Source organism: Archangium violaceum Cb vi76, assembly GCF_000733295.1.
Taxonomy (GTDB): Bacteria; Myxococcota; Myxococcia; order Myxococcales; family Myxococcaceae; genus Archangium; species Archangium violaceum.
The window spans coordinates 115,344-156,698 of sequence record NZ_JPMI01000277.1 but is presented as its reverse complement, the minus strand read 5'-3'; the positions used below and the strand labels follow the sequence as shown (position 1 = coordinate 156,698).

32 protein-coding genes (1 of these 32 cut by a window edge) are annotated in these 41,355 nt (G+C 67.0%); 24 read left to right on the top strand and 8 right to left on the bottom strand.

Features of this window, described 5'->3' with window-relative positions; genetic code table 11:
- Positions 1 to 33: 33 nt before the first annotated feature.
- Complete coding sequence (locus Q664_RS38745; protein WP_075207637.1) at positions 34 to 798, top strand: mandelate racemase/muconate lactonizing enzyme family protein; 765 nt, start codon at positions 34 to 36, stop codon at positions 796 to 798.
- Positions 798 to 2,240, top strand: coding sequence for an o-succinylbenzoate--CoA ligase (gene menE / locus Q664_RS38740; protein ID WP_043407863.1), 1,443 nt, complete (start codon positions 798 to 800; stop codon positions 2,238 to 2,240). Before Q664_RS38745 ends, menE begins: the two co-directional genes overlap by 1 nt.
- Position 2,241: 1 nt before the next feature.
- Here menE and Q664_RS38735 read toward each other — a convergent pair whose 3' ends face one another.
- Positions 2,242 to 2,601: a SpoIIAA family protein gene (locus tag Q664_RS38735; protein WP_235217051.1), complete on the bottom strand. Its 360-nt coding sequence runs from the start codon at positions 2,599 to 2,601 to the stop codon at positions 2,242 to 2,244.
- Between the two features lie 163 nt (positions 2,602 to 2,764).
- On the opposite strand from Q664_RS38735, the gene Q664_RS38730 reads away from it, so the two are divergent.
- Complete coding sequence (locus Q664_RS38730) at positions 2,765 to 3,919, top strand: type IV pilus twitching motility protein PilT (protein ID WP_481955001.1); 1,155 nt, start codon at positions 2,765 to 2,767, stop codon at positions 3,917 to 3,919.
- 19 nt (positions 3,920 to 3,938) lie between these two features.
- On the opposite strand, the gene Q664_RS38725 is transcribed toward Q664_RS38730, so the two are convergent.
- Complete coding sequence (locus tag Q664_RS38725; RefSeq protein ID WP_084610668.1) at positions 3,939 to 5,645, bottom strand: serine/threonine-protein kinase; 1,707 nt, start codon at positions 5,643 to 5,645, stop codon at positions 3,939 to 3,941.
- A 215-nt stretch (positions 5,646 to 5,860) separates the two neighbouring features.
- Positions 5,861 to 6,880, bottom strand: a complete 1,020-nt coding sequence (locus Q664_RS38720) for an Lnb N-terminal periplasmic domain-containing protein (protein ID WP_043407855.1) — start codon at positions 6,878 to 6,880, stop codon at positions 5,861 to 5,863.
- A gap of 102 nt (positions 6,881 to 6,982) precedes the next feature.
- Here Q664_RS38720 and Q664_RS38715 point away from each other — a divergent pair, with 102 nt between their 5' ends.
- From Q664_RS38715 to rsmI, 20 genes are all read left to right on the top strand, one after another.
- Positions 6,983 to 7,636: a class I SAM-dependent methyltransferase gene (locus Q664_RS38715; RefSeq protein WP_043407852.1), complete on the top strand. Its 654-nt coding sequence runs from the start codon at positions 6,983 to 6,985 to the stop codon at positions 7,634 to 7,636.
- A gap of 201 nt (positions 7,637 to 7,837) precedes the next feature.
- On the top strand, positions 7,838 to 9,133 hold the full coding sequence (icd, locus tag Q664_RS38710; RefSeq protein ID WP_043407850.1) for an NADP-dependent isocitrate dehydrogenase: 1,296 nt from the start codon (positions 7,838 to 7,840) through the stop codon (positions 9,131 to 9,133).
- Between the two features lie 22 nt (positions 9,134 to 9,155).
- Positions 9,156 to 10,097 carry a malate dehydrogenase gene (gene mdh, locus Q664_RS38705; RefSeq protein WP_043407847.1) on the top strand — a complete coding sequence of 314 codons (942 nt, stop codon included), beginning with the start codon at positions 9,156 to 9,158 and terminating at the stop codon, positions 10,095 to 10,097.
- 276 nt (positions 10,098 to 10,373) lie between these two features.
- Positions 10,374 to 12,251, top strand: coding sequence for a succinate dehydrogenase flavoprotein subunit (gene sdhA / locus Q664_RS38700; protein WP_043407844.1), 1,878 nt, complete (start codon positions 10,374 to 10,376; stop codon positions 12,249 to 12,251).
- Positions 12,252 to 12,272: 21 nt separating this feature from the next.
- On the top strand, positions 12,273 to 13,103 hold the full coding sequence (sdhB, locus tag Q664_RS38695; protein ID WP_043407841.1) for a succinate dehydrogenase iron-sulfur subunit: 831 nt from the start codon (positions 12,273 to 12,275) through the stop codon (positions 13,101 to 13,103).
- Positions 13,104 to 13,326: 223 nt separating this feature from the next.
- Complete coding sequence (gene sucC / locus Q664_RS38690) at positions 13,327 to 14,487, top strand: ADP-forming succinate--CoA ligase subunit beta (protein ID WP_043407838.1); 1,161 nt, start codon at positions 13,327 to 13,329, stop codon at positions 14,485 to 14,487.
- 24 nt (positions 14,488 to 14,511) lie between these two features.
- On the top strand, positions 14,512 to 15,414 hold the full coding sequence (gene sucD / locus Q664_RS38685) for a succinate--CoA ligase subunit alpha (RefSeq protein ID WP_043407835.1): 903 nt from the start codon (positions 14,512 to 14,514) through the stop codon (positions 15,412 to 15,414).
- A 36-nt stretch (positions 15,415 to 15,450) separates the two neighbouring features.
- Positions 15,451 to 15,894 carry a nucleoside-diphosphate kinase gene (gene ndk, locus Q664_RS38680; protein ID WP_043407833.1) on the top strand — a complete coding sequence of 148 codons (444 nt, stop codon included), beginning with the start codon at positions 15,451 to 15,453 and terminating at the stop codon, positions 15,892 to 15,894.
- Positions 15,895 to 16,175: 281 nt separating this feature from the next.
- A complete protein-coding gene (locus Q664_RS38675; RefSeq protein ID WP_152622589.1) occupies positions 16,176 to 18,320 on the top strand; it encodes a carboxypeptidase regulatory-like domain-containing protein in 2,145 nt (714 codons plus the stop codon).
- A 16-nt stretch (positions 18,321 to 18,336) separates the two neighbouring features.
- Positions 18,337 to 23,499 (top strand): hypothetical protein, encoded by a 5,163-nt coding sequence (locus Q664_RS38670; RefSeq protein WP_152622588.1) that lies wholly within the window; start codon positions 18,337 to 18,339, stop codon positions 23,497 to 23,499.
- Positions 23,500 to 23,591: 92 nt separating this feature from the next.
- Positions 23,592 to 26,630 (top strand): transglutaminase-like domain-containing protein, encoded by a 3,039-nt coding sequence (locus Q664_RS38665; protein ID WP_043407825.1) that lies wholly within the window; start codon positions 23,592 to 23,594, stop codon positions 26,628 to 26,630.
- A 571-nt stretch (positions 26,631 to 27,201) separates the two neighbouring features.
- Positions 27,202 to 28,371: a dual-specificity RNA methyltransferase RlmN gene (rlmN, locus tag Q664_RS38655; protein WP_425117461.1), complete on the top strand. Its 1,170-nt coding sequence runs from the start codon at positions 27,202 to 27,204 to the stop codon at positions 28,369 to 28,371.
- A gap of 88 nt (positions 28,372 to 28,459) precedes the next feature.
- The gene (gene rpsP, locus Q664_RS38650) at positions 28,460 to 28,723 is read left to right on the top strand and encodes a 30S ribosomal protein S16 (RefSeq protein WP_043407820.1); all 264 of its coding nucleotides are present in this window, start codon (positions 28,460 to 28,462) and stop codon (positions 28,721 to 28,723) included.
- A gap of 25 nt (positions 28,724 to 28,748) precedes the next feature.
- Positions 28,749 to 29,036 (top strand): KH domain-containing protein, encoded by a 288-nt coding sequence (locus Q664_RS38645; protein ID WP_043407818.1) that lies wholly within the window; start codon positions 28,749 to 28,751, stop codon positions 29,034 to 29,036.
- Positions 29,033 to 29,590, top strand: coding sequence for a ribosome maturation factor RimM (gene rimM / locus Q664_RS38640; RefSeq protein ID WP_043407815.1), 558 nt, complete (start codon positions 29,033 to 29,035; stop codon positions 29,588 to 29,590). The genes Q664_RS38645 and rimM overlap by 4 nt, the downstream gene beginning before the upstream one ends.
- On the top strand, positions 29,590 to 30,324 hold the full coding sequence (gene trmD, locus Q664_RS38635) for a tRNA (guanosine(37)-N1)-methyltransferase TrmD (RefSeq protein ID WP_043407811.1): 735 nt from the start codon (positions 29,590 to 29,592) through the stop codon (positions 30,322 to 30,324). Before rimM ends, trmD begins: the two co-directional genes overlap by 1 nt.
- A 123-nt stretch (positions 30,325 to 30,447) precedes the next feature.
- A complete protein-coding gene (rplS, locus tag Q664_RS38630; protein ID WP_043407808.1) occupies positions 30,448 to 30,852 on the top strand; it encodes a 50S ribosomal protein L19 in 405 nt (134 codons plus the stop codon).
- A gap of 111 nt (positions 30,853 to 30,963) precedes the next feature.
- Positions 30,964 to 32,931, top strand: coding sequence for an ATP-binding protein (locus tag Q664_RS38625; protein WP_043407805.1), 1,968 nt, complete (start codon positions 30,964 to 30,966; stop codon positions 32,929 to 32,931).
- 56 nt (positions 32,932 to 32,987) lie between these two features.
- Complete coding sequence (locus tag Q664_RS38620) at positions 32,988 to 33,368, top strand: YraN family protein (RefSeq protein ID WP_043407803.1); 381 nt, start codon at positions 32,988 to 32,990, stop codon at positions 33,366 to 33,368.
- Between the two features lie 9 nt (positions 33,369 to 33,377).
- Positions 33,378 to 34,208: a 16S rRNA (cytidine(1402)-2'-O)-methyltransferase gene (rsmI, locus tag Q664_RS38615; RefSeq protein WP_043407801.1), complete on the top strand. Its 831-nt coding sequence runs from the start codon at positions 33,378 to 33,380 to the stop codon at positions 34,206 to 34,208.
- Between the two features lie 179 nt (positions 34,209 to 34,387).
- Here rsmI and Q664_RS38610 read toward each other — a convergent pair whose 3' ends face one another.
- From Q664_RS38610 to Q664_RS38590, 5 genes are all read right to left on the bottom strand, one after another.
- A complete protein-coding gene (locus Q664_RS38610; protein ID WP_043407798.1) occupies positions 34,388 to 35,689 on the bottom strand; it encodes a hypothetical protein in 1,302 nt (433 codons plus the stop codon).
- 117 nt (positions 35,690 to 35,806) lie between these two features.
- Positions 35,807 to 36,823, bottom strand: a complete 1,017-nt coding sequence (locus tag Q664_RS38605; RefSeq protein WP_235217049.1) for a M23 family metallopeptidase — start codon at positions 36,821 to 36,823, stop codon at positions 35,807 to 35,809.
- A gap of 137 nt (positions 36,824 to 36,960) precedes the next feature.
- On the bottom strand, positions 36,961 to 38,379 hold the full coding sequence (locus Q664_RS38600) for a sigma-54-dependent transcriptional regulator (protein ID WP_043407792.1): 1,419 nt from the start codon (positions 38,377 to 38,379) through the stop codon (positions 36,961 to 36,963).
- Between the two features lie 27 nt (positions 38,380 to 38,406).
- Positions 38,407 to 39,264: a family 1 encapsulin nanocompartment shell protein gene (locus Q664_RS38595; protein WP_043407789.1), complete on the bottom strand. Its 858-nt coding sequence runs from the start codon at positions 39,262 to 39,264 to the stop codon at positions 38,407 to 38,409.
- A 25-nt stretch (positions 39,265 to 39,289) separates the two neighbouring features.
- The gene (locus Q664_RS38590) at positions 39,290 to 39,796 is read right to left on the bottom strand and encodes a ferritin (protein WP_043407946.1); all 507 of its coding nucleotides are present in this window, start codon (positions 39,794 to 39,796) and stop codon (positions 39,290 to 39,292) included.
- A 162-nt stretch (positions 39,797 to 39,958) separates the two neighbouring features.
- Between Q664_RS38590 and murJ the strand changes: the two genes are divergently transcribed.
- Positions 39,959 to 41,355, top strand: partial view of a murein biosynthesis integral membrane protein MurJ gene (gene murJ / locus Q664_RS38585; protein ID WP_268811438.1) — the 5' portion only. 253 nt of this gene lie beyond the right edge of the window; 1,397 of the gene's 1,650 nt are visible here — the first part of the coding sequence; its start codon is at positions 39,959 to 39,961; its stop codon lies off the right edge, out of view.

Sequence of the window (41,355 nt, the reverse complement as noted above, 5' to 3'; positions counted from 1 at the left end):
TTTCCCACCCGTGCACCCGCGGCGAGACACGCAGTGGAACAAGCGCTCCTGGATCTCGAGTCCCAGCGCCGAAACGTGCCCCTGAGCCAACTGCTCTCGACTGATGCGAGATCAGCTCTCTCCGTCAACGCGCTCCTGGGAGCCATCGCACCAGAGGCGCTAGCGGAAGAAGCGAAAAGAGCGGTTTCGGAGGGCTACGAAACACTGAAGCTCAAGGTCGCGGGGCGGCCCCTGAAGGAGGACATCGCAAGACTCTCCGCTGTGCGGAGCGCGGTGGGAACCTCCATCCGCCTGCGAGTGGACGCGAACGGGGCGTGGACGGAGCCGGAGGCGAGAGCGGCGCTCGAGGCCCTGGGCCACTACGATCTCGAACTGTGCGAGCAACCGGTGGCGCCCGAGAACACCGAGGCACTGGCCCGCCTCTCCGTGCACACGCCCTGCCCACTGGCCGCGGACGAATCACTGGCCCTCCCCGAGGCCACGCAGCACATCCTGAACCACCCCGGGACGGTGAAGATCCTGGTGCTCAAGCCGATGGTGCTGGGAGGCCTGCTGCCGACACTGAGACTGGCGCGAGAAGCAGCGAGCCGAGGGATGGCCTCCTACGTCACGAGCTCGCTCGACGGTGTCATCGCGAGAGCGGGAGCGGCGCACCTGGCGGCGGCATTACCGTCGGGGAGCTACGCATCGGGGCTCGGGGTGGGGCATCTCTTCAAGGACGAGCCCGGGAACCATCCATTCCGTCCGGTGCGGGGCCGAATCCAGCTTCCGCGGAGGCCGGGCCTGGGAGTGAACTGATGCAGTGGACGTGTCCCATCCGAACCGGCGCCGAGACGAGGCCGGAGGCCCTGGCGCTCACCTTCGGGAACCACCGGTGGACCTACCGTGAGCTGGACACCGAGATCGGCCGCTGGGTGGCGGCGCTCCAGTCGAGAGGCGTGCGGGCAGGAGACCGGGTCGCCCTCCTCGCGACGAACCACGCGGCGGTGGCCCAGCTCTTCTTCGCACTCGGACGCATCGGAGCGGTCCTGGCGCCGCTCAACGCGAGGCTCACGCGAGCGGAGCTCCAGCCCCTGTCCGAGGACGTGGCCCCGAGGCTCACCCTGGCGCTCACGGGACTCGCGGATCGCCTCCCGGGAGCCGAGCCCCTCGAGTCCTTCACGGATGCAGTGACGACCCCCGTCCCCGACTGCGCGCCACTGGAGACACGAACCCCGCGGGTCATCCTCTTCACCTCGGGGACGACGGGCCGGCCGAAGGGGGCGGTGCTGACGGAGGGGAACTTCCGGGCCTCGGCGCGGGCGTCCGAGGCGAACCTGGGCGCCCACCCGGCGCCACACTGGCTGGGGACACTGCCTCTCTTCCACGTGGGGGGCCTGGGGATGCTCACGCGCACGGCGTACGACGGAGGCTGCCTGGTGCTGAGGGAGCGCTTCGAGGCGGAGGACACCAACCGGGCTATCGACGAGGAAGGAGTCACGCACGCGAGCTTCGTGGCGACCACGCTGGAGCGGGTGCTGGAAGCACGAAAGGACCGCCGGGTCCCCACCACGTTCCGGTGTGCCCTGATCGGCGGAGGCCCTGTACCCGCGCCGCTGTTGGCCCGCGCGAGGGCGGCGGGAATCCTGGCGCTCCAGACCTACGGGCTGACGGAGGCCTGTGCGCAGGTGACGACGGAGCACCCGGACGAGGCGGACGGACGCACGGCGGGCCGGCCCCTGCCAGGCCTGGAGGTGCGCATCATGGGGCCCGGAGGCGAGCCCCTGGGGTCAAAGCGGGAAGGGGACATCGAGGTCCGCGGCCCCACGGTGATGGCGGGCTACCTGAACCGGCCCGAGGCCACGAGCGAGGCGATCCGGGACGGCTGGCTGCGGACGAAGGACGTGGGGATGTTGGACGAGCGGGGCCGGCTGACGGTGCTGTCGAGGCGGACGGATCTGATCGTCCGGGGAGGGGAGAACATCTACCCGGCGGAGCTGGAGGCGGTGCTGGCGGCGCACCCGGTGGTACAGGAGGCGGCGGTGGTGGGCGTCCCGGACGAGCGTTGGGGCGAGGTGCCGGTGGCGTTCGTGGCGACACGCGACGGGCTGCCCCTCCCGGAGGAACTGGGAGCGTGGTGCCGCGAGTCGCTGGCGGGCTTCAAGGTGCCGGCGCGTTTCCTGGGAATCGAGGCGTTGCCGCGCAACGCCATGGGGAAGATCGAGCGGACGGTGCTGCGCGAGCGGGCCCGGGGGGCCTGAGTCACGCGGCGTCGAGCGCGTCGTCGGACGCGAGGAGCCAGGCGCGGGCCTCCGCCTCGTCATGGAAGCGGCGGAGGATGCGGTCCATGCCGCTGCCGCGCGCGATGCGGTTGAGCTGGAGCGCGGTGATCTCGCTCCCGACGACCTCTGCGATCCGCCGCATGCCGGCCTTCATCGCGTCCGCCTGGCCCTGGCACAGCACCTCCGCGGCTTCGGGAGAGGTGGTCCGGAGCTGGCGCAGGTCGCCCAGGGCCTTGACGCTCCGTCCATCCCCGGCGAGCGATTTCACGGCGCTCACGGCCTGCTCGACGAACTGCTGCATCTCCTCCGCGCGGATGGACCCTTCCAGGGTGATCTCCACGAGCGCGTTCGATTGATCGATCTTGACCTGGAACAGGGGGAACCTCGCCTGAACGGAGCCCGGAAACGGGGCAATGGTCCTACTCGGATTTACTAACGCGTGCCAGATGCGCCAGGTGTGACGGCACGGTGAACATCAGGGTGGGAGGGACGCGGGCGGAAGTGTGGGGGAATCCCCGTCATCTTCTTGGCGGAGCCGGAGTGCTTGCCTAGAATCCCCGGCCGACGAGAGAGGTCACTCCCCAGTGGATCAGGCAACGCTCAACAAGCTGCTCACGGTCGGCGTGCAGAATGGCGCCTCGGACATCCACTTCCGGCCGGGCGATCCTCCCATCTACCGGGTCAATGGCGTGCTGCGCCCGCTGAAGATGGAGAAGCTCCACCCGGACCACACCAAACAGGTCGCGCTCCACATCATCAGCGATCCGCTGACGAAGACCCAGGTGGACAGCCTGCAGGAGTACGACACCTCCTACGGGCTGCCCGGGGTGGCGCGTTTCCGGGTGAACATCTACCGGCAGCGGGGCACGCTGGCGTGCATCCTGCGCATCATCCCGGATGAGATTCCGACCATCGACGGGCTGGGGCTGCCGCAGGTGCTCAAGACGATCGCCGCCAACGATCGCGGCCTCGTGCTGGTGACGGGGGCCACGGGCTCGGGCAAGAGCTCCACGCTCGCGGCGATGATCGATCAGATCAACCGCACCGAGAACCTGCACATCCTCACCATCGAGGACCCGGTCGAGTTCATCTACAAGAACATCAAGTCCTCCATCTCGCAGCGGGAGATCGGCCCGGACACGGAGAACTTCGCCATCGCCCTGCGCGCGGCGCTGCGCCAGGATCCGGACGTCATCCTCGTGGGCGAGATGCGCGACACGGAGACGATCGACATCGCGCTCAAGGCCTCGGAGACGGGGCACCTGGTGCTGTCGACGGTGCACACCACGGACGCCTCGAGGACCATCAACCGGCTCATCTCGGTGTTCCCGGCCGAGGAGCAGTCGATGGTGCGCATGCGTCTGGCGGACAGCCTCAAGGCGACCATCTCGCAGCGGCTGCTGCCGAAGGCGGACGGCAAGGGGCGCACCGTGGCGCTGGAGATCATGGTCCAGACCAAGTCCGTGGAGCAGTACATCCGCGAGGACCGGGCCAACGAGCTCAAGGACGTGATCGAGAAGGGCCGGGACATGTTCGGCATGCAGTCCTTCGATCAGCACCTGAGCTACCTCTACAAGCAGGGGGAGATCAGCCTGGAGACGGCGCAGAGCGCGGCCACCAACCCGGCGGACTTCCAGCGCGCGCTCGAGTTCGAGTGAGCGCGGACGGCCCGGTCCCTCAGCCGCGCGTGCGTTCCGCGACGGCGGGGACTGGGCGGGAGGGCCGGAAGTCCAGCCGTGTCTGGGCGAGGCTCCTCGTCGGCACCGGGCCCGAGGGTCGCATCCGGATCCCTTGTGGCCCGGATTCCCGGGGCGTCTGCGTGACGGCGGGTTCCGTGGCCCTGTGGGCGAGCGCCTCCTGGACGGCGCGGGCGAGCAGGGCCTGGCCCCGGGGATAGGGCGCGGCCTCGTCGAGCAGCGAGCACAACTGTTCCCGTAGCCGCAGGGCCCCCGGGGTCCGCGCGTGCGGCTCCCACTGGAGCAGCTCCAGGATGATGGCATCCAGGAGCGGAGGCACCTCCGGGCGGAAGGTGGACGGAGGGGGGATGGTGCACGGGGTGAAGCCCCAGCGGGGCTCATGGCGGGCCTCGCAGGGGATGACGCGGCGGCCGGTGAGGGCCTCGTACAGGGTGAGGCCGAGCGCGAACAGATCCGCGCGGGCGTCGAACGGCTCGGCGCGGGCCTGCTCCGGGGCCATGTACCCGGGCTTGCCGACGACCCGGCCCGCCAGCGTGAGCGAGACGTGATGGGCGGCGCGGGCGATGCCGAAGTCCCCCAGCTTCACCTCGCCGATGCGCGACAGGAGGATGTTGGGCGGGTTGATGTCGCGGTGCACGAGGTTGAGCGGCGTGCCATCGCTCGCGGTGCGGTGGTGGACGTAGTCGAGCCCGGCGGCGAGCTCGGCGCCCAGGTACGTCACCACGGCCAGGGGGAGCGGACCGCGGGACCGGAGCAGCTCGCGCAACGACACGCCCTCGATGAACTCCATGGCCATGAAGCAGGTGTCGCCGAAGCGGCCCACGTCGAGCACCTGGACGATGTTGGGGTGGTGCAGCAGCGAGCCCAGCTCGGCCTCGCGCCGGAAGAGGGTGACGAAGTGGGGATCTCCGGCATGGCTCGGGAGGATGCGCTTGAGGGCCACCCGCTTCTGGAAGCCGCCCTCGGGGCTGTAGGTGGCGCGGAAGACCTCGGCCATGCCGCCCACGCCGAGCCGCTCGTGGAGGAAGTACCTGCCGAGCAGCTCCCGCGCGCGCACGGCCCGGAGTGCCTCCTCGGCCTTGCGCAGCAGGTGGCTGGCCACGAGCGCCGCGACGCAGCCGGTGAGCAACAGGTACAGGGCGCGCAGGGTGATGAGCGGCGGGGACAGCATCAGGGGCACGGGGGCCTGCAACCGGGGCCAGGCCAGCAACCAGTACAGGAGCAGCGACGCGGTGGCGGCGAGCGCTCCGGCGAAGATGGCCAGCTTCCGGTTGGAGCGCATGGACGCGAGGATGATGAAGGCGCCCCACAGGAGCGAGGTGGGGTTGGTGAGGGCCTGCTCGGCGTTCTCGAAGTGCAGGTCGAGCAGGAACTCGAAGACGCCCACGGAGATCTCCAGGCTGACGTTGAGCCAGCAGATGGCGGGATGGAACCACCCGCGCTGGAGCACCTGGGAGAGGCCGCCGTAATAGACACCGTAGGCCGCCGCCATGCCGGCCACGGCGAGGGCTCGGGGCCAGCCGAGGGCGGGTCCGAGCAGGAGGGTGGCGATCACGAAGCACACCGCGGCGGCGCTGATGAAGCGCGCGACATCGGCCTCGCGCGCGGCGGCGTCCTCGCGCAGGTAGTCGGCGAGGAGCTGGGAGCCCATCGCGCTGGAGGTATTCGGGGAAACTGCTTGTTGCATGACTCCCCGAGTATTCAACATTCCGACAATGTCGCCCAGACCTGCCAGGTAGGCCCGTGCGCTCGTGGATGGGCAGGGCATGGAGTGGCTCGCAGGGCCACACGGTGAGCGGACATGCGGGCGGGATGGCTCTCGCCGCGTCCTTCCACCCGCGAGGGGTGTGCCTGGAGCGCCACACCTCGGCCGTCAGCCCGGTGGGGAAGCCCGGGCCCGGCTCAGGGGCTCGAGGCCGCGGCGGCGGGAGTCTCGGCCGGGGCCCGCCCGCGGATGCGGAGCGAGAAGTCGTCACGATCCTGGGCCGCGAGGGCGAGCGTGTTGATGCGATGGCGCTCGCGCGTTTCAGCGAGGCCCACGTCGGAGTCGATCAACCCCAGGGCGAGGGCGAGCGAGTCGGAGTAGGCGGGCAGCAGGGTGCGGTGATCGTAGGGGACGTTGGTCTCGCTGACCTTCTCGAGGTGGCGCACGAGGTTGGTGGTGCAGTTGTTGGTGAACGAGTTGTAGAACTCGGGCCGCGCCTGGAGGTCTCTCATGCGCTGCACCATGTCGAGGAAGAAGGCGACGGTGCGCTCCTGGGAGGCGCGGATGGGGTAGAGGTAGACGTCATCGCGGCGGTGGTTGCTGCGCAGCTGGATGAGGTCGCGCTCGTCACCGACGACGTAGATGAGCTCGTACTGGCGGAACAGGCCGCCGAGGACCGAGTACGTCTCCCCGCGCTCGCGGCGGATCTCCACGGAGAAGGAGACGAAGCGATCGCCGGAGAACTCGAAGCTGACCATGGTGTGGGCGGCGCCCTCGAAGCCGGAGAATGGCTCGACGATGAACCAGGCGCGGACGAGGTCCCGGGTGTCGTAGGTGGCGGAGTACCAGGAGGCGTCCCAGTCGGTGGTGCTGCGGTAGCGGAAGTCGCGGATGTCGTGGAGGGTGACGCGGGAGCCCAGCACCTCGGCGCGGGCGGTGCGGACGAGATCCGGAGCCCAATCGCGGGTGAGCGAGGGCCGCACGGTGCGCGTCCAGACGAACACGGCGGCGCAGAGCACGGCGAGTGTCCCGAGCGCGATCCCCCGGGAGCCCAGGCGCCAGGCGAGGCCCACGGCCAGGACGAGCGAGAGGAGCACGGCATGCCGCCACCAGGGGACGCCCTGGGGACCCCCACCGGTGAGGAGGATGGCGGGGACGAGCCACGCCATGCCGAGGGCGAGGAGGACGAGCGGACCGGCGAGTGAGAGGAAGCGCATGAACGGCCGGGAGTATCCGTCACGACACCGTGGTCCACGAAATCCACGCGACTCCCTCTCCCTCTGGGAGAGGGCCGGGGTGAGGGTCTACGCTCGCGCGAGATGCCAACCACCGACGAACAGGAACAGGGAGTCCGGCGGGTCTACGGGGAGATCGCCGGTGTCTACGAGACGTTCTTCCCCTCGTTGCAGCGGTACGAGGGGAGGGTGGAGCGGTTTCTCGGGGAGACGGTGGCGCCGGGCCGGCGGGTGCTCGATGTGGGATGTGGTCCGGGGCAGTTGACGCGGGAACTGGAGCCGACCGTAGAGGTCGTGGGGTTGGATCTCTCACCCGAGATGCTCGAGCGGGCGCGCGAGGGCCGGCCGTCGGGCGAGTACCGGGTGTACAGCTACCGGGATCCGGTGCCCGGAGATCTCGGCCGCTTCGACGTAGCGCTGGCGGTGGGGTGCCTCGACTTCTGCGACGACCTGGCGAGAACACTGGGTCACGTGTCCGAGGCGCTGAAACCCGGAGGGCGCCTGCTCTTCACGGTGCTCGAGCGTCGCCTGGGACTGGAGGGGCACGAGGAGTCATGGCGCCAGGTCCAGACGGAGGATCAGGAAGTCACGTTGTACTTCTGGTCCTTCGAGGAGACGGCGAGGGCGCTCGAGGCCGCGAGCCTCCTGCCGCGGACCTACGCGCACGGGCCCGGCTGGGTGCAGCTGCTGGAGCAGCGGACGATGCACTTCGGCTGGTGGGACGTGGAGCGGCGCTGACGGGGCGGAGTGCCCTCGGAGGTAGGGCCGGAAACGGGGCCACCAATCCAGGACAATCCAGACGCAGCGCTGTCGGGGATTGGATCCGATAAGTCAGGCCGTACGGAGGGCAACCGAACATCCTTGACGCGGGGGGCCAGTGTTGCAAAGCATCCGCCGCCCACAAGGTCACACCCTTCCCAAGTGTCAGGAGCTTCGTTCATGGCCCCTCCGAGCGGCGAGAAGATCACCCTGCAGAACGGCAAGCTGACGGTGCCGGATCACCCCATCGTCCCCTACATCGAGGGTGACGGCACTGGCCGCGACATCTGGCGCGCCTCGCAGGCCGTCTTCGATGCGGCGGTGGAGAAGGCCTACAAGGGCAAGAAGAAGATCTCCTGGTTCGAGGTGCTGGCCGGCGAGAAGGCCTTCAAGACGGTCAACAACTGGCTGCCCGACGAGACGGTCACCGCGTTCCGCGAGTACCTGGTGGGCATCAAGGGCCCGCTGACCACGCCCGTGGGCGGTGGCATCCGCTCGCTGAACGTGGCGCTGCGCCAGATGCTCGACCTGTACGTCTGCCTGCGCCCCGTGCGCTACTTCAAGGGCGTGCCCAGCCCGGTGAAGACCCCCGAGAAGGTCGACATGACCATCTTCCGGGAGAACACCGAGGACATCTACGCCGGTATCGAGTTCGAGGCCGGCAGCGCCAACGCGGCGAAGTTCCTCGACTTCCTGAAGAAGGAGTTCCCGAAGGACTTCGGCAAGATCCGCTTCCCGCAGGGAGTGGGCATCGGCGTGAAGCCGGTGTCGCAGGAAGGCACCGAGCGCCTGGTGCGCGCCGCGATCGAGTACGCCATCGCGCACAAGCGCAAGAGCGTGACGATCGTGCACAAGGGCAACATCATGAAGTTCACCGAGGGCGCCTTCCGCAAGTGGGGCTACGACCTGGCGGTGCGCGAGTTCGGTGACAAGGTCTACACCTGGGATCAGTGGGAGGCCACCAAGGCCGCCAAGAGCGAGGACGCCGCCAACGCCGAGCAGAAGGCCGCCGTCTCCGCCGGGAAGATCATCATCAAGGACTCCATCGCGGACATCACCCTGCAGCAGGTGCTGACGCGTCCGGACGAGTTCGACGTGATCGCCACGCTGAACCTCAACGGCGACTACCTGTCGGACGCGCTGGCCGCGCAGGTGGGCGGCATCGGCATCGCGCCGGGCGGCAACATCAACTACGTCACCGGCCACGCCGTCTTCGAGGCCACCCACGGCACCGCGCCCAAGTACGCGGACCTGGACAAGGTGAACCCGGGCTCGGTCATCCTCTCCGGCGAGATGATGCTGCGCCACATGGGCTGGAACGAGGCCGCCGACCTGATCATCCAGGGCATGGACAAGGCCATCGCGAACAAGACGGTCACCTACGACTTCGCCCGCCTGATGCGCCAGGAGAACCAGGGCAACGTCACCGAGGTGAAGTGCTCCGAGTTCGGCCAGGCCATCATCAAGAACATGTAGTCGTCACGAGGAGACAACCCACATGGCTCACACCAAGAAGAAGATTGGTCTCATCGGCGGCGGTCAGATCGGCGGCAACCTGGCCCTGCTCGCGGTGCAGAAGCAGCTCGGCGACGTCGTCCTCTACGACATCCCCGCGGCCGAGGGTCTGGTCAAGGGCAAGGCCCTGGACATCAACCAGCTGTCCGCCGTGGATGGTTATGACTGCCGCGTGACCGGCTCCACCGACTGGAAGGACGTGGCGGGCTCGGACGTGGTGATCATCACGGCCGGCGTGCCCCGCAAGCCGGGCATGAGCCGCGAGGACCTGCTCGAGGTCAACCTGAAGATCATGAAGGACGTGGCGGGCAACATCAAGCAGCACTGCCCCAACGCCTTCGTCATCAACGTGGCCAACCCGCTGGACGCGATGGTGTTCGCGCTCCACAAGATCGCCGGTCTGCCCAAGAACATGGTCGTCGGCATGGCGGGCGTGCTCGACACCAGCCGCTTCAAGTGCTTCGTTGCCGAGGCGCTCGGCTGCTCCATCCGTGACGTGGAGGCCCTGGTGCTCGGCGGCCACGGCGACGACATGGTGCCGCTGGTCCGCCACAGCACCGTGGGCGGCGTGCCCCTCACCCAGCTCATCCCCGCGGACAAGCTGAACGCCATCATCGACCGCACCCGCAAGGGCGGCGCCGAGCTGGTGAACCTCTACAAGACGGGCAGCGCCTACTTCGCTCCCGCCTCCAGCTCCATCGCCATGGCGGAGAGCTACCTGCTGGACCGCAAGCGCGTGCTGCCGGCCGCCGCCCTGCTCGAGGGGCAGTACGGCATCAGCGGCTACTTCTTCGGCGTCCCCACGCAGATCGGCGCGGGCGGCGTGGAGAAGATCATCGACGTGCAGCTCAACGACGCCGAGAAGGCCGAGCTCAACAAGTCCTTCGAGTCGGTGAAGAAGACCGTCGGCGAAGTGAAGCTCTAGTGAGCATCCCCCCCTCTCCCTCTGGGAGAGGGTCGGGGTGAGGGTCTTCCCCATGGATACCGCGTGGACGGCCCTCACCCCCCCACGAGCAAGGCTGATGCCGGAGATGGTGCGGGCTTATCCCTCCGCTCCGGTAATCTTTGCGGCTCGCTGAATTCACCAGTTAACTAGCCGGAAGTATTCGCACCGGAGGTCCGAGCGTCGCGCTCGCACAGTCGCGGCGCTGGCCCTGCCCCCCAGAGGCGTCTGGCCCTCCGGTCACCAAGGAGACGCAGCATGGCAGCAGCAGCGCGGTTCACGGTGGTGGGCGGCGGACTCGCCGGGCTGATGACCACCATCAAGCTGGCCGAGGCCGGTCACCAGGTCGACATCCTGTCGCTCGTGCCGGTGAAGCGTTCCCACTCGGTCTGCGCCCAGGGCGGTATCAACGGCGCGGTGAACACGAAGGGTGAGGGCGACTCGCCGGAAATCCATGTGAAGGACACGCTGCGCGGCGGCGACTTCCTGGCCGAGCAGATCTCCGTGCGCGGCATGTGCTACGCGGCGCCGGGCATCATCTATCTGCTGGACCGCATGGGTGTGACGTTCAACCGCACGTCCGAGGGTCTGCTGGACTTCCGGCGGTTCGGCGGCACGCTGCACCACCGCACGGCCTTCGCGGGCGCCACCACCGGCCAGCAGCTGCTGTACGCGCTGGACGAGCAGGTGCGCCGCTGGGAGGCCGAGGGCCGCGTCACCAAGTACGAGTACTGGGAGTGGCTGGGCACGGTGAAGGATGGCGCGGGCCGCGTCATCGGCAGCGTGGCCATGGATCTGCGCACCAACGAGATCCGCACCTTCCCGGCCGAGGCCGTGTGCCTCGCCACGGGGGGTCCGGGCGTCGTCTTCGGGCGCTCCACCAACTCCATCATCAACACCGGTACCGCCGCCGGCCGCGCCTACATGGAGGGCGCCATCTACTCCAACGGCGAGTTCATCCAGGTGCACCCCACTTCCATTCCGGGTGAGGACAAGCTGCGCCTGATGAGCGAGTCGGTGCGTGGCGAGGGTGGCCGCGTCTGGGTGCCCAGGAAGAAGGGCGACGTCCGCGACCCCAAGGACATCCCCGAGAGCGAGCGCTTCTACTTCCTCGAGGAGAAGTACCCCAAGTACAAGAACCTGGTGCCGCGCGACGTGGCCACCCGGGAGATCTTCACGGTGTGCCGCGAGATGGGCCTGGGTCTGGGCGGCGGCGACGCCGTGTACCTGGACGTCACGCACATCCCGGGCCACGTGCTCACCGCCAAGCTGGGCGGCGTGATGGAGATCTACGAGAAGTTCGTGGGTGACGACCCGCGCCACGTGCCCATGAAGATCTTCCCGGGCATGCACTACTCGATGGGCGGCCTGTACGTGCAGTTCGAGGCGGGTCCGAACAACGAGCCGCTGGTGGGCAGCCCCGTCAACCAGTCCACCAACATCCCCGGCCTGTATGCCGCGGGCGAGGCGGATTACGCCTACCACGGCGCGAACCGCCTGGGTGCCAACTCGCTGCTCTCCTGCATCTACAGCGGCATGATCGGCGGCCCGGCCATGGTGGCCTTCGCCAAGAGCCAGTCCAAGAGCGCCGGCGACGCGGACAACCAGAAGTACTTCGCCGACGCGCAGAAGTACTGGGCGGATCGCTTCGCCACCATCAAGAAGATGGACGGCAAGGAGAACGCGTACGGGCTCACCAAGGAGCTGGGCGATCTGATGACGGAGAACTGCACCGTCGTCCGCTACAACGATCGGCTCAAGAAGACGCTGGAGAAGATCCGCGACTTCAAGGAGCGCTGGAAGAACTGCAACGCGCTGGACACCGGCAACGTGGGCAACCGGAGCATCTCCTACGTCAACCAGCTCTGGAACATGTTCGAGCTGGCCGAGGTGATCGCCAAGAGCGCGCTGATGCGCGACGAGAGCCGCGGCGCCCACTACAAGCCGGAGTTCTCGCTGCCCGAGCCCAAGGTGAAGGATCCGACGAAGGATCCCGAGTGGATGGCGCTGTGGAAGAAGCGCCACGAGAAGTGGGCCAAGACGACCATGGCCGCCTACTCGGTCGAGGGCCCGCAGATCACCTATCAGGACATCCCCACGCCCGTGCTCGATCCCGAGCCGCGCTGGTACGCCTAAGGAAGGGACGGAGGGAACGCCATGGACAACGCGACCGCGCAGGCGCCTGTCAGCACCACCACGAAGCACGTCACCTTCCGCATCTGGCGGCAGGACGGCCCGGACAAGCCGGGTCACTTCGACGAGTTCCGCGTCCCGTACAACAAGGGCGCGAACGTCATCTCCTGCCTGATGGAGATCCAGCGCAACCCGGTCACCACCGATGGGCGCAAGGTGTCTCCGGCCATCTATGACGCCGCCTGCCTCGAGGAGGTGTGCGGCAGCTGCGCCATGAACATCAACGGGCGGGTCCGCATGGCCTGCTCGGCGCTGATCGATCGCATCATCGGGGACGGGGAGCCCATCATCACCCTGGAGCCGATGAAGAAGTTCCCGGTCGCCCGCGACCTGGCGGTGGATCGCAGCCGCATGTTCGAGGCGCTCAAGCGCGTCAAGGCGTGGATCAACATCGACGGCACGCACAACCTCGGCCCCGGCCCGCGCCAGTCCCAGGCGGACCACACGGTGATGTACAAGCTGTCCACGTGCATCACGTGCGGCAGCTGCCTCGAGGCGTGCCCGCAGGTGACGGTCGACAACGACTTCATGGGCGCCGCCGCCATCAGCCAGGCCCGGCTCTTCAACATGAACCCCACCGGCAAGATGAACGCCGAGGAGCGCGTCCGGGGTCTCATGGGTCCGGGCGGCATCCAGGACTGCGGCAAGGCCCAGAACTGCGTGAAGGTGTGCCCCAAGGAGATCCCCCTCACCACCTCCATCGCGGCGATGAACCGCGAGGTGACCAAGCAGGTCATCAAGGACATCTTCTTCGACCTGGGTGGCGAGAAGACGTCGGCGGGCGGTCCGGGGTAGGGCGGGACCGCGGTTGTTGCACCACTGTTTCACGGGGCCCCGTATCCGGCTGTTCCTCGCCGGGGCGGGGCCTTGGTTCTTTCTGGTCCGTCTGATTGGCCCTTGACAGTAGGGCCTTGCCAAGCGGGCCATTCTGCGCGAGAGAGGCAGCCGCGCCGTTCCGCCCCGGAGGCTCGCTTCCGGGTGCCAGTCTCTCGCATCACTCGCGTCACCCGGAGCCTCGATGAAGATCCACGAGTACCAGGGCAAGGAAATCTTCCGGAAGTACGGCGTTCCCACGCCGCGCGGCATTCTCGCGCTCTCGCCCAAGGAGGCCGAGGCGGCCGCCAAGGAGCTGGGCACGCCGGTGGTCGTCGTGAAGGCCCAGATCCACGCGGGTGGCCGCGGCAAGGGCGGCGGTGTGAAGCTCGCCAAGAGCCCCGCCGAGGCCAAGGACCTGGCCCAGCAGATGCTGGGCATGAAGCTCAAGACGATCCAGACCGGGCCCGAGGGTCAGACGGTCCACAAGGTGTACATCGAGGAGGGCCTGGCCATCGGTCAGGAGCTGTACCTCGGCGTGACGCTGGATCGCGCCACCTCGCGCGTCACCTTCATGGCCTCCCGCGAGGGTGGCGTGGAGATCGAGGAAGTGGCCGCCCACAGCCCCGAGAAGATCCTCCGTGAGTCGGTGGATCCCGCCGTGGGCTTCCAGGACTTCCAGGGCCGCAAGCTGGCCTTCGGCCTGGGCCTCACCGGTCCCACGGTGAACAAGTTCGTCCAGTTCTGCTCCTCGCTCTACAAGATGTACATGGAGACGGACTCCTCCCTGGTGGAGATCAACCCGCTCGTCATCCTCAAGGATGGTGGCGTGGTGGCGCTCGACGCGAAGGTGAACTTCGACGAGAACGCGCTCTACCGGCACAAGGATCTGCTCGAGTACCGCGACATCGCCGAGGAGGAGCCGCGCGAGACCCAGGCCAAGGAGTGGGACCTGGCGTACATCGCGCTCGAGGGCAACATCGGCTGCATGGTGAACGGCGCGGGTCTGGCCATGGCCACCATGGACACCATCAAGCTGGTGGGCGGTCAGCCGGCCAACTTCCTGGACGTGGGCGGCGGCGCCAGCAAGGAGAAGGTGACGGCGGCCTTCAAGCTGATCCTCGCCGACCCGGCCGTGAAGGCGGTGCTCGTCAACATCTTCGGCGGCATCATGAAGTGCGATGTCATCGCCGAGGGCATCATCGCCGCCGCGAAGGAAGTGCAGCTCAAGGTTCCGCTCGTGGTGCGGCTCGAGGGCACCAACGTGGAGAAGGGCAAGGAACTGCTGCGCAACTCCGGCCTCGCCATCACCCCCGCCGACAACCTCCGCCAGGCCGCCGAGAAGGCCGTCGCGGCGCTGAAGTAGTCCAGGCAGAGAAAGGTTCAAGCCATGAGCATCCTCGTCAATGAGAACACGAAGGTCCTCTGCCAGGGCATCACCGGCTCGGCGGGCTCGTTCCACTCCAAGCAGATGCTGGAGTACGGCACGAAGCTGGTCGGCGGCGTCACGCCGGGCAAGGGTGGCACCGACTTCGAGGGCAAGGTCCCCGTCTTCAACTCGGTGGCCGACGCCGTGAAGCAGACCGGCGCCAACACCTCGGTCGTCTTCGTTCCGCCCCCCTTCGCCGCGGACTCCATCATGGAGGCCGCTGACGCGGGCATCTCCCTCATCATCGCCATCACCGAGGGCATCCCCGTCAACGACATGATCAAGGCCAAGCGCTACCTGCAGGGTAAGCCGGGCGTGCGGCTGATCGGCCCCAACTGCCCCGGCGTCATCACCCCGGGCGCCAAGTGCAAGATCGGCATCATGCCGGGCCACATCCACAAGCCGGGCCGCATCGGCGTGGTGTCCCGCTCGGGCACGCTCACCTACGAGGCCGTGTACCAGCTCACCCAGCTGGGCCTGGGCCAGTCCACCGCCGTGGGCATCGGCGGTGATCCGGTCAACGGCACGGACTTCGTGGACGTGCTGAAGCTCTTCAACGCGGACCCCGAGACGGACGCCGTCATCATGATCGGCGAGATCGGCGGCGACGCCGAGGAGCGCGGCGCCGAGTACGTGGCGCGCGAGTTCACCAAGCCCATCGCCGGCTTCATCGCCGGCCAGTCGGCTCCTCCGGGCAAGCGCATGGGCCACGCCGGCGCCATCATCTCCGGTGGCAAGGGCACGGCCTCCGAGAAGATCAAGGCCATGGAGGCCGCTGGCTTCGTCATGGCCGCCAGCCCCGCCGAGCTCGGCACCACGCTTCAGGAGGCCGTCAAGCGCGGCGCTCCCAAGAAGAACCGCTAGTCCCACCTCCCACACGTCAAACGAGGACCATCCACCATGGCCATCGAGCGTACGCTGTCCATCATCAAGCCCGACGGGCTCCAGAAGGGCGTCATTGGCAAGGTCATCTCCCGCTTCGAGGAGAAGGGCCTGAAGCCCGTTGCCATCCGCCTGCAGCACCTGTCCCAGGCCCAGGCCGAGGGGTTCTACGCCGTCCACAAGGCGCGTCCCTTCTTCAAGGACCTGGTCAACTTCATGATCTCCGGCCCCGTGGTGCTGATGGTGCTGGAGGGTGAGAACGCCGTCCTGGCCAACCGCGACATCATGGGCGCCACCAACCCGGCCAACGCCGCCCCGGGCACCATCCGCCGCGACTTCGCCACCAGCATCGACCAGAACACGGTGCACGGCTCGGACAGCCTGGAGAACGCGAAGATCGAGATCGCGTACTTCTTCCGCGAGACCGAGATCGCCCCCTACGAGTACACCAGCAAGAAGTAGTTGGTAGGGCTTCATGCCCTCCAGGCTCCGGCCCGGCTTCCGCGCTCCTCCGCGGTGGCCGGGCCGATGCTTTTTGGAACTCGAACACGTGAACGCCCCTGGGTTGCCCTGACGAGCGTGTGAAGTCATTCACTCATACGGTGTGACGCGACTCACTGCACTCAAGTGGATTGCTCCCTAGAGTGCGCGACTTGTGGGCCCACGAGAAGAGGGCCCTCTGCGATCTGTGTCTGTGGAATGAGTTGCACGCGGACCAGCGCAGGTATCGGGGGGGGGAATGCATGTCGGTTTTGAAGGGTGTTGGAACGGGTGTGGCCCGGAGGGTGAGCGTATTGGCGGGATGGATGGTCCTGCTCTGCGCCTTCGCCGCCCATGCCACGAGTGGACTTGATTGGCTTGCAACTCAACAGAGTGTTGACGGGAGTTATGGTGGCGGCCCGGATTCGCTTGCTACGCCAGTGCAGTCCACCGCCGAGGTACTGCGAGCCCATCAGGCGCTCGGGCAGACCACGGCCCTGGGATTTGCCTCAGCCATCGGTTTTCTCAACCTCGAGGCGGGGACGCATACCGAGTTCCTCGCGCGAAAGATCCTGGTCAATGCCCAGCAGGGCTATACGGTCGATGTTGCGTGGATCTCGCAACTCCTCTCCCGCCAGAACGCCGACGGTGGCTTTGGTGATCGGCCGGGCTACGGCTCGAGTGTGCTCGACACGGCCGTGGCGCTTGAGGCTCTAGCGGCGACGAATCAGGCGACCAGCGCTCAGTCAGTTCGAGCGATTGGCTTCCTTCGGGAGTGCCAGCAGTCCAATGGTGGCTGGGCCGATGGGGCCAACGACGCGTCGGTCTATCTCACCGCCGCGAGCATGCGCGCCTTGCTGCCCTATCGCACCACCTATGCGAGTGTGGCTGGGGGGCTCACTGGTGGGCAGAACTTCCTGCTTTCCCGGCGTGGCTTGGATGGGCTGTGGGGCGGGGATTTCCTGAGCGCTCTGGCGCTGCTCGCCGTGACACCGAACCTGAGTGATGTGTCGGTGATATCCAACAGCGCTGCTGGCCTGCGGGCCCTCCAATTGCCCAATGGGAGTTGGAGCAACGATAGCTACACCACAGCCCTGGCTCTCCAGGCGATCCGGGCCATCGAGTCCCGTTCCAGTGGAGGGTCGACGTCCACGACAACGGAGGGGGCCATCGCCGGTTACGTCGTGAGGGCCAACAGCTCCGAGCCCCTCTCCGGTGTCACGGTCACCATCAACGAGTTGGCCGGCACCCAGGTAGCAACCAACGGGGATGGTTTCTTCATGTTTCCGGGTCTGCCGCCGGGCGACTACACGGTGATTGCGACCAAGGCGGGCTACACGTTGGCGGGTGTCGCGGTTGGTGTGGATGCCAACCAGGTCACCCTCGCTGGCAAACTGGTGCTGGAGGTCGTCCCCGATAGCGGCCTGCTGCGCGGAGTGGTGTTCGATGCCGCGACCCTCAAGCCACTTCAATCGGTGCAGGTGTCGCTGAACGGAACGTCCAGCCTGTCGGTGCTTACGAACGGGGCGGGCGAATTCGACTTCGGTCCGGTGGTGCCGGGCAGCTACACGGTGCACTTCGCGAAAATGGGCTACAACACCCTGAGTGGCGCGGTGACCATCGTGGCGGGGCAGGTGGTGTCAATGCAGCCCGCCATGACCGCGGCCGTGCCCGGCGGCGATGTGGACGATACGCCGGGTGTTGTCGTGGGCGAGGTGGTGGATGGAAAGACCGGCCAACCCATCGCCAACGCGGTGTTCAACCTGGGCGGAGGCCTGAGCGCCACCACTGCGACGGACGGATCGTTCAGCATCACGTCCGTGCCGCGCGGGACCTACGAAGGCACTGTCACCGCCACCGGATACCATTCGGGCACGTTCAGCCTGGTGTTCACCGCGGGTGCAAGTGGTGCGATTGGTAAGATGTCGCTCTTCCGGATGGAAGCAACTCCGGCGCCGACCACGTTGACCCTGCGCGGCCTGGTCACTGATGGTGTGAGTGGCGCGCCGATTGCTGACTCCACGGTGACACTGGTGGAGAGTGGGGCGGAGGTCAACACGAGTACTGACGGACGCTTCACCTTCTCCGGCATCACCCTCAAGAACTTCAGTCTCTTCGTGAGTGCCAGCGGCTATGTTCCGGATACCTACACGATACAGGTGTCGGCGATGGGTGAGGCCGAGGTGCAGCTCAGGCTGTCTCCGCCGCCGCCGGACGTTCCCGGGGCGACCACGAGCACTCTGGCGGGTGTGGTGACCGACTCCGTGAGCGGCGCCCCCATCAGTGGTGTCCGGGTGACTGTCACGGGCACCGCGCTGTCGGCCACCCACGGACGTCACGGGGCACTACAACCTCGGTGGCATCACCAGCCTGTCGTTCTCCGTGCAGGTGTCCGCGGTGGGTTATGAATCGCGGACCTCCAGCGTGAAGCTCTCTGCGCATGGCGAATACCCCTTCAATTCGTCACTTCAACCGGTGCCGGGGGATAGCTTCCAGATCGTCTCGCTGAGCGCCAACCAGGCGGAGACCGGAGCGAATGGCAAGGCGCTGTTCACCGCCCACATCGCCAGTCTGTTGCCCGAGCCCGGGTCAGCTCTGGTGTTGGGCGAAATCCAGGACGCGACGGGCACGACGGTGGCGACCGTCTCGCCCTACGCCGAGGGAACGACCATCCCGCAGAGCCAGTTCACCTTCGCCCCGGGCGAGCCGAAGGTGCTCACCATCCCGTGGAACACGCTGCAGTTCGCGGCGGGCATGTACAGGCTGGTCCTGCGCGTGGTGGAGGTCGGCACCGTCACCCGCCTCGAGCCGCTGGGCGTGGTGCTGGCGGAGGAGAGCACCTACACAAAGGTCATCCCTACAATGAGGATCGACGGAGCGCTGGGCATCAATCCGCCGCTGGCCCAGGCGGGCATGTCCACGCCGGTGAGCTTCTTGGCGCTGGTGCGTAACGCGGGCAACACGCCGCTGCCGGCCGGTGCCTACGCGCTGACGGTCGTGCATCCGGGCACGGCCGCCGTGCTGTACTCCGCCGAGGCTTCCACAGACGCTCTGGCGGTTGGCGTCAGCACCTCGCTGGCCTTCGGCTCCTGGGTTGCGGCCACCGCCGGAAACCTGCAGGTGCGCGTGGTCCCGAAGAGCCCGGGCATCGCGGGCGAGTTCACCAGCCGACTGTACGTCGGTGACAAGGCGAGCGGTACGTTCACGGTGGACCGGCACGTCGTGCCCGAGGGGACGCACACCGTGCGTGGGAAGATCAGCGTACAAGGCGTGGATGTCACCCAGGTGGGCAGCACCGATCCGCTCTTCACCCTGGTGAAGGATTCCTTGAAGCGCGGAGCCGACTATACGGCGTCGGCCTCCGTCTCCTGGAACAACGCGAACCATTGCCTGGGGTGCCATACCCAGTCCCAGAGCCTGCTCGGCCTGTCGAGCTCCTTCGACAAGACCAACGTGGACCGGAATGCGACGCAGGTGCTCTACAACGCCGTCACCAGCAGTCAGTGGACGGATGGGGCCTTGCAGAACTCCTGGCCCGATGATGTCCAGACCCAGACCATTTTGGGCCTGTGGTCCCTGTCTGAGTGGCCCGATGTCCAGAGCGTCTTCCGCACGAAATTCAAGGCCGCGCGGTTCCTGCTCGACAGGAAATACCGGAGCGGCAACCAGACCTGGTGGCCACGGGATTACGACAAGGGCTGGTGGAGACACGACCCCGTCCACGCCGGGTTGGCCGTCAAGGGACTGGTCAGCGTCCTGAAGGACATCGCTAAGCTCGAGTCGATGCCCACGGACTACTCCCTGACCGATGTCCACCCGATGGGTACCGCCACCACGCCCGTGGAGGACATGGCGATGGGTCCCAATGGGCTCCTCTACATGGTCAGGGCTGGCGTCATCGAGAGTATGGATCTGCAGACCGGGACGGTGACCACCGTCGTCTCGGGCCTGCCGTCCGGGATCCAGGGTCTGATCATGGGAAGCGACGGAACCATGTACGTCACCCGCGAATCGTCGGCGTACCTCATCACGATCAAACCTGATCGCACCTGGGTGAACGTGCCCGTGGGACAGACGAGTCGTTTCAGGGATGGAGTCATCGGTCCGGATGGGTGGCTGTACCTGTCCGACTCGCTCTACAACCGGATCCTGCGCAGGAGCCCGGCGGGGGTGTTGGAGACCTATGTCACGGGTGGATTGTTGAAATGGCCCAGTGATCTGGTGTTCGACGCGGACGGCAACCTGCTGGTCGCGAACCAGGAGGGCTACAACATCCTGAAGGTGTCGAAGACGGATCGCGCGGTGTCCGTCATGGCGGGAGGCTTCGCCTACGCGCCGTATCGGATGGTACTGGCACCTGACAATACCCTGTATGTGACGGTCATTACCAAGTCGCGGAGTGAGCCGACCACGATCACCGAGGGAGTGATGCGGGTGCGTCCGGGTCCGGACGGCAACATCGTCGAGCGTGTCGCCGAGATGAGCAAGGCGCGCGCCATCGTGGCGACCAGTGGCCACATCTACGTAAGCAACAACTCCACCAACTTCCTGCAGAAGGTGGAGTTCGGCACGATGGACGCCGCCGCCATCAACCAGTTGCGCGACGAGTTGCTCGTCGAGATTCCTCGTGTGGCGCGCTACTTCATCGCGAACCACAAGGACAAGAGCCTCTACAACGTCGTGCATTCACAGCGGCTCATTGGACTCGCCGAGGCCCGTAGCGTAGTGACCGATACGACGCTGCTCGCCGAGATCGACGCGGCGATCGCCTACGAGGACAACCTCTTGCGGAACCGCCAGCGTGCCGACGGCGGCTGGGTGGACTACGAGAACACCACCACCACTGATGCATTGGCCACCGCCATGGTGGGCCTCGCGCTCGAGTACCAGAACCCGTCGGCGGATGATCCGAAGATCCGAAAGGCCATCGAGAATCTGCTCGCCAGGCAGGCCCTGAATGGCTCCTGGGGGAGCAGCCCCTATACGCTCTCCACGACGAGCTTCGTGATGATCTTCATGCCCAAGGCTCTCGAGCGGCTGGGTGGCATCGACATCGACCTGCACGTCAGCCTGCCGGAGTCGGTTCAGCTCGGCAATCCGACCCTCGCGCCGACCAGCACCAGCACTGCCTCCCACTACGTCTGGAATCTGCGGGGCGTGACCGGCGAAGGGCGTGACGTGGAGTTCGACCTGACCCTGAGCGATATGGCGCTGCACGAGCAGCGGCCGGTAGTGAGCCAAGCCTATCTGGAGTTCAGCAACTCCTTCCTGGAGGAGAAGGTCCAGCTCTCGTTGGACATCCCGCAGGTCAGCACAGCGGATGCGATGGCGCTGACGATCGCGACCAACAAGTCGCTCTACCGGGCCAACGAGCAGGTGGAGATCACCTCCACGGTGAAGAACACCGGGGCGGAGTCGGCCTCGGGTCAGGTGGTGTGGGCGATCCGTGTGCCCGGCAGCGCCACTCCGTTGGCGACGCTCCCGTTGCAGTCCGTGACCGACCTCGGTGCCACCCTGGTGCAGACGCTGAACGCTGCGTGGAACACCGCTGCCACCCTGGTGGGCAATTACGAGATCTACGCGAGGCTGCTCGACGCGCAGGGCCGGTTGGTCGCCGAGGCCGTGGCGCCGTTCAGCATTGGCGCCCCCACGGTCGTCGCCTCCACCCAGGTCACGACGAACAAGCCGACCTACAACGCCTGGGATGCGGTAGCGATCACGGGTCGTGTGCGCAACGACGCGACCAACGTCCTGCTCGCGAACTCGCGTGTCGAGCTCACCGTGAAGACGCCGTTCGGTGACACGCTCTACTTCGACACGCGCAACGTCAACCAACTCGCGCCGGGAGGGCTGATGGATCTGCCCTTCGGGTTGAAGCTGGCCGACGCCGTCAGCGGTCAGTACCAGGTCACCCTGGTGCTCAAGGACGCGCTCACCCGTGCGGTGTTGAGCGCCAGTACGACCCACTTCCAGGTGGAGCGCCGTGCCCTGCAGGGACTCACGGGGACGGTGACCGTGGCCTCGTCGCTGGTCTACAAGGGCGAGCCCAACGCCTGCACCGACACCACGAAGACTGTCTCAGCCAGTACGGTGACGGGCGTGAAGCTGACCCACCAGCTCGTCGACGTTGGCGCTGGCATTGTGCTGGACGAGGTCTCCCAGACCGTGAGCCTGACGCCAGGCGGAGCGGGGCACGTCTACGTGCGCAACGCCGTGGCCCATGAGCTCGCCCCGGGAAGCTATGCCTGTGTTCTCAAGGCCGAACTGGAGGGGAGCACCCGCCCCCTGGCCGTCGCCGGCTTCCAGGTTGTCGAGTCTCCCATCGGCCTCTACGCCAACCTTTCTCCCAATGGCATGGGCCGCGTGCTCGTGCTGCTCGACCCGGCCCACCCGGAGGACGGCGTGGCGGATGTGGATCCCCATGGGCCCGCCAGTGCCCCGTTGCTCTCCGTGCAGAAGGCCTTCCTGACGCAGCTGCTCACTGAGGCGGGTTATTCCTTCGCCCTCACCGAGTCGGCGGCTGACTTCACCACCAAGCTGCGCAGCGGCGGATACAGCACCTACGTCCTGTTCACCGAAGCGGAGACGCTCGACCAACAGGCCCAGAAGGAGCTGCGCGAGGCGATCTTCCGTGGGGAGGGACTCGTCATCGCGGGCGACCATGATTCGCGCCACTCGCTCGTGCACGGCGCCCTGGGGATCGAATACGCCCACACCGTCACCGATGTCCTGGGCGTGAAGCCCACTTACACCGGGGCTTCCGAGAACGGGGAGTTTGGGGTGCTGACCGACGAGGTTCCCCTGCGCATCAGCCGCCTCACCGCGGAGAGCCTGGGCACCTATGTGCTGGATGGTAGCGTGAGCCAGCCGGGACTCGAACTGGATACCCTGACCCTGAATAGCTACGGACAGGGTAGGGCCGCCTTCGCGGGTGTCGATCTGCTCGCCATCGCGACTCGCGATGGGCAGACGAGCCTCGCGGCCGAGACCCTGCGCACGCTGCTCAACCGGGTGCGTTCGCCGAACCTCTACATGGGTCCCGGTGCAGTCGTGCCCGTCGAGTTCCTGGTTGCGAACCTGGGCATCGCTGTTTCCGTCACCGCCACGGTGACCGTGCCCACCGGGGCGAGCATCATCGATCCGGGAGTGGGGATTGCCAGTGGACAGACGGTGACCTTCACCTTCCCCCTTGCGGTCGACGAGGTGAAGACGGTGCGATTCTGGGTGCGGCTGCCCGAGGTCATCGGCCCCATGACCCTGGATACCCTGGTGAGCGGGAGCCGTGACGGCCACACGGTGTTGGTGGCACCCGTGCCCACGTTGACCCTGTTCGTCCCGGAGGAGGAGTCGCTCAGCGACATCCGGACCCAGCTCGATGCGCTGGTTCAGGACGGTTACCCGGACAGCGTGGTGCTCACGGATGCCATCGGCTCCCTGGACCTGGCGATTGCCGCGTCTCCAGCGCAGGCCACGACGCACGTGCTCGCGGCGGCCGATACCTTGTCGGGCCTCACGGACTCGGGTGTCACCCGGCTGCGCATGATTCTCGGCCGCTGGCTGCGTTGGATGGGGCTGTCCGCGGATTGAGGACGGCCCCGCTGTACGGTTTGACAACACCTTTCAAATATTCAAGAAGCTACACTCCAGCCGGAGCGTAGCCGTAGAGAGAGAATCACCCCATGCAGGTATCTGTCAGAGAGCAACCCCGTCGCGCCAACGGCTTCGTGCAGGGCATTTCCATGTTGGTGATGGCGGCGATGGTCTGCCTGTCCCTGAGGCCGCTGTCGGCGGCAGCAGAGGCACGGCCGAACACGGGCGTACGGCCGGTCGTGGTGGGAGCGCTACCGCCTGTTCAGTCGCGGGCGCCTGTGAGTGCCATGACGACCGCGGATGACCAGTACGGTCAGGCCCTGGAGGAACTCAAGGAACTGGTGAGCGCCAAACCGGGGCAGCGCCAGTCAGTGTCGGGCGCCGCCGGCCTCAACACGAGCGGTGCGCAGCGGCGAGTCCAGTCGATCAGCGAGAAGATCCAGCAGTTGGAGAAGCTGGATGTGGCGGTGGATGCCTCGTTCGCGGAAGTCGGGAAGAGGCTCGACGACAAGAAGCTCTCGGAGGAGATCAAGGCGCGTCATCATGCCGCAGAGCTGGTGTTCAAGCAGAAGCGGAAGGAGATGAAGCGCATCCTCGAGAAGTTCAAGGCCGCTGACGCTGCTGGCGATGAGGCCAGGCGAGAGAAGAGCATTGAGGAACTCGGCAGGTTTCTTGCCGCCAACCAGCCGGGCAAGCGCCACAAGAAGCTGGATCCGAACAAGCTTCCTTGGCGGGTCCCGGATGGCAAGGCGCGTAAACCAGCGAAATCCCCAGAGGCGTTCGCGCGATCGCTGGCAGGTTCGGACTCCACCTTGAGAACGGCCCTTGCTCCGGCGACTAGCGGCGATCTGTCTGCGACCGATGACGTGCAGATCACGCAGGCTATCAGTGATCTGGCGGTCTCGCTTGGGAAGAACCCGGTGCCGCTGTACCACTGGGTGCGCAACAATATCGATTATATCCCCAGCTTCGGGTCGATCCAAGGCAGCGACGCAACACTCAACAAGAAGCAAGGCAATGCGTTCGACACGGCCTCACTCCTAATCGCCCTCTATCGTGCCAGCGGCATCCCAGCGCGCTATGTGTACGGGACCATCCGGGTCCCGGCGGACGCCGCGATGAGCTGGGTAGGAGGAGTCGCGAAGCCGGAAGCAGCACAGCAGCTCTGGGTACAGGGTGGTGTCCCCAACGCCGCACTGACGTCTGGTGGCCGCATCACGCACATCGAGCTTGAGCATGTGTGGGTCGAGGCCTGGGTAGACTTTGAGCCTTCCCGCGGGAAGAAGCAGGGGCAGGGCGACACATGGGTGTCCCTGGATGCCAGTTTCAAGCAGTATACCGACAACGTGGGCCTACTCGGCGGGGCCAATCCTTCGGTCGACATGAATACCATCACCTCGGCATCACTCTCGGGTGCAACGGTGAATGTGGCGGAGGGATGGATTCAGAATCCCAACTTCACAGCCGTTCGGTCCGGTGGTGAGCAGTATCTCAATGAGCACACCAGCTATGTCGAGCAGGTGAAGCCGGATGCAACTGTTGGCGAGGTGTATGGAACTCGTGTCTCCCTCAAGGAGCAGTTCGAAATCCTGGCCTCATCCCTTCCGTACAAGACGGTCTCTATTGGTGCGCGATACTCCGACTTGCCACCAAGCCTGACCCACAAATTCCGGTACTCGCTCTACGCGGGCGAGTCCGGACGCTCGCTTGATAGCCCAATACTCTCGTTCTCGGAGAGCCTTCCCAACCTTGCTGGCCGAAAGGTGATGCTGCTCTACGCACCGGCCACTCACGCCGATGCAGAGCTCATTGCAAGCCGCCTTCCACAGCCCAATGCCGACGGTAGTCAGCCGACGCCGGAGGAACTGTCAGATGTGACCTTTCCGGCCTACCTGATCCGGCTTCGCCCCGAGATTCGTGTGGATGGGGTTGTTCGGGCGACGGGATCCCCCGTTACTATGGGAACAGAGCTCCTTGGAACTGGCGGCTTTACCGAGCTGAATTTGTCCCTGGGTTGGGACGAGACTTCGGACATCCTGAGCGCAGGCCAAGTGACCGCCATCGGCCTCAATATGCAGGGGATCGATGCTGAGCGGATTGTGCGGCTCAAGGCGCAGGCAGCGGAAGCCAAGGCGCTGATCGAGAGCGGTGACACCAGCGGCCTGTTCAGGAATGACGTCGGGGGCGATCTCCTGACGACGGTGCTTTGGCAATATTTTGCATTGCTTGACGCGTCCGGGCGAGCCATGCGGCTGCGGGCCCGAGTTGTCGACTTCCCGGCGCTCTCGTTTGGTCTGGTTCATGTTGATCTGGGTGTCGAGTCTGTTTTCGGGGTTGCCAAACGCGCCAAGTTCTCTGGGGTGATGTTGGACATCGGTCACCTTCGAAACATCCGATGGTCAATGGATAATGACAAGAATGTGTGGGCTCGTGCCAACCGGGTCATGGGGATGCAGGCCAGTACGCAGGAGCATGCGGTACTGGAAGAGTTGCTGGTTGCCCAGGGGCAGACCGGAGAGGCCGCTTCTACAATCAAGTTGCTAGCAAAGGCGGCCGCTGCGGGGCAGCGTATCTACGTTGTCACGCAGACGAATATCGGTGTGGTGCTCCCCCAGCTTGAGCTGGGTTCTGATATCCTGGATGGCATCCGGTCCGCAGTCGCGTCTGGAAAAGAAGTCACTGTCCATCAACGGCCCGTGGATGTCCAAGGTTGGTCTGGGGCGGGATACATCGTCACTGATGTCGAAACGGGAGCGGGAGCCTATCTGATCGAGGGGGGGGCGAATGGAGGCTATCTGAAGGCTTTCAATTATGGGGCTGCAGTAGGGGTGTCCCTGGGAGTTGCCATCATGGTAAGTCTTTTCCTTGGTCCGATGCTGGGATGGCTTTTTGTCGGTCTGTCGGCCTTGTATATTGCCGTCCTCGGTGTTTTTGTTGTCTATCAAATGCAAAAAGCGTATGCGAAAGATGATGATAAGTTCAACTGCTTCGTAGGTGGCTTTCTGCTCGGTCTGGATCTTGGCATGGCTCCCTACCCGCCGAGCGCTATTGCGGCAGTGTTCATCACTGTCTTGTCCAGTTTGTTCGTTGATGGGAATTCGGGAATGAACTGCGGGGCAATGGGGTGAGGCTGGAGATGAGGTAAGGTTCCGGCATTGCGGATGGAGCGAGGAGTTTGCGCCGTTCGCGATGTCGGCGGCTGGAGCACAACTGTCTGCCTGAAAGGCACAGCCATGCTAGGTTTGTTCCCAGGCCGATCACACAGGAAGGACCGGATTTGAAGCTACCTAGTTGGAGTTACCTCCCGATCGTTTGGGGCACCACTCTCGTGTTTCTTTCTGCTGCTTCATGGTCCATGGTGTTCAAATCCCCGTATCCACTTCCGGGTCTGAGACAGCTCACCTCCCCAGGGGTGGGCTGGCCACTTGGGCTTGCCACGGGGGGGCTGTCGTTATTCTTGTCGATCCCCTCCATCCCCGTGAGAGACCGGCTGCTCATCGGGATCGGGTTCGCATCCTGCCTGGCGTTTACGGTGGGGCTTTTCGTGTCTGTTGGCTGCTTGGGCTTTTATCTGTTGATCGTCTACGCCTTGGTCAGCGCGGTTACGAAGCTTTGAGCGGGGAAGGGGACGAGCGCACCTTTGACTCCAGGCCCCAGGTTGTGGGAAGTCACCCCCACACTCCCCCCGTTGGAACCATGATGCAGCCCGAGTCCTCCAACATCCCCGCTGCGATCGCCGAACTCCAGGCGACCCCCGCGCCCGCCCCGGCCCCCGCGCCCGCGAAGCTCACGGAGGTCTCCAGCCTCACGCTGGAGGGGCTCACCCGCTTCCTCACCGAGGAGCTGGGCGAGCGTGCGTTCCGGGCCGGCCAGCTCTACCGGTGGATGCACCAGCGCGGCGCCACCTCGTTCGACGAGATGACGGACCTCTCCAAGGCCCTGCGCGAGAAGCTCAAGACGCGCGCGGAGATCGTCCCCCTCGTGAAGGACGCCGAGCAGCGCTCGGTGGATGGCACCATCAAGTACCGCTGGAAGACGCGGGACGGCCGCTACATCGAGTCCGTCTACATGCCCTCCGAGGACCGCAAGACGCTCTGCGTGTCCACCCAGGTGGGCTGCGCCATGGCGTGCAGCTTCTGCATGACGGGCACGCTCGGCCTCAAGCGCAACCTCACCCCGGGGGAGATCGTCGCCCAGGTGCACGCGGTGAACCGCGAGGTGCGCAAGCTGGAGCAGCTGGAGACCTGGCGCCCGCTCTCCAACCTGGTCTTCATGGGCATGGGCGAGCCCCTGCACAACTTCGAGAACCTGAAGACGGCGCTCTCCATCCTCCAGTCGGTGGAAGGCCCCAACTTCAGCCACCGCCACATCACCGTCTCCACGGTGGGCCTGGTGCCGATGATCGAGCGCTTCGGCCAGGAGACGGACGTGAAGCTCGCCATCTCGCTCAACGCGAGCACCGACGAGCAGCGCTCCAAGACGATGCCCGTCAACCGCAAGTGGAACATCGCGGCGCTGCTCGACGCCTGCCGCAAGTTCCCCCTGCGCCAGGGCCGCCGCATCACCTTCGAGTACGTCCTCCTGCGGGACTTCAACGACAGCGACGAGGACGCCTACCGCCTCATCGAGCTGCTCGAGGACATCCCCGCCAAGGTCAACCTCATCCCCTACAACGAGAACCCCGGGCTCGGCTTCAAGACGACCATGGACGAGCGGGCCGAGCGCTTCCGGGAGCTCCTCACCAACGGGCACGTGGCCGCCTTCATCCGGCAGAACCGGGGCCGCGATATCGCCGGCGCGTGTGGCCAGCTGGCCAACCGGGGCGGCGAAAATGCGTCGGAATCGACGCAAAACCCCGAGCTTCCTTGACAATCCGCTTGTGGCGGCGCTAAGAGCGCCCCCCTCCAAGCTGATCACCTTCTTGTCTCACCTTCAGTTTTCACCTGGAGCATCAGAAATGGCCGTTGTCCTCCGTCTTGCCCGCGCGGGCGCCAAGAAGAAGCCGTACTACCACGTGGTGGCCACCGACTCCCGTAACCCCCGGGATGGCAAGTTCCTCGAGGCCGTGGGTTCCTACGATCCCAACCACAAGCCCGCCAAGGTGGAGTTCGCCGCTGAGCGTCTGGAGTACTGGCTGAAGGCCGGCGCGGTGCCCTCCGACACCGTGGGCGAGCTCATCAAGCGCCACAAGCGCGCCGCCCCCGCCGCCAAGCCCGCTTAGTCTCCTCGCAGGCCGAGCGGACAGCGTGGAGCAGCTCATCATCTATCTCGCGCGGGCCCTGGTCGATCAACCTGACCAGGTGAGCCTGCGCGCGTCCGACGTGGACGGGGCCCGGCTCTATGAGCTGAAGGTCGCCCCCGAGGACGTGGGCAAGGTCATCGGCCGGGACGGTCGCACCGTGGGTGCCCTCCGGACGTTGGTGGGTGCCGCGGCCCAGAAGCAGGGCCAGAAGGTCCGCCTGGAGATCCAGGACGACCGGCGCCAACCCCAGGCCGCGACCCCCGCGCCCGCCACACCCCCTGAAGGCCCGTGACGCTCAAACCCCATCTCGAGCTGGGCTATGTGGCCCGCGCCCATGGTCTCCAGGGAGAGGTGGCCGTCCGCACCTTCGACCCGGCGTCCGAGACGCTCGACCATGTCGAGCGCGTGCTCGTGCGTCCGCGCACCGGCGCCGAGCGCGTCCTGCGCATCGCCTCCGTGCGTCCCACGCCCAAGGAGATGCTCGTCGTCTTCGAGGGCGTGAAGGGCCGTGACGCCTCCGAGGCACTGGTGGGCGCCACCGTGCTCGCCTTCCGGGAGGACCTCGAGCCTCCCGCCGAGGACGAGTACTTCCAGGGTGACCTGGTGGGGCTCACCGCCGTGGACGAGGCCGGCAAGGTGCTCGGCCGCGTGGAGGAACTCTGGGAGACCGGCGAGGTGCCCAACCTCGTCATCCGTGCCGAGGGCAGGGAAGAGCTGGTGGTGCCCTTCGTCGACGACTTCGTCTCCACCGTGGACATCCCGGGCGGCAAGCTCGTGGTGAAGCCTCCGGAGTACCTGGAGGCGGGCCCGGAGGAGGCAGAGGCGCCGGAAGGGGGCGAGGGCTGATGTACCCCGTGGAGGTGGTGACGCTCTTCCCGGACAGTGTCTCGGGCTACCTGGGCGCGAGCATCCTCGGGAAGGCCCAGGAGAAGGGGCTGCTCGGCGTCACCGTCACGTACATCCGTGACTACGCCGAGGGAAAGCACCGCGTCACCGACGACACGCCCTACGGGGGTGGTGCCGGCATGGTGATGAAGCCGGAGCCGCTGGTGGCCGCCATCGAGGCCGCCCGGGCCCGCGCCCCCGCTGGGGCGAAGGTGCTGTTGATGAGCCCTCGGGGCCCCGTCTTCACCCAGGCGCGGGCTCGCGAGCTGGCGAAGGAGCCCGGGCTGATCCTCGTCTGCGGCCGCTACGAGGGCGTGGACGAGCGCGTCATGCCGTTCCTGGACGGGGAGGTGTCCCTGGGGGACTTCATCCTCACCGGGGGCGAGGTGGCCGCCCTGGCCGTGGTGGATGCCGTGGCCCGGCTGCTGCCCGGGGTGCTGGGCAACGAGGTCTCCAGCGTCACGGAGAGCTTCGAGGAGGGCCTGTTGGAGCACCCCCACTACACCCGGCCGCCCGTCTTCCGTGGCGCCGAGGTGCCCGCCGCCCTCCAATCCGGAGATCACGCGCGGATCGCCCGCTGGCGCCGCTGGAAGGCCCTGCAGCTCACCCGGGAGAGGCGCCCGGACCTGTATGCCCGCCTGGAGTTCAACAAGGCGGATTTGAAGTTGTTGTCCAAGAAAGAGGAGGAGCTGTAGCCCCTCCAACGGTTCCTGGGCCATTGGTCGGTGTTCTGCGGGCTTGTCCGACCCCCGGCTCTCTGGTAGTACGGCCCGCTCTCAGTTTTCGTACCCCGAGTCTGAGCTTTTCTGGAGTCAGTCATGCGTCGCAGCGCGATCGAGTACGTGGAGGCCAAGAACCTCCGTAAGGACGTCACCCAGTTCCGTACCGGTGACTCGGTTCGAGTTCACTGGAAGGTCAAGGAAGGCGACAAGGAGCGCGTGCAGGCGTTCGAGGGTGTCGTCATCCGCAAGAAGAAGGGCCACAACCGCGCCACCTTCACCGTCCGCAAGGTTTCCTTCGGCGTGGGCGTGGAGCGCATCTTCCCGGTGCATAGCCCGCGCTACGAGAAGATCGAGGTCCTCACCCGCGGCAATGTGAACCGCAACCGCCTCTTCTACCTCCGCGCCCTCAAGGGCAAGGCCTCCCGCGTGGAGAGCCAGGAGGACGCGGAGATGCGCCGCGCCGCCGCCAGCCACCACGCCGCCAAGGCGAACGCCAGCTAGGCATCAGCCGCTCGCATCCTCGCCAGCCCGCCAGGGCCGGTGCTTTTCGGGGAGCGTCCTTTCGAGGACGCTCCCTTTTTTCATGCCCAGGCGCGCTAGAATGGGGGGCGCATGAACTTCGTCGAGGTCGCCGTCCAGAACGTCCGGGGGTTCTCTCCGGCGGGCCGTTTCTCCCTGAAGACCGGGTATCTGGTCCTCAAGCCCCCCACGGCGGAGCTGAGCCCGCTGGCGGGGTTGTCGCTCGCGCTGCTCTACGCGGATGGCCGGGGCGGTGATGCCGCGCTCGCCGCTTCCACGCAGAAGGCGGCCAAGGCCGCGCTCACCCTGGTGGGACAGGACTCCGTCACCTACCGCGTGTTGCGCGAGCTCGGCGGTGGAGGCTCGCTGCACCGGCTCAACCCCGCCACGAAGCAGCCGGAGCTGGTGACGCAGGACACCGCCGAGGCGAACCAGTTCCTCCGCGGCCAGGTGGGCCTGCCGCCGCGCACCACCTTCGAGCAGCTCTTCTGCCTCCAGGCGGTGCAACTGCCCTCGCGCCGTCCCCGCGGCGCGGGCCGTCCGGCCTCCACGTCGGGCCTGCGTGCGCACTCGTCCACGGGCATGCCCGCGATGCGCTCGCCGACCTCGCCGGGCATGGCGCACTCCGCTCCCGGCATGTCCATCTCGTCTCCGGGCGTGCTGCCCGCCTCGGACATCCCCGCCGCCGAGGCGAAGGTGCGCGAGCTCGAGAAGGAGCTCGTGCTGTGCAGGGAGGTGGACAACCTCCAGTTCGAGGTGGATGGGCTCAACTCCCAGGTCTTCGATCTCGAGTCGAAGCTGCGCAGCACCGATGGTCTCAAGGAAAAGGTGCGCGAGGCGGAGGCGGCCTGGAACGCCGAGCCCACGCCCGAGTCGTTCGGCCTGCCCCAGGACATCGTGGCCCGCGCGGAGCGCTACCCGCGGACGCTCGCGCGCCGTGACGAGGCCCTGGCGCGCCTGCAGTCCGAGCGCGAGGTCGCCGAGGAGGAGGCGCAGCGGCTGCCGGATGTCGAGCCGCTCGTGCGCAACCGCAACTTCTGGATCGCCGTGGCCGCGGGCGTGGGGTTCTTCGTCGCCGGCTTCTTCTTCAGCGACTGGGGCCGGTACGTGGCGCTGCTGGACATCCCGGCCTTCGGCTTCGCCGCGGTGCTCGCCATCCGCTACGTGGACGAGCTGCAGGACAAGGATCGGTTGAGCCGCCGTGGCGAGATGTTCGTCGCGCGCGAGAAGAAGATCCTCGAGGAGTTCGAGGCCGAGGCCGGCCCGGTGCGCAAGGCCCTGGAAGTGTTCGACGTGGACACGCCCAAGGAGATCCCGCTGCGCCTGCAGCGCCGCGAGCAGCTCGGCGCCGAGGTGGCCCAGCTGCGCGCCCAGCTCGTGACGATGGAGAAGCACCCGGAGTTCCAGGAGGCGGCCCACCAGCTGCCGGTGCTCCGCAAGCAGATCGAGCTGCTCAACGCGCAGATCTCCGAGAAGGGTGCCTTCGTGCGCGATCTGCGCGAGGTGGAGCGGGAGCTGGCCCGGCTCAAGGAGTCCATCGCGCTCGCGCGTAACCCGCAGATGGCCGGCATGGGCATGGGCATGGCCGCCGCGGATGTGGCCGGTGGCGGCATGGAGCCCCTGGAGGATCCGGGGCCCCTGGTGCTCGGGCTGGCGGGGGATCTGCTGGCCACGGACGTGGCCGCCGTGATTGGCATGATGCGCGAGCGGTGCGTGCAGTACTTCAGCGCGCTCACGGAGCGCCGCTACGTCGGCGTGGAGTGGGACCGGGATGGGCGGACGATGGTGGTGACCTCTTCGGGCAGGCGCATGCCGGTGGGGGAGCTGCCTCCGCGCGAGGTGGACCTCTTCTTCCTGAGCCTCCGGTTGACGGTGGTGGAGAAGGTGAGCGCCCGGGTGAAGCTGCCGCTGCTCGTGGAGGACGCGCTGGTGGGGCTCGACGAGTCCCGGCTGCCGCTGCTGGGGCGGATGCTCAAGCACCTGGGCACGCTGACGCAGGTGCTGCATGTGAGCCCGCATCCCGGACTGGCGCAGTTGTCGGACGGGCCTGTCAATCTGTAGGGCGCGCCATGGTGGCGTGTGGGGCTCCCCAGGGTGGGGGCCCGGGAGGGGTGGGGATGGAACGGGCAGGGGTGGTGGATCGGAAGGGGTATGGGGACGAGGGCGAGGAGGTGGCGGTGCGTTTCCTGGAGGCTCGGGGCTACCGGGTGCGCGCGCGCAATTTTTCCTGCCGCTACGGGGAACTGGACGTGGTGGCCGAGCACGGGGACACCGTGTGTTTCGTGGAGGTGCGGATGCGCTCCACGGCGGTGTGGGGAGATCCTTCCCACACGGTGTCCTTCGCCAAGCAGCGCAAGGTGGTGAAGGCCGCGCTGCATTACCTCCTGGCCCATCGGCTGCGGGACAGGATGATCCGTTTCGATGTCATCTCGGTGGTGGGCCGTGGCGAGCACGCCACGGTGGAGCACCTGCCGGGCGCCTTCGACGCGGGGATGTGAGGAACGGATATGGCTGGGACGCTCTACCTGGTGGCCACGCCCATCGGGAACCTGGGGGACATCTCCACGCGTGCCCTGGAGACGCTGCGGGCGGTGTCCTTCGTGGCCTGCGAGGACACGCGGCACTCGCGCGTGCTGTTGGACCACTTCGGCATCTCCGCGGACACGGTGAGCCTGCCGGCCTTCGCCGAGGGCCAGCGCGCCGGCCGCATCCTGGAGCGGCTCGAGGCCGGAGAGGACTGCGCGCTGGTGACGGACGCGGGCAGCCCGGGGATCAGCGATCCCGGGGAGAAGCTGGTGGCCGAGGCCATCGGGCGCGGGGTGAAGGTGGTGCCCGTGCCGGGTCCCACGGCGCTGGTGGCGGCACTGAGCGCCTCGGGGCTGCCCACCGGGCGCTTCCACTTCCTGGGCTTCCTGCCGCGCAAGGGGCCGGAGCGCCAGGCCATGCTGGAGGAGGTGGCGCCGCTGTCGGCCACGGTGGGGATCTACGAGTCCCCGCGCCGGCTGGCCGAGACGCTGACGGACCTGAAGGACGCGTTGGGGGACCGGCGCGCGGTGGTGGCGCGGGAGCTGACCAAGGTGCACGAGGAGTTCGTGCGCGGCACGCTGTCGGAACTGGCCGAGCGTTACGCGGCCGAGGAGCCCCGGGGCGAGGTGGTGGTGTTGGTGGAGGGGCGTACCGGAGAGCGGCGCTGGTCCGAGGAGGAGCTGCAGCGGGCGCTGGAGGAGGGGCTCGGGCGAGGGGAGAAGCTCAAGGCGCTCAGCACCGAGCTGGCCCGGCGTGCCGGTTGGTCCGGGCAGGACGTGTACCGGCTGGGGCTCGGGCTCAAGAAGCGGTGAACCCCATCAGTTGAATCCAGTCCTCACCAATTTCCCCTCTCCCACCGGGAGAGGGTCAGGGTGAGGGTATCGGGGCCTGTTCTTCAACCCGTGGCACCCGATGTGGACAGGGGGTTCAACCCAGGATCCGAGATACCCTCACCCCGTCCCTCTCCCGAGGGGAGAGGGGAAATTGACGCTTAGAACCGCAGGGTGGCGGTGACGTCCAGGCGGAAGTCCTTGCTCTCGGTGGCGTGGAAGCGCCGCGAGACGAAGTCCGTGCGGTAGTCGAAGTTGGGGTTGAGCTCCGCCGGGTTCCCCGTGACGTCCACCGTGCCGTTGCCGTCCAGGTCCTTGCCGATCTTCTCGTCGGTCAGCACGTGGTCCGTGTTGTACATGAACATGCCCGAGCCCCGGACGGACAGGAAGTCGGAGATCTGGGCAGTCAGGGCGAACTGGCCACCGATCTGCACGTAGTCCCCGGTGGCGAGCAGCTTGCGCAGCGCGCCGCTCATCTCGTTGTAGTAACGGCCCTTGGACACGTAGTTGCTGAGGGCGCGCAGGTCCAGCTTGAACTTGCGCGTGGGCTGATCGAGCACCTGGAACTCGGAGCCGAACATCACGCCGGCCGTGTGTGGCGCCTGGATGCCCGTCTCCTTGCGATTCCACCCCTCCAGGCCGCAGTTCTGCGGGCGGCCGAGGTTCGGTGGCTCCACGTTGCGGTTGTCGCAGTTGGACCAGGCACCGGGGCCGCGCACGGGGATGGTGTAGTGCATCCGGAAGTACGGATCCGCCAGGCCGATCTGCCGCGAGAGCGCCGTGGAGATCGTGTACTTGTGCACCCGGTCCCCGACGTCGCCTCGATTGTCCTTGGACGTCACGAAGCTCGGGTCGAGCAGCTTCGCCGTGGGCGCCTCGTAGTCCAGCGCCACCGTCCACGTGGGCTTCGTCTCGTCCTTGAGCTGGTTGAAGATGGCCCACGCGAACCCGAAGCGCGCGTTGCCCAGGCGGGTCAGGCCACCGCGGAACGTCTCCAGGTACCCGTTATCGGGCACGTTGAAGAGCGGCTCGGGCGTCGTGAGCGAGCAGGGCGCACCCGAGCCCCCGCAGTTGTTGCGCACGAAGTTGTCGGTGATGGTGGAGTTGCCCGAGTTCCTACCCGCCACGTACGACCAGGACTCGTCCTGGAGGAGCACGAGGGGCAGCCCGAACGACAGCTCCACGTCCTGGGCGATACCGAAGGCCACGTCCAGGTTCAGGCGCGTGTCGTAACTCCTGTACCAGAGCTCGTCCTGGTACTGACGCGTGCCGCCCGCGGTTTCGGGCAGGGCCTCGCGGACGATCTTCGTGCGCCGCTGCGAGTGCTCGAAGCCCGCGTCGATGAACATCCCGAATGGATCCTCGTCCTCGAAGGACGAAGCGACGCGAGTGACATCCGCTGCGGTGGCGACGAACGGCACCCCCAGCGTCAGCGCGGCGACTACGGCGCGAAGCCTGGACATCCGACCTCCGGAAACACTTCCTCGGGTACCCCCACGACGTCTAACCCCCGGGAAACGTTGAGAAATTGTCCGGGGACGCTAGCCGTCGCGAGCAGGGGTGTCAAGAAACGGATGGCTTCATCCGCCGGCGACGGTGGTGCCGAGCAGCCCATCCTGCCGGCGCACCTCGGCCTCGAAGGCCGCGCGCTGGCTCGCCGCGAGCGAGCGCCGGTAGGTGCGGTGGCTCTCGTAGGGATCCAGCACGCGCTCGTTGGCGGCCTCGAGCTGGTAGTGCAGGTGGGGCGCGAAGGAGCGGCCACTGTTACCGCTGCGGCCCAGCATGGTGCCCACGTTGAAGCGGTCTCCCACCTTGAGCGAGCGCGGCAGCTCGTCCATGTGCAGGAAGAGCGCGCGGCGGTTCTTGCCGCCAATCTCCTCCAGCTCGACGCAGTTGCCGTTGAAGCGGAAGCTCCAGTTCTTGCGGCGGACGATGCCCGTGAAGGGCGCCTTCACCGGAGTGCCCACGGGCGTCTTGAAGTCCACGCCCTTGTGCCGGCGGCCATCGCGCAGCAGCGACGTCACCTGCTCGTAGTCCTCCAGGGGCGAGTTCTCCAGGCGCAGCTCCAGCTCCTCGCCGCTGGGCAGGTAGTAGCGGGGGTTCTTGTCACCCTCGGGCTGGAAGCGGTAGGCGCGGTGCGTCTGGCCCGTCTTGTTGCTGGTGAAGCGCACCGCGTACACGAGGGGCTCCTCGCCGGGGCGCACCTGGTAGAGGACGTCGAGCGTGTCCCCACGCCGCAGATCTCCCGGCACATCCACCCACCACACGAGCGTGCGCGTCACCACCTGGGCGAGCGCGGGGCCCACCTCGGGGCCGGCGGCGGCGGTGACGGCCGTCTCCATGGGCCCGTCGATGCGGATGGTGGCGCGGGACAGCCCGGCGGCCGCGAGCGGATCCGTGGGGGGAGCCGCGACGGGAGCCGCGGCCACTGGCGCGGCGGAGGCCGCGGAAGGGGCGGTAGCGGAAGGAGGGGTGGCGGGAGAGCCCGTCGCGGCGAGCTGCTGCTCGGACGTGGCGGGAGGCGTCTCCGAGGCGAGCCGCTGCTTCCACCACCACACGCCTCCGGCGCTCAGACCCAGCAGCAAGGAGACGACCATCACCGGGCCTACCGGGCTTTTCTTCGGCTGAGGTCCGAGGGTGGGAAGAGGCGGCCGCATTCAGGCTCCCAGAGGGAAAGGGGTTGTGGCCGGGTCCGAACCGATGGTTTCGCGGCGATATTTCGCCGTCCCGGTCACTACTCGTCGATGGATTCATCCCGCCCGTCTGGCGGGGTGGTGTCGCGCAGGCCGAATTCCTTCATCTTCGTCTGGAGGGACTTGCGGCTGATCTGCAGCAGCCTGGCTGCTCGCGTGACGTTGCCACCCGTCTCCTCCAGGGCCTTGGTGATGAGGTCCTTCTCCAACTCGGCCGCCTTCATGCGGACGATGTCCTTGAGACCGCCCTCGCCCGTGGAGGCCTCCAGGGGAGCGGCCGAGAGAGCGGGCGCTGGTGTGCCGGAGCCCTGGCGGACCGGATCCGGGAGATCCTTCACGGTGATGGTGGGCCCGTCGGCGAAGAGCAACACGCGCTCGATGAGGTTCTCCAGCTCGCGGATGTTGCCGGGCCAGTTGTAGGCCTGCAGCAGCGCCATGGCGTCGTCGGAGATGCTCTCGATCTTCTTGTTGAGCTTGCGGTTGTACTTCTCCACGAAGTGCACGGCGAGCATGGGGATGTCCGCGCGGCGCTCGCGCAGGGGCGGCAGCACGATGGGCACCACCGCCAGCCGGTAGTACAGATCCTTGCGGAAGCGCCCGGTCTCGATCTCCGCCTGCAGATCGCGGTTGGTGGCGGCGATGAGACGCACGTCCACGCGCGTCGTCTTGATGCCGCCCACGCGCTCGAACTCGCCCTCCTGCAGCGCGCGCAGCAGCTTCACCTGCATCTCGACGGGGATCTCTCCAATCTCGTCGAGGAAGAGGGTGCCGCCATCGGCCAGCTCGAAGCGGCCGGGCTTGGAGGTGACGGCGCCGGTGAAGGCCCCGCGCTCGTAGCCGAAGAGCTCGGACTCGAGGAGGTTGTGGGGGATGGCGGCGCAGTTGATCTTGATGAACGGCTTGTCGCGGCGGCTGGAGGCGCCGTGCAGGGCCGAGGCGACGAGTTCCTTGCCGGTGCCGCTCTCGCCATTGATGAGGACGGTGGAGGGGGTGTCCGCCACCTTGTCGATGATCTTGAAGACCTCTTGCAACTGCGGCGACTCGCCGATGATGGCGGCGCGGGCCTTGGCGTCGGCGCGCACCGAGCGCTGGGCGACATCGTGCGCCTTGGCCGCCTTGGCGATGACGGCCGAGAGCTCCGCCTGATCGAAGGGCTTGGTGACGTAGTCGAAGGCGCCGGCCTTGATGGCCTCGACGGCGGAGTCCACGGTGCCGTGCGCGGTGATGATGATGACGGGCACGTCGGGGTTGGCGGCGTTGACGGCGCGCAACACCTCCATGCCACCGGCCTTGGGCATGACGAGGTCCGTCACCACGATGTCCGCGCCATTCTTGCTGAACTCGGCGAGTCCCTGCTCGCCATCGGCCGCGACGGTGACGTCGAAGCCGTCACGGCGCAGCATGGCGGCGAGCACCTTGCGGAGGTTCACTTCGTCGTCGATGACCAGAATCTTCGCCATGGGGGGCTGGCGCGGGGCTCCGCTGGACTAACCGCGGTTCGGCGTGGACTCCAGGGTGCAGATGGAGTCGGGGTGCTTGATGCGGAGGATGAGCGACTCCAGCACCCGGAAGGGGTGGTTCATCCGCGAGGCGCCCAGGTAGGCGGCCACCATGTCCATGGCCACCGCCAGGTCCATGTTCTCGCGGCCGGTGGACACGACCACGCCCGAGTCGCCGCGCAGCCGGTTGGACTGGAAGACGCCGTCGGAGGCGAGCTGACGGATGGTCTCGATCTCCAGCACGCCCGTCTTCTCGAAGATGCGGTGCAGCATGGAGAAGAGGCGGGGCGAGAGGACGACGGCGTAGGGGCCGTAGTGGCCGGACTCGTTGAGACGGCGGGTGGCCTCGACGATGGCCAGGTAGCCGTTGCCGGGGGTGGCCCAGTCGCCGAGCGGCACGGTGAGGCGGCCGGTGGCGTTCATCAGCCCTTCGTGGCCGAGCTTGGGGTCCCCGTAGAAGATGAGCTCGTCTTCCTGCTGGGCGCAGAGGGCGGCGGCGCCGGCGGCGGCGGAGACGTCCAGGGGCATGTTGTGCAGGCGCGCGGCCTCGATGTCGCGCCAGTGCAGCAGGAAGTCCTTGTAGATGATGGGGATCGTCTTGAACTTGCGCGCGTCGGTGAAGACGGAGGCCGTCTCCTGCTCGCCGACGATGTCCACCGCGCCCGGGCTCACGCCGGTGTACTCGTCATGGGGGACGGTCTGCACGCCGGCACCCAGCGGGCCGTAGATATCCAGGATGCGGCGGCCGACGAGCGACCGGCGGGCGACCTGGATGACGGTCTCGTTGAGGCGAGCCCACTCGTCCTCGCGCAGCGGGTTCTCGGCATGTCCAAGGAAATCAGGCATGGGACGCTCCAGGGGAGTTACGGCGTCAGCGGCCGCGACGCAGCGAGCCGACAGTCAAGGGTTGGACGCCCGGGCTGGGCGGCGGGGCGGGCACGCCATACAGGACGCGCTCGGGTTGAACGAGGCCAGGAGGCGGCTCGGCCTGGCCATTGCGTCCGCCACGGGCCGGGCCCCGGGCAGCGGGCTCGGACGGAGCGGCCGCGGACGGCGCCGCCGGGGCGGGAGCAGCGGCCGGGGCACGAGCGGGGGCGGGGGATGGCTTGCCCTCGATGGCACCCTGGAAGTGGCCCGCGGTGACGGGTTTGGCGAAGTGCGCCTCCTGCCCCACGTCGAGGAGGCGCAGCATGTGGACGGCCTCGGCGACGTGCTCCTTCTCCTCGGCGGCGAGGTGCAGGAAGAAGTCGCGCAGCTCCGGGGTGGAGGCGGCGCGAGCATGGGCCTCGTACTCGTTGATGGTCTCCAGTTCGCGCGCCAGGACCTGGCGGACGAGCGCGACATCGGTCGAGAGGTCGTTATCTGGGGAACCAGCCATGGGAGCGCAGACCATTGCGGCCTGCCGGGGGAACCGTCAAGAGAAACCATGGCGCGGGAGTTCGTGCTTCAAGCAGGTGAACGCTCCGCATAGAGTGCCTGCCCTCTTGTGACCGTTCCTCCTCCGCGCTCCGCTCCTTCTCCCATTCCTGAACCCCGGCCCGTGTCACCCGGGACGCGTGCCCGAGGTGGAGGCGCCCTGTTCGTCGCGGTGGGCATCTTCGCCTCGCGTTTGATGGGACTCGTGCGCGAGCGCTTCTTCGCGCACTACCTGGGCAACGGCATGGCCGCGGCGGTGTTCAAGGCCGCGCTGCGCATCCCCAACTTCCTGCAGAACCTCTTCGGCGAGGGCGTGCTCTCCGGCTCGTTCATCCCCGTGTACGCGGGCCTGCTGGGGAAGGGCGACACGAAGGAGGCGGACCGGGTCGCGGGCGCGGTGTTCGGACTGCTCGCGGTGGCCACCAGCGTGATGGTGGCGGTGGGCATGCTCGCCACGCCGTTCTTCGTGGACACCATCGCCCCGGGCTTCGAGGGCGAGGCGCGGACCCTGGCCATCCAGCTGGTCCGCATCCTCTTCCCGGGCACGGGCATGCTGGTGCTGTCCGCGTGGTGCCTGGGCGTGCTCAACAGCCACCGGAAGTTCCTCCTGTCGTACCTGGCCCCGGTGGTGTGGAACCTGGCCATCATCGCCACGCTGGTGGTGGCGGGAATGCGCGGGCTGCCGGAAGAGCGGCTGGTGGTGGTGCTCTCCTATGGAGTGGTGGCGGGCTGCGTGTTGCAGTTCGGCGTGCAGGTGCCGTCGGTGCTGCGCATGCTCGGCGGCTTCCGGCCCACGCTGTCCACCGCCAGCGAGTCCGTGCGCCAGGTGCTGCGCAGCTTCGCTACGGTGGTGCTTGGCCGCGGCGTGGTGCAGGTGAGCGCCTACGTGGACACCGCCTATGCTTCGATCATCTCCCAGCGTGCGCTGTCCACGTTGACGTACGCGCAGACCATCTACCTCATCCCCGTGAGCCTCTTCGGCATGTCCATCTCCGCGGCCGAGCTGCCTGAGATGTCGCGCACGGCCGGGGCGGGGGAAGAGGTGTCCACGAAGCTGCGCACGCGTATCGAGGCGGGCGCGCGCCGCATCGCCTTCTTCGTGGTGCCCTCGGCGGCGGCACTGCTCTTCATTGGAGACGTGGTGGCGGGCGGACTGCTGCAGACGGGCCGCTTCACCGCCGCGGACACGCGCTACCTCTGGTACCTGCTGATGGGCTCGGCGGTGGGCCTGGTGGCCTCCGCGCTGGGCCGACTGTACGCCTCGGCCTTCTATGCACTGAAGGACACCCGGACGCCGCTGCGCTTCGCGGTGGTGCGGGTGGGCCTGGGCGCAGCGGCGGCCTGGTTCCTGGCGCTGCGGTTGCCGGGACTGGTGGGCCTGCCCGAGCACCTGGGCGCGGTGTTCCTCACGGTGACGAGCGGCATGGTGGCCTGGTTCGAGTCGCAGATGCTCCGGCGGGCCCTCGTGGGGTTGATCGGCCATGTGGGAGTCCCCGGGGCCTTGCTGCTCAAGCTGTGGGG

Coding starts and splice junctions, on each gene's coding strand:
- trmD (WP_043407811.1), top strand. CDS start 29,590: ATGTACCCCGTGGAGGTGGTGACGCTCTTCCCGGACAGTGTCTCGGGC.
- Q664_RS38720 (WP_043407855.1), bottom strand. CDS start 6,880: ATGCGCTTCCTCTCACTCGCCGGTCCGCTCGTCCTCCTCGCCCTCGGC.
- sdhB (WP_043407841.1), top strand. CDS start 12,273: ATGGACAACGCGACCGCGCAGGCGCCTGTCAGCACCACCACGAAGCAC.
- Q664_RS38590 (WP_043407946.1), bottom strand. CDS start 39,796: ATGGCTGGTTCCCCAGATAACGACCTCTCGACCGATGTCGCGCTCGTC.
- icd (WP_043407850.1), top strand. CDS start 7,838: ATGGCCCCTCCGAGCGGCGAGAAGATCACCCTGCAGAACGGCAAGCTG.
- Q664_RS38665 (WP_043407825.1), top strand. CDS start 23,592: ATGCAGGTATCTGTCAGAGAGCAACCCCGTCGCGCCAACGGCTTCGTG.
- Q664_RS38605 (WP_235217049.1), bottom strand. CDS start 36,823: ATGGTCGTCTCCTTGCTGCTGGGTCTGAGCGCCGGAGGCGTGTGGTGG.
- sdhA (WP_043407844.1), top strand. CDS start 10,374: ATGGCAGCAGCAGCGCGGTTCACGGTGGTGGGCGGCGGACTCGCCGGG.
- Q664_RS38600 (WP_043407792.1), bottom strand. CDS start 38,379: ATGGCGAAGATTCTGGTCATCGACGACGAAGTGAACCTCCGCAAGGTG.
- ndk (WP_043407833.1), top strand. CDS start 15,451: ATGGCCATCGAGCGTACGCTGTCCATCATCAAGCCCGACGGGCTCCAG.
- mdh (WP_043407847.1), top strand. CDS start 9,156: ATGGCTCACACCAAGAAGAAGATTGGTCTCATCGGCGGCGGTCAGATC.
- rplS (WP_043407808.1), top strand. CDS start 30,448: ATGCGTCGCAGCGCGATCGAGTACGTGGAGGCCAAGAACCTCCGTAAG.
- Q664_RS38610 (WP_043407798.1), bottom strand. CDS start 35,689: ATGTCCAGGCTTCGCGCCGTAGTCGCCGCGCTGACGCTGGGGGTGCCG.
- menE (WP_043407863.1), top strand. CDS start 798: ATGCAGTGGACGTGTCCCATCCGAACCGGCGCCGAGACGAGGCCGGAG.
- rsmI (WP_043407801.1), top strand. CDS start 33,378: ATGGCTGGGACGCTCTACCTGGTGGCCACGCCCATCGGGAACCTGGGG.
- Q664_RS38620 (WP_043407803.1), top strand. CDS start 32,988: ATGGAACGGGCAGGGGTGGTGGATCGGAAGGGGTATGGGGACGAGGGC.
- rlmN (WP_425117461.1), top strand. CDS start 27,202: ATGCAGCCCGAGTCCTCCAACATCCCCGCTGCGATCGCCGAACTCCAG.
- Q664_RS38625 (WP_043407805.1), top strand. CDS start 30,964: ATGAACTTCGTCGAGGTCGCCGTCCAGAACGTCCGGGGGTTCTCTCCG.
- Q664_RS38725 (WP_084610668.1), bottom strand. CDS start 5,645: ATGCAACAAGCAGTTTCCCCGAATACCTCCAGCGCGATGGGCTCCCAG.
- Q664_RS38595 (WP_043407789.1), bottom strand. CDS start 39,264: ATGCCTGATTTCCTTGGACATGCCGAGAACCCGCTGCGCGAGGACGAG.
- sucC (WP_043407838.1), top strand. CDS start 13,327: ATGAAGATCCACGAGTACCAGGGCAAGGAAATCTTCCGGAAGTACGGC.
- Q664_RS38675 (WP_152622589.1), top strand. CDS start 16,176: ATGTCGGTTTTGAAGGGTGTTGGAACGGGTGTGGCCCGGAGGGTGAGC.
- sucD (WP_043407835.1), top strand. CDS start 14,512: ATGAGCATCCTCGTCAATGAGAACACGAAGGTCCTCTGCCAGGGCATC.
- rpsP (WP_043407820.1), top strand. CDS start 28,460: ATGGCCGTTGTCCTCCGTCTTGCCCGCGCGGGCGCCAAGAAGAAGCCG.
- Q664_RS38715 (WP_043407852.1), top strand. CDS start 6,983: ATGCCAACCACCGACGAACAGGAACAGGGAGTCCGGCGGGTCTACGGG.